The 56,931-nt window shown below is 53.0% G+C and carries 57 protein-coding genes, 1 pseudogene and 1 riboswitch (2 of these 59 cut by a window edge); of the genes and pseudogenes, 30 read left to right on the top strand and 28 right to left on the bottom strand.

Annotated elements, in window-relative coordinates; genetic code table 11:
• Positions 1-53: the 3' portion of a glutamate-5-semialdehyde dehydrogenase gene (locus ACIHKT_RS09775; protein WP_086036740.1), read on the top strand. The gene continues 1,198 nt to the left of window position 1, outside the view; the window shows 53 of its 1,251 coding nt (coding positions 1,199-1,251); the start codon falls outside the window, past its left edge; its stop codon occupies positions 51-53.
• Between the two features lie 7 nt (positions 54-60).
• Here the strand turns inward: ACIHKT_RS09775 and ACIHKT_RS09770 are convergent, their stop codons facing one another.
• The 3 genes from ACIHKT_RS09770 to ACIHKT_RS09760 are packed head-to-tail and all read right to left on the bottom strand — an operon-like array spanning position 61 to position 1,028.
• Complete coding sequence (locus tag ACIHKT_RS09770; protein ID WP_404352452.1) at positions 61-408, bottom strand: hypothetical protein; 348 nt, start codon at positions 406-408, stop codon at positions 61-63.
• A 29-nt stretch (positions 409-437) separates the two neighbouring features.
• Positions 438-812 (bottom strand): hypothetical protein, encoded by a 375-nt coding sequence (locus ACIHKT_RS09765; RefSeq protein ID WP_086036738.1) that lies wholly within the window; start codon positions 810-812, stop codon positions 438-440.
• Positions 813-815: 3 nt separating this feature from the next.
• Positions 816-1,028, bottom strand: coding sequence for a hypothetical protein (locus ACIHKT_RS09760; RefSeq protein ID WP_086036737.1), 213 nt, complete (start codon positions 1,026-1,028; stop codon positions 816-818).
• 78 nt (positions 1,029-1,106) lie between these two features.
• Here ACIHKT_RS09760 and ACIHKT_RS09755 point away from each other — a divergent pair, with 78 nt between their 5' ends.
• From ACIHKT_RS09755 to ACIHKT_RS09740, 4 genes are all read left to right on the top strand, one after another.
• Positions 1,107-1,574, top strand: a complete 468-nt coding sequence (locus tag ACIHKT_RS09755; protein WP_086036736.1) for a metallophosphoesterase — start codon at positions 1,107-1,109, stop codon at positions 1,572-1,574.
• 86 nt (positions 1,575-1,660) lie between these two features.
• Positions 1,661-3,361: a phospho-sugar mutase gene (locus ACIHKT_RS09750; RefSeq protein WP_086036735.1), complete on the top strand. Its 1,701-nt coding sequence runs from the start codon at positions 1,661-1,663 to the stop codon at positions 3,359-3,361.
• A 332-nt stretch (positions 3,362-3,693) separates the two neighbouring features.
• A complete protein-coding gene (locus ACIHKT_RS09745) occupies positions 3,694-4,236 on the top strand; it encodes a GNAT family N-acetyltransferase (RefSeq protein ID WP_174193593.1) in 543 nt (180 codons plus the stop codon).
• A gap of 41 nt (positions 4,237-4,277) precedes the next feature.
• The gene (locus tag ACIHKT_RS09740; RefSeq protein WP_086036733.1) at positions 4,278-5,555 is read left to right on the top strand and encodes a chloride channel protein; all 1,278 of its coding nucleotides are present in this window, start codon (positions 4,278-4,280) and stop codon (positions 5,553-5,555) included.
• A gap of 104 nt (positions 5,556-5,659) precedes the next feature.
• On the opposite strand, the gene mnmA is transcribed toward ACIHKT_RS09740, so the two are convergent.
• Entirely contained in the window at positions 5,660-6,760 is a 1,101-nt protein-coding gene (gene mnmA, locus ACIHKT_RS09735) for a tRNA 2-thiouridine(34) synthase MnmA (RefSeq protein WP_086036732.1), read from the bottom strand.
• The gene (locus ACIHKT_RS09730) at positions 6,757-7,299 is read right to left on the bottom strand and encodes a hypothetical protein (RefSeq protein WP_404352448.1); all 543 of its coding nucleotides are present in this window, start codon (positions 7,297-7,299) and stop codon (positions 6,757-6,759) included. Before ACIHKT_RS09730 ends, mnmA begins: the two co-directional genes overlap by 4 nt.
• A gap of 261 nt (positions 7,300-7,560) precedes the next feature.
• Between ACIHKT_RS09730 and ACIHKT_RS09725 the strand changes: the two genes are divergently transcribed.
• Entirely contained in the window at positions 7,561-8,214 is a 654-nt protein-coding gene (locus ACIHKT_RS09725; protein ID WP_086036730.1) for a CpXC domain-containing protein, read from the top strand.
• Positions 8,215-8,311: 97 nt separating this feature from the next.
• Here the strand turns inward: ACIHKT_RS09725 and ACIHKT_RS09720 are convergent, their stop codons facing one another.
• Both ACIHKT_RS09720 and ACIHKT_RS09715 read right to left on the bottom strand, forming a co-directional pair.
• Positions 8,312-8,611, bottom strand: coding sequence for an RNA polymerase sigma factor (locus tag ACIHKT_RS09720; protein WP_086036729.1), 300 nt, complete (start codon positions 8,609-8,611; stop codon positions 8,312-8,314).
• Entirely contained in the window at positions 8,608-8,811 is a 204-nt protein-coding gene (locus ACIHKT_RS09715) for a hypothetical protein (RefSeq protein WP_157659002.1), read from the bottom strand. The genes ACIHKT_RS09720 and ACIHKT_RS09715 overlap by 4 nt, the downstream gene beginning before the upstream one ends.
• Positions 8,812-9,557: 746 nt before the next feature.
• Here ACIHKT_RS09715 and trpB point away from each other — a divergent pair.
• From trpB to pflB, 6 genes are all read left to right on the top strand, one after another.
• Positions 9,558-10,742, top strand: coding sequence for a tryptophan synthase subunit beta (gene trpB, locus ACIHKT_RS09710; protein ID WP_086036728.1), 1,185 nt, complete (start codon positions 9,558-9,560; stop codon positions 10,740-10,742).
• Positions 10,739-11,515: a tryptophan synthase subunit alpha gene (trpA, locus tag ACIHKT_RS09705; protein ID WP_086036727.1), complete on the top strand. Its 777-nt coding sequence runs from the start codon at positions 10,739-10,741 to the stop codon at positions 11,513-11,515. The genes trpB and trpA overlap by 4 nt, the downstream gene beginning before the upstream one ends.
• A gap of 108 nt (positions 11,516-11,623) precedes the next feature.
• Positions 11,624-11,938 (top strand): hypothetical protein, encoded by a 315-nt coding sequence (locus ACIHKT_RS09700; protein ID WP_157659001.1) that lies wholly within the window; start codon positions 11,624-11,626, stop codon positions 11,936-11,938.
• A 165-nt stretch (positions 11,939-12,103) separates the two neighbouring features.
• Entirely contained in the window at positions 12,104-13,297 is a 1,194-nt protein-coding gene (locus tag ACIHKT_RS09695) for an aminotransferase class I/II-fold pyridoxal phosphate-dependent enzyme (protein ID WP_404352896.1), read from the top strand.
• Between the two features lie 51 nt (positions 13,298-13,348).
• Positions 13,349-13,427: riboswitch (ZMP/ZTP riboswitch) on the top strand.
• A gap of 59 nt (positions 13,428-13,486) precedes the next feature.
• Complete coding sequence (pflA, locus tag ACIHKT_RS09690) at positions 13,487-14,248, top strand: pyruvate formate-lyase-activating protein (RefSeq protein ID WP_086036725.1); 762 nt, start codon at positions 13,487-13,489, stop codon at positions 14,246-14,248.
• Positions 14,245-16,476 (top strand): formate C-acetyltransferase, encoded by a 2,232-nt coding sequence (pflB, locus tag ACIHKT_RS09685; protein ID WP_086036724.1) that lies wholly within the window; start codon positions 14,245-14,247, stop codon positions 16,474-16,476. The genes pflA and pflB overlap by 4 nt, the downstream gene beginning before the upstream one ends.
• A gap of 80 nt (positions 16,477-16,556) precedes the next feature.
• Here pflB and ACIHKT_RS09680 read toward each other — a convergent pair whose 3' ends face one another.
• Both ACIHKT_RS09680 and ACIHKT_RS09675 read right to left on the bottom strand, forming a co-directional pair.
• Positions 16,557-16,775, bottom strand: a complete 219-nt coding sequence (locus ACIHKT_RS09680; RefSeq protein WP_086036723.1) for a hypothetical protein — start codon at positions 16,773-16,775, stop codon at positions 16,557-16,559.
• 57 nt (positions 16,776-16,832) lie between these two features.
• Positions 16,833-17,888 (bottom strand): hypothetical protein, encoded by a 1,056-nt coding sequence (locus ACIHKT_RS09675; RefSeq protein ID WP_174193591.1) that lies wholly within the window; start codon positions 17,886-17,888, stop codon positions 16,833-16,835.
• Positions 17,889-18,006: 118 nt separating this feature from the next.
• Between ACIHKT_RS09675 and ACIHKT_RS09670 the strand changes: the two genes are divergently transcribed.
• The 8 genes from ACIHKT_RS09670 (at position 18,007) to ACIHKT_RS09635 (ending at position 26,169) form a co-directional block, all read left to right on the top strand.
• Positions 18,007-18,297: a YabP/YqfC family sporulation protein gene (locus tag ACIHKT_RS09670; protein WP_086036721.1), complete on the top strand. Its 291-nt coding sequence runs from the start codon at positions 18,007-18,009 to the stop codon at positions 18,295-18,297.
• Positions 18,294-19,481: a sporulation protein YqfD gene (locus ACIHKT_RS09665; RefSeq protein WP_157659000.1), complete on the top strand. Its 1,188-nt coding sequence runs from the start codon at positions 18,294-18,296 to the stop codon at positions 19,479-19,481. Before ACIHKT_RS09670 ends, ACIHKT_RS09665 begins: the two co-directional genes overlap by 4 nt.
• A 223-nt stretch (positions 19,482-19,704) precedes the next feature.
• A complete protein-coding gene (locus ACIHKT_RS09660) occupies positions 19,705-20,694 on the top strand; it encodes a PhoH family protein (RefSeq protein WP_086036719.1) in 990 nt (329 codons plus the stop codon).
• Complete coding sequence (ybeY, locus tag ACIHKT_RS09655; RefSeq protein ID WP_174403057.1) at positions 20,666-21,172, top strand: rRNA maturation RNase YbeY; 507 nt, start codon at positions 20,666-20,668, stop codon at positions 21,170-21,172. Before ACIHKT_RS09660 ends, ybeY begins: the two co-directional genes overlap by 29 nt.
• Positions 21,173-21,229: 57 nt before the next feature.
• Positions 21,230-21,715, top strand: a complete 486-nt coding sequence (locus ACIHKT_RS09650) for a diacylglycerol kinase family protein (protein WP_086036717.1) — start codon at positions 21,230-21,232, stop codon at positions 21,713-21,715.
• A 55-nt stretch (positions 21,716-21,770) separates the two neighbouring features.
• On the top strand, positions 21,771-22,694 hold the full coding sequence (gene era / locus ACIHKT_RS09645; protein WP_086036907.1) for a GTPase Era: 924 nt from the start codon (positions 21,771-21,773) through the stop codon (positions 22,692-22,694).
• Positions 22,695-22,964: 270 nt separating this feature from the next.
• Positions 22,965-23,729 carry a DNA repair protein RecO gene (gene recO, locus ACIHKT_RS09640; RefSeq protein ID WP_086036716.1) on the top strand — a complete coding sequence of 255 codons (765 nt, stop codon included), beginning with the start codon at positions 22,965-22,967 and terminating at the stop codon, positions 23,727-23,729.
• Between the two features lie 64 nt (positions 23,730-23,793).
• On the top strand, positions 23,794-26,169 hold the full coding sequence (locus ACIHKT_RS09635; RefSeq protein WP_086036715.1) for an endonuclease MutS2: 2,376 nt from the start codon (positions 23,794-23,796) through the stop codon (positions 26,167-26,169).
• Positions 26,170-26,229: 60 nt separating this feature from the next.
• On the opposite strand, the gene ACIHKT_RS09630 is transcribed toward ACIHKT_RS09635, so the two are convergent.
• The 3 genes and pseudogenes from ACIHKT_RS09630 to ACIHKT_RS09620 form a co-directional block, all read right to left on the bottom strand.
• The gene (locus ACIHKT_RS09630; protein WP_086036714.1) at positions 26,230-27,180 is read right to left on the bottom strand and encodes an L-lactate dehydrogenase; all 951 of its coding nucleotides are present in this window, start codon (positions 27,178-27,180) and stop codon (positions 26,230-26,232) included.
• A gap of 267 nt (positions 27,181-27,447) precedes the next feature.
• On the bottom strand, positions 27,448-27,657 hold the full coding sequence (locus tag ACIHKT_RS09625; RefSeq protein ID WP_086036713.1) for a hypothetical protein: 210 nt from the start codon (positions 27,655-27,657) through the stop codon (positions 27,448-27,450).
• Between the two features lie 206 nt (positions 27,658-27,863).
• Positions 27,864-29,236, bottom strand: a pseudogene (locus ACIHKT_RS09620) (MATE family efflux transporter).
• 162 nt (positions 29,237-29,398) lie between these two features.
• Between ACIHKT_RS09620 and ACIHKT_RS09615 the strand changes: the two are divergent.
• Genes ACIHKT_RS09615 through ACIHKT_RS09605 form a run of 3 tightly spaced genes read left to right on the top strand, consistent with a single transcriptional unit; the run spans position 29,399 to position 31,370 of the window.
• On the top strand, positions 29,399-30,400 hold the full coding sequence (locus ACIHKT_RS09615) for a lysostaphin resistance A-like protein (protein ID WP_404352440.1): 1,002 nt from the start codon (positions 29,399-29,401) through the stop codon (positions 30,398-30,400).
• Positions 30,397-30,897 carry a tRNA adenosine(34) deaminase TadA gene (gene tadA / locus ACIHKT_RS09610; RefSeq protein WP_086036711.1) on the top strand — a complete coding sequence of 167 codons (501 nt, stop codon included), beginning with the start codon at positions 30,397-30,399 and terminating at the stop codon, positions 30,895-30,897. Before ACIHKT_RS09615 ends, tadA begins: the two co-directional genes overlap by 4 nt.
• Complete coding sequence (locus ACIHKT_RS09605) at positions 30,870-31,370, top strand: VanZ family protein (protein ID WP_157658999.1); 501 nt, start codon at positions 30,870-30,872, stop codon at positions 31,368-31,370. The genes tadA and ACIHKT_RS09605 overlap by 28 nt, the downstream gene beginning before the upstream one ends.
• Positions 31,371-31,443: 73 nt before the next feature.
• Here ACIHKT_RS09605 and rbr read toward each other — a convergent pair whose 3' ends face one another.
• The 4 genes from rbr to ACIHKT_RS09585 all read right to left on the bottom strand — a co-directional run bounded on the left by rbr (position 31,444) and on the right by ACIHKT_RS09585 (position 34,851).
• Complete coding sequence (rbr, locus tag ACIHKT_RS09600; RefSeq protein WP_086036709.1) at positions 31,444-31,986, bottom strand: rubrerythrin; 543 nt, start codon at positions 31,984-31,986, stop codon at positions 31,444-31,446.
• A 111-nt stretch (positions 31,987-32,097) separates the two neighbouring features.
• Positions 32,098-33,192: a redox-regulated ATPase YchF gene (gene ychF / locus ACIHKT_RS09595; RefSeq protein ID WP_086036708.1), complete on the bottom strand. Its 1,095-nt coding sequence runs from the start codon at positions 33,190-33,192 to the stop codon at positions 32,098-32,100.
• Between the two features lie 207 nt (positions 33,193-33,399).
• Positions 33,400-34,095, bottom strand: coding sequence for a TM2 domain-containing protein (locus ACIHKT_RS09590; RefSeq protein ID WP_404352437.1), 696 nt, complete (start codon positions 34,093-34,095; stop codon positions 33,400-33,402).
• Positions 34,096-34,122: 27 nt separating this feature from the next.
• The gene (locus tag ACIHKT_RS09585; RefSeq protein ID WP_086036706.1) at positions 34,123-34,851 is read right to left on the bottom strand and encodes an HAD family hydrolase; all 729 of its coding nucleotides are present in this window, start codon (positions 34,849-34,851) and stop codon (positions 34,123-34,125) included.
• Positions 34,852-34,997: 146 nt separating this feature from the next.
• On the opposite strand from ACIHKT_RS09585, the gene ACIHKT_RS09580 reads away from it, so the two are divergent.
• The gene (locus tag ACIHKT_RS09580; RefSeq protein ID WP_157658997.1) at positions 34,998-35,384 is read left to right on the top strand and encodes a thioesterase family protein; all 387 of its coding nucleotides are present in this window, start codon (positions 34,998-35,000) and stop codon (positions 35,382-35,384) included.
• Between the two features lie 71 nt (positions 35,385-35,455).
• On the opposite strand, the gene ACIHKT_RS09575 is transcribed toward ACIHKT_RS09580, so the two are convergent.
• The 7 genes from ACIHKT_RS09575 to ACIHKT_RS09545 form a co-directional block, all read right to left on the bottom strand.
• Positions 35,456-36,118, bottom strand: a complete 663-nt coding sequence (locus tag ACIHKT_RS09575) for a DUF4230 domain-containing protein (protein WP_086036704.1) — start codon at positions 36,116-36,118, stop codon at positions 35,456-35,458.
• 158 nt (positions 36,119-36,276) lie between these two features.
• Entirely contained in the window at positions 36,277-37,527 is a 1,251-nt protein-coding gene (locus tag ACIHKT_RS09570) for a polysaccharide biosynthesis tyrosine autokinase (protein ID WP_174193584.1), read from the bottom strand.
• Positions 37,524-38,726: a glycosyltransferase gene (locus ACIHKT_RS09565; RefSeq protein ID WP_404352434.1), complete on the bottom strand. Its 1,203-nt coding sequence runs from the start codon at positions 38,724-38,726 to the stop codon at positions 37,524-37,526. Before ACIHKT_RS09565 ends, ACIHKT_RS09570 begins: the two co-directional genes overlap by 4 nt.
• Before the next feature lie 157 nt (positions 38,727-38,883).
• A complete protein-coding gene (locus tag ACIHKT_RS09560; protein WP_086036701.1) occupies positions 38,884-40,140 on the bottom strand; it encodes a polysaccharide biosynthesis tyrosine autokinase in 1,257 nt (418 codons plus the stop codon).
• Between the two features lie 19 nt (positions 40,141-40,159).
• Positions 40,160-41,347, bottom strand: coding sequence for a glycosyltransferase (locus tag ACIHKT_RS09555; protein WP_086036700.1), 1,188 nt, complete (start codon positions 41,345-41,347; stop codon positions 40,160-40,162).
• The gene (locus ACIHKT_RS09550; RefSeq protein ID WP_086036699.1) at positions 41,344-42,573 is read right to left on the bottom strand and encodes a glycosyltransferase; all 1,230 of its coding nucleotides are present in this window, start codon (positions 42,571-42,573) and stop codon (positions 41,344-41,346) included. Before ACIHKT_RS09550 ends, ACIHKT_RS09555 begins: the two co-directional genes overlap by 4 nt.
• Complete coding sequence (locus ACIHKT_RS09545) at positions 42,570-44,126, bottom strand: O-antigen polysaccharide polymerase Wzy family protein (RefSeq protein ID WP_404352431.1); 1,557 nt, start codon at positions 44,124-44,126, stop codon at positions 42,570-42,572. Before ACIHKT_RS09545 ends, ACIHKT_RS09550 begins: the two co-directional genes overlap by 4 nt.
• Before the next feature lie 258 nt (positions 44,127-44,384).
• Here ACIHKT_RS09545 and ACIHKT_RS09540 point away from each other — a divergent pair, with 258 nt between their 5' ends.
• Entirely contained in the window at positions 44,385-44,903 is a 519-nt protein-coding gene (locus ACIHKT_RS09540) for a TIGR04002 family protein (protein ID WP_086036697.1), read from the top strand.
• Positions 44,904-44,986: 83 nt separating this feature from the next.
• The gene (locus ACIHKT_RS09535; RefSeq protein WP_174193580.1) at positions 44,987-46,309 is read left to right on the top strand and encodes a lipopolysaccharide biosynthesis protein; all 1,323 of its coding nucleotides are present in this window, start codon (positions 44,987-44,989) and stop codon (positions 46,307-46,309) included.
• Between the two features lie 110 nt (positions 46,310-46,419).
• Here the strand turns inward: ACIHKT_RS09535 and ACIHKT_RS09530 are convergent, their stop codons facing one another.
• From ACIHKT_RS09530 to ACIHKT_RS09510, 5 genes are all read right to left on the bottom strand, one after another.
• Positions 46,420-47,211: a DUF975 family protein gene (locus ACIHKT_RS09530; RefSeq protein WP_086036695.1), complete on the bottom strand. Its 792-nt coding sequence runs from the start codon at positions 47,209-47,211 to the stop codon at positions 46,420-46,422.
• 171 nt (positions 47,212-47,382) lie between these two features.
• Positions 47,383-48,396: a ketol-acid reductoisomerase gene (gene ilvC, locus ACIHKT_RS09525; protein WP_086036694.1), complete on the bottom strand. Its 1,014-nt coding sequence runs from the start codon at positions 48,394-48,396 to the stop codon at positions 47,383-47,385.
• A 153-nt stretch (positions 48,397-48,549) separates the two neighbouring features.
• Positions 48,550-49,029 carry an acetolactate synthase small subunit gene (gene ilvN / locus ACIHKT_RS09520; RefSeq protein WP_086036693.1) on the bottom strand — a complete coding sequence of 160 codons (480 nt, stop codon included), beginning with the start codon at positions 49,027-49,029 and terminating at the stop codon, positions 48,550-48,552.
• Between the two features lie 14 nt (positions 49,030-49,043).
• Positions 49,044-50,696 carry a biosynthetic-type acetolactate synthase large subunit gene (gene ilvB / locus ACIHKT_RS09515; RefSeq protein WP_236849688.1) on the bottom strand — a complete coding sequence of 551 codons (1,653 nt, stop codon included), beginning with the start codon at positions 50,694-50,696 and terminating at the stop codon, positions 49,044-49,046.
• Between the two features lie 151 nt (positions 50,697-50,847).
• On the bottom strand, positions 50,848-52,125 hold the full coding sequence (locus tag ACIHKT_RS09510; RefSeq protein ID WP_086036691.1) for a DUF1015 domain-containing protein: 1,278 nt from the start codon (positions 52,123-52,125) through the stop codon (positions 50,848-50,850).
• A 344-nt stretch (positions 52,126-52,469) separates the two neighbouring features.
• Here ACIHKT_RS09510 and ACIHKT_RS09505 point away from each other — a divergent pair, with 344 nt between their 5' ends.
• The 4 genes in view from ACIHKT_RS09505 to ACIHKT_RS09490 are tightly spaced (at most 17 nt apart) and all read left to right on the top strand, a layout consistent with a single transcriptional unit that may run on beyond the window.
• On the top strand, positions 52,470-53,558 hold the full coding sequence (locus ACIHKT_RS09505; RefSeq protein ID WP_174193578.1) for an ATP-binding cassette domain-containing protein: 1,089 nt from the start codon (positions 52,470-52,472) through the stop codon (positions 53,556-53,558).
• Position 53,559: 1 nt separating this feature from the next.
• Positions 53,560-54,264, top strand: a complete 705-nt coding sequence (locus tag ACIHKT_RS09500; RefSeq protein WP_086036689.1) for an ABC transporter permease — start codon at positions 53,560-53,562, stop codon at positions 54,262-54,264.
• 17 nt (positions 54,265-54,281) lie between these two features.
• Positions 54,282-55,913, top strand: a complete 1,632-nt coding sequence (locus tag ACIHKT_RS09495; RefSeq protein ID WP_086036688.1) for a Gldg family protein — start codon at positions 54,282-54,284, stop codon at positions 55,911-55,913.
• Positions 55,913-56,931, top strand: the 5' portion of a protein-coding gene (locus tag ACIHKT_RS09490; protein WP_404352426.1) for a DUF4340 domain-containing protein. The gene runs 454 nt beyond the window's last position; the window shows 1,019 of its 1,473 coding nt (coding positions 1-1,019); it begins with the start codon at positions 55,913-55,915; its stop codon lies off the right edge, out of view. The genes ACIHKT_RS09495 and ACIHKT_RS09490 overlap by 1 nt, the downstream gene beginning before the upstream one ends.

The following is a 56,931-nucleotide window of genomic DNA, read 5'->3' as shown; positions in this document are numbered from 1 at the left end:
AGCTGACCAGTACGAAGTTCCTAGTCATGGGCGACGGGCAGGTACGGGCATAATGAGGCCCTACAAAAGCAAATACAAAAGCGCAAACAGCAGGGATGGGTCAGAGTGTTCTTCCTGCATCAGCAGGAGAAGAATACTTAAAATGAGATTTCGTTCGCCGTCCGCAAACAGTGCCTGAAAAAAGCTGGGCGGCTGCGGCGCTTTATCCGATTTTGGCTGCGTGGCCGCGGGCGGTTTTGGCTGCGCGGCCACGGGCGGTTTTGGTGCAGGAGGAGGGGGAGGTCCCTTTTTAGCAAAGGCGCTGCCGCTATAGCCGGGCGGTGCCTTTGCCCGCTGATACATTTCTTGTGTGCGGCGGATTGCGTCTTTGCGCATTTGCTGCATATTTCCCGATTCTTCTGTAGCCACGGTGGAACACCCCTTTCCCTCTGTATTTTTTACAGTGAGCCCAGCAGCCCCGCCTGTTTCAGCATAGGCAGGGCACGCATCAGCTGCATCAGCCGCAGGGCTTCATCCAGTTTTTTCTGCCGTGAGGTTCCCAGCAGCGGCCGCAGGGCATGCAGAAGGCGGGTACTGTTGTCCTCCTGCTGCATGGCGGAAAACATGGGCGCAAGCTTTGTAACCAGCCCAAGCGTTTCTGTGTTCAGTCCGCCAATTCCAGCGGGCGGCGGTGCGGTTGGGGTGGGTTTTGGTTTTGACGGAGGTGCATTGGCGGCACCGCCGCCGCCCAGGGCACCCATAATGGACTGCATCTGCTGCATGGTTGACGGGTCGTTGAGCATGGCAGAAAGTTTTTGGGCAAGGTCTTCCATAGGTTATTTCCCTCCGCCGAATTTTTTCATCAGTTCTTTTGCCTGCGGTGTTGAAAGTAGCTTTTGGGTAGCTTCCTTGCTGTTCAGTACATTGTTCAGCTGTTGTTTTTCAGTTGGGGTCAGCTGCTGTATCAGCTGCTGCACCTGTTCTGGGGTGACTTTCTGCGGAACTTTGCTGGGAAAGCCCGACAGCGGACGATTAGAACGGTTTTGCATAACAGCGACACTCCTTCTGTGTAAATTATGCGTACTGTCCTTACGATATGACACGGAAAAAGAGGAGGTTCTTACAGAATGCGTATACTGGTCGTGTCTGACACACACCGTGACCGATGGGCTTTGCATCGGGCACTGGTGGCACAGCCGAAGGCGCGAACCGTGATTCACCTGGGTGACGGCGAGGAAGAAGCACGGGAAGTGCAGGCTTCCTTTCCGGAAAAGACTTTTTATATGGTGCGCGGCAACTGTGACTGGGGCAGCAAACTGCCTGCCCGCCTGATAGAAAAGATTGGCGGCGTCACTTTTTACATGACGCACGGCTACGCCGAGCACGTAAAGTACGGCATGGATGAGGTGGAGCAGGCCGCCCGTGAAAACGGCGCGCAGGTTTTGCTTTTTGGCCACACGCATGAGGCGCTCACCGCATACGACAGCGGTCTTTATATCCTCAACCCCGGCTCCCTGCACGGCAGCACGGGAACGTATGGTTATGTCGACATTACAGGGGCCGGTATTGTTACAAATATTGTGCATCTGCATTGACTTATAAATCATGAAATGGTAATCTAATGGTAAAAGTATCCGCGCCAAAAAGACGCGGCATGGAAACTGGACAGGAGGATTTTTGTATGACGGAGTATGAAAAATGGCTCGCGCAGGATTTGGCGGACCCGGACCTTATGAAGGAACTGCGGGAGATTAAAAATAAGCCGGATGAGATTAACGACCGTTTCTACCGCAGCCTTTCCTTTGGTACAGCGGGTCTGCGCGGCATCATCGGTGCCGGCACCAACCGCATGAACGTTTACACGGTGGGGCAGGCAACTCAGGGACTGGCCAATTATCTAAACAAACATGTGCAGGGCCGCCGCCCCAGGGTAGCCATTGCGTATGACAGCCGTATTAAATCCGAGGTTTTTGCCAAAGTCAGTGCCGGTGTGCTGGCGGCAAACGGCATTGCCGCCCACATTTACCCATGGCTGTCCCCAACACCGACCCTGTCCTTTGCCGTGCGGGACTTGCGCTGTGATGCGGGCATCAATGTTACAGCAAGCCATAACCCCGCGCAGTACAACGGATACAAGGCATATGGCAGTGACGGCTGTCAGATTACTGCCCAAATGGCAACGGATGTCCAGAACGAGATTGACCATACTGATATTTTTAAGGACGTTCATTTCATCAGCTTTGATGAGGGCGTGAAGCAGGGCCTGATTTCTGTCATTCCAGAGTCGGTGCTGGACGCGTTTCTGGACGCGGTTTATGCGGGGCGTATTCTGCAGAAGCCGTGCGGCAACCTGAAGGTTGTGTATACACCGCTGAACGGAACTGGCCGTGTGTGCTGTACCCGCATTATGGAACGCCTCGGTGTACAAAAAGTGGACGTAGTGCCGGAGCAGGAGTGGCCGGACGGGAACTTCCCGACCTGCCCATTCCCGAACCCGGAGATTCGGGAGGCACTGCAAAAGGGCATTGCGTTGTGTGAAAAAACCGGCGATGACCTTTTGATTGCCACGGACCCGGATTGTGACCGCTGCGGCATTGCCGTTAAGCAGGGAACCGAATACCGCCTGATGACCGGCAACGAGGTGGGTGTGCTGCTGCTCAACTTCATTGCCAGCGCGAAAAAGGAGCAAGGCCGCCTGCCGAAAGCACCGGTTGTCGTCACCAGCATTGTCAGTACAGATATGGTTGCCGCGGTTGCGGCAACCTATGGGGTGGAAGTTCGCCGTGTGTTGACCGGCTTTAAGTATATCGGCGACCAAATTGCCGCGCTGGAGGCCAAGGGCGAGGAGGACCGCTTCCTGCTTGGCTTTGAGGAAAGCTACGGTTACCTTTCTGGCGGTTATGTCCGCGACAAGGACGCTGTTGACGCCACCATGCTCATTTGCGAGATGGCAAGCTGGTATAAGAACAAGGGTATGACGCTGGCAGATGCAATGGAGGACCTGTACAAAACTTATGGATATTACCGCAATGAGGTACTGAACTTCGGCTTTGAGGGCGAGGACGGCATGGTCCAGATGCAGCAGATTATGGAACGCCTGCGTAAGCATACGCCGACCGAAGTTTCGGGGTTCCGTGTGGCCGGCTGGAGCGATTACCAGCGCAGTGTACGCAGTGACGCCGGCAAAGAAAGCAAGATTAACCTGCCGCAGTCCAATGTACTGGAATATCGGCTGGAGAACGGCTGCAAGGTCATTGTGCGGCCCTCCGGCACCGAGCCGAAAATTAAAATTTATCTGTCCGCAAAGGGTAAAAATGAGGCAGAAAGCGCCGCACTGACCGAAAAACTGGCCGCCGGCGGGAAAACACTGCTTGGCATTTAAGAAGCAGAATTTCTACATAACATAACAAATTGACGAATTGTGTCGAAAACTTTTTTGCAGAAATGCTAAAAAAATTACGATTTTCCTTGACGAACCCACAAAGATGCGGTATACTATAAACAGTACAAAGTTCGGACAAACGTGGTCCGCGCGATATATTGGAATCAGCGCCGTGCAAAAAGATGCAGTCCGCTTTGCGGGCAGGAACTTGTATAATGAGGGCAGCCTTTATGGCTGCCCTTTTTGCTGTCTGCTTGTTTTTTTCAGTGGGCTCCCTTATAATAAAAATAAATTCGGCCGAAAAGGCCTGTTTACAGAAAGCGGGGAAGGGAATGGAACACTGCGGAAATATCCGTCCGGCAGCGGCGGACGATGCGGCCCGGCTGGCGGAAATATATGCGCCTTATGCTGAGGAAACCGTCATTACCTTTGAGGAACAGGCGCCGAACGCGGCGGAGATGGCGCGCCGTGTACAGCAGACACAGCGGGAATATCCATGGCTGGTGTATGAAGAGGACGGCCATGTGCAGGGATATGCGTATGCGCACCAGCTGCAGTCCCGTGCGTCGTTCCGCTGGTCGGCGGAAGTCAGTATTTATATCAGCTGGCTGCAGCGCGGACGAGGAATAGGCCGTGCCCTGTATGAGCAGCTGGAAAACCGGCTGCAAAAAATGGGCTGCATTCAGCTGTATGCGCAGATTGCCGTGCCAAATCCGGAAAGCGTGGGATTTCACCATGCGTGCGGGTATGAGGACATCTATCTTTATCCCCATGTAGCGTACAAACTTGGAAAATGGTGTGACCTTGCCGTCCTGACAAAACAGTTGCAGCTGCTGCCGGAACATCCGGCGGACCTGACGGACTGGCGGCCGTAAAAGCGGACCGGGACCGAACAGGAAGGGGAAATCTGGCGACAATGGACGAAGAGAAAAAAGAAAATTTGAAGCAGCGTGCCAAGCATAACGGTCAACGGCTAAAGGCCTTCTTCTGCTGGGTGCTGCTCAGTGTCGGAATTGGCGCTGTCATTGGTGGCGGTGTAGGCACACTGTTTTATTATACTTTGCAGTGGTGTACGCAAATCCGTATGCAGCATAGCTGGCTATTGTATTTATTGCCGCTGGGCGGCTTGTTTATCGTGTGGCTGTACCATATCTGCGGTGTCAAAAAAAGCCGCGGTACAGATTTGGTGCTGCTGGCTATCCGCTCGCCACAGCCGCTGCCCGCGCGCATGGCACCATTGATTTTTGCGGCGACCGGCATTACACACTTGTTCGGCGGTTCCGCCGGACGCGAGGGTGCGGCCCTGCAGATTGGCGGCAGCCTTGCCTACGGCACGGGACGCCTTTTTAAGCTGGACGAAAAATCCCTGCATATAGTGACTATGTGCGGTATGGGCGCCGTCTTTTCGGCACTGTTTGGCATGCCGGTTGTAGCGGGCGTTTTTGCGCTGGAGGTTATCAGTGTAGGGGAAATGTACTATTCGGCGCTGGTGCCGGTGTGCATTTCCAGTGTGCTGGCTTCCGGCATTGCGCAGAAACTCGGTGCCAAGCCGGCGCACTTTGTGATTGCCGCTATGCCTGGCGGTATTCATTTGCAGACGGCGATGCAGACAGCACTGCTGGCGGCGCTGTGCGGGCTGGTAGCGATTCTGTTCTGTCGCGTGCTGCATCTGGCAGGAAAACTTTACACACGGTTCCTTCCCAATCAGTATATCCGGGTGCTGGTAGGCAGCGCGCTGATTATCGGTATTACACTGCTGGCGGGCACAACGGACTACGAGGGCGCCGGCGGCAATGTCATTGCGCGGGCAATCTGCGGACAAGCTCGGCCGGAAGCGTTTCTCATGAAAATACTGCTGACAGCGCTGACACTGGGTGCTGGCTTTAAGGGCGGCGAAATTGTGCCCAGCTTCTTTATCGGCGCAACGTTCGGTTGCTGGATGGGTGGCCTGCTGGGGCTAAATCCCGGGTTAGCTGCCGCCATTGGGCTTATCAGCCTGTTCTGCGGCGTAGTCAACTGCCCCATTACAGCCCTGCTGCTGGGCTGCTCGATGTTTGGCTACAGCGGTGCACCGTACTTTTTCCTAGCCTGCGCCATTTCCTATGCGCTTTCCGGATATACAGGCCTTTATGCGGAACAGACTATTTTGTACAGTAAATTTCATGCGAAATTTATCAATAAAAAAGCGGAATAAACGGCCGCTTCTGCGAACAGAACATGAAAAAAGCACAGGCGTATGGCAAAAAGCGAGGGGTGCTTTTTACCGAATGTCTGTGCTTTTATTTCAGTTTTACAAGGCTATATGTCAGCGGGCGGCAGGTCCGGAAAACCCTGCTGAATCACACCACCGCCCAGCAGCAGCGGACCATCATACAGCACAGCGGCCTGCCCGGGAGCGGCAGCACGCTGCGACGTGTCGAAAGTTAGGAGCAGGGAGCCGTCCGGCCGGGGGGAAGCCAGCGCTGCTGCCGGCTTTGCCAGGTAGCGTATTTTTACCTGTACGCGCAGGGGCCTGTCCGGTGCGGGAATGGATACCCAGTTGATTTCCTTTGCCAGCAGGGAACGGCTATACTGGCTGCCCTCCGGACCGAGGACAATGCGGTTGTTTTTGGCGTCCAGATGGGTGACGTACATGGGCTGTCCAAAGGCAATGCCCAACCCTTTGCGCTGTCCAACCGTGTAATGCGTCAGCCCGCGGTGTCGGCCGAGGATGTGGCCGCTTTGGTCGACAAAGTCGCCAGGGGCGCTGTCATGCCCACAGTGGCGGCAGAGAAAGCCCGCATAGTCGTTGTCCGGCACAAAACAGATTTCCTGGCTGTCAGGCTTGTGGGCCACCGGCAGGCCGGCTTCCTCCGCTAGGCGGCGGACCTCCGGCTTCGGGAGACTGCCAAGCGGCAGCAGCGTGTGCGCAAGCTGATCCTGTGTCAAACTGTACAGCACATAGCTTTGGTCTTTGTTGGTGGGGGAGGCCAGCAGCTGCCAGCGGCCATTTTCACCCTTTTGTATGCTGGCGTAGTGTCCGGTGGCAATCGCATCACAGCCGAGTGTTTGTGCACGCTGCAGCATGGCGCCGAATTTCAGCCAGCGGTTGCAGCGAATACAGGGGTTCGGCGTGTGGCCGGCATTATACTCTGCGACAAAATTGTCAATGACTTTTTCTGAAAACAAGTCTGTAAAATTAAATACAAAATGGTCTATGCCGAGCGCATAGCAAACACGGCGCGCGTCCTGTACATCTTTGTAGGAGCAGCAGCCGCCGTCCCGCGGGGGAAAGGCGGGGTCGTCCAGATGCAGGCGCAGTGTGCAGCCGGTAACCTGCCAGCCCTGCTGCTGCAGCAAAAGAGCAGCAACGCTGCTGTCGACGCCGCCGCTCATACCAACTAATACTTTTCCTTTCACGCCTGTGGTTCCTCCGGAGCTGCCTCTTCATCGGCAGGCGTTACAGCAGGAGCAGCGGGTGTTTCCTGCGGATGGTTAGCACTGTCGCTTTCGGATGGAACTGGTTCGTCAGCCGGTGCGGCGTTCTGTGAATTATCCGCCGGTGTTTCCGGCTCAGTGGGAGCCCAGCCTTCAGCGACATCCGAGTCCATGCCGTACTGGCAGTTACCGCAGTCACTGTCACACTCAGTACATCTGTCTTTCTGCGCAGCTTCTGCGTCATTTTCTTCGCGGATTTCTTCCAAACGCTGGAACGCGTGCTTTAGACGGCGGTCACTTTCATCGATGGAATCGCACAGGGCTTCCGCTTCGGGGTTACCCTGACCGCGCATATGCTCATAGTAATATTTCCCCAGTGCAACGTAGGCACGGGCGCGTTCCTCGCGGTCATTCCGAATGACAATGCGCAGGCGGTTTACAACAGCGGTGCGGTGGTTTTTGTCCCGCAGGCCGCCGAATGTGTCGGAAATTTGTTTTCCAAGGTCGTTAAAAAGTCCCATAATACATCCCTCCATACCGCACAGGCGGAAATGCCGTGCGGAAAATAAGCGTTGCGGTACTCATAAACGAAAAGTTACATATCTATTATACCGCATCTTCATTTTTTTGAACAGTAAAAAAATGTGCGGATACAGTGTTTTCAGTGAAGGAATAAAAATTATGTCAAAAGGGGGTTTCTGGTAGGCATTCGGCGCGAAATGTGGTATAATAAACAGAATTCATTTGGAGAATGGGAATGAACACGGGGGTGTTTTTCTTTTATGTCTACACAGGTAAACAAGGACGTATGTTGTCCGCAGTGCGGCAAGCCGGTGCGCACCAAAATGTGGACTGGAATCAGCGCGGACACAGAGCCGCTTCTGCGGCAGAAAGTACGGGATGAAACACTGTTTGATTGGCAGTGCCCGCACTGCGGCTATCAGGCAGAGCTGGTCTATCCGTGCCTTTACCACGATAAAAATCACAAATTTATGATTTACCTGGTACCGGAGGGAAACGAAAAAAGTCTGCGGAAAGTGGAAGTAGACAAACGCTTCCCGCAGCTTGCCGGTGTCAAGAAGCGTGAAGTCGCTTCCCCCATGGAGTTAAAGGAAAAAGTGCTGATTTTTGAGGCCGGTTTGGACGACATGGGCGTTGAACTGGTGAAGTCCGGTCTGGCGGGCATTGTGGAAGAGCGCCAGCACGTATCCGTGGAGGCAGGCTGTTTTTGCTTTGCCAATACGGAAGCGGACCGTATGGGTTTTGTCTTTTTCATTGACGGAAAAGAAGAGCCAATCAAAAAAGCCACCCGCTTTGCTACTTACGAAAAAGCAATGGAAATCAGCCATGACTGCGGCGGTGAGCAGGGGGATGACTTTGTCCGCGTGGACGGCGGGGCTGCTGCCCGCGTACTGGAAACCTATCAGCGCACATAACAAAAAAATAAGCCCGCCCCAGACAGGGCAGGCTGTCAAAAAGGGCTTTCCGCTGTAAAAACAGCGGAAAGCCCTTTTGCTGTCGAACAAATGGAGTTTATGGTTTTTGCAGGAACTGACAGCTGTACTGCAGGGAACGCTGCAGCCGCCGGGAGGCACGCTTTAAGTGCCCGCATACGGTGGAGGGCGCAAGACCCATATCAGCGGCAATTTCCTGTATTTTCAGACCCGCCAGACGGCGCTCCGTGCAGGCACGCTGGCGGGGGGTTAGTTCCTGCCGGATGGCCAGACGCAGCGCACGACGCATGGCGATGCGTCTGGTGTCTGGTTCTTCCCGGTTTTGTGGTGTGCCGAGTTCCTGCGGCAGCAGGTCATAGCTTAAAATGCGGTGCCTCATGGCCGGCTCTCCTGCAGATGGCGCCCGGTTGCACGGCACTCAAGGTACATCTGATACAGCATACTTTCCCGCTGGGCGAACTTTTGACTTTCTTCCACACCTAGGGTGCGACTTTTCAGTGCTTTGCGAACAGGCAACAGGTGCTTTTTCAGTACCTCCGCTTCTTGCAAATACTCTTGTCCCCATTTCCAGTTATCCATATTCTTAACCACTCACTTTCTCTGTGCAGCGGAATCCCTCTAAATTCCATCTTACAAAACTTTGGAGTGATATGCAATACTTTTATGAACAAATGTTTGAACAAAGGGGAGCTGAGGTCCATTTTTGGACCTCAGCTCCCCTTTTTACGGGTAAATTTATGCAGAACAGGAACACATGGTCCCTTGAAAGGGCAAAAAAGGGCATGCCACAGGAAATCACCCTGCCGAGAAATTTTTCAGTTCCGGTAAAAAAGTGCAAAAAGCAGTTGACAAATTCTGTTCGCTGCGTATAATGGTAGCAAATCAAATATTACTTTAAACCGATGAAGTGGAGATAAAAACTGTCCATTGCCCGTACAGAGAGCCCGGGAAGCTGAGAACCGGACCGAAAGCAGGCAGTTAAATGGACCACTGAGGGCGCGGTCAAAGGCAGCTGAAAGCTGCCAAGTATTCCGCGACGCAGGGCCAGCGTAACGGGCCGGGAGTATGCTGGTACTCCCAATAAGTGTGCGGCACTTTGCCGCGAAACAAGGTGGCACCGCGAGCCGAGAATTTTTAAGGCCCGTCCTTGGCGGATAGATTATATTCTGTCTGCCCGGGACGGGCCTTTTTGCGTTCTTTCCCGGGGACAAAAACTGTGGGAGGGACAAATATGCCGAAACCATATTTGTGGGAGACGGGCCGATATACAGCTGAACGGCCGCAAAGACCCAAAAAAATAGATGGTATGATTAGGAGGCTGCGCAATGGCTAAAGGAAGATTTGGCATTCACGGCGGGCAGTATGTGCCCGAAACACTGATGAGTGAGCTGAAAAGGCTGGAAGAAGCCTATCTGTACTACAAAGAGGACCCGGCGTTTCAGGAGGAACTGCATACTCTGCTGTGCGGTTATGCAAACCGGCCGTCACTGCTTTACTATGCGGAGAAAATGACCAAGGACCTCGGCGGCGCAAAGATTTACCTGAAGCGTGAGGACCTGAACCATACCGGTTCCCATAAAATCAACAATGTGCTGGGGCAGGTACTGCTGGCAAAACGCATGGGAAAGACACGCATTATCGCCGAGACCGGCGCGGGACAGCACGGTGTCGCCGCCGCGACCGGTGCCGCCCTGTTGGGCATGGAATGTGAAGTGTTCATGGGGGAAAAGGATACCGAGCGGCAGGCGCTGAACGTGTATCGCATGGAACTGCTGGGTGCAAAGGTTCACCCGGTGACCAGCGGCACCGGCACCCTAAAAGACGCCATTAACGAGGCCATGCGGGAGTGGGCCAGCCGTGTGGACGACACTGCCTATATCATCGGTTCTGTCATGGGGCCACACCCGTACCCAACCATGGTGCGTGACTTCCAGAGCGTTATCAGCAGGGAAGCACACCGGCAAATTTTAAAAATTCAGGGCAAACTTCCGGATGCTGTGCTGGCCTGTGTGGGCGGTGGCAGCAACGCTATGGGAATGTTTTATCATTTCATTCCCGACAAAGAGGTTCGTCTCATCGGCTGTGAGGCCGCGGGGCGCGGCGTAGACACCGCACAGACTGCCGCCACCATGGGAACCGGAAAACTCGGCGTTTTTCACGGCATGAAGTCCTATTTCTGTCAGAACCGGTACGGCCAGATTTCACAGGTCTACTCCATTTCCGCTGGGCTGGACTACCCCGGCGTTGGTCCAGAGCACGCCTATCTGCGTGACATCGGCCGGGCACAGTATGTGCCGGTTACGGACGACGAGGCCGTGAACGCATTTGAGTACATTGCCCGTATCGAGGGCATTATCTGCGCGATTGAAAGTGCGCACGCGGTGGCCTACGCCATGAAGCTGGCACCCACCATGCGCAAAGACCAGAGCATGATTATCTGCCTTTCCGGCAGAGGAGATAAAGACGTGGTGTCCATTGCCCGCTATCGAGGGAGGGACTTGACAGAATGAACAGAATACACAAGGCTTTTGAAAACGGAAAAGCACTTATTGGGTTTATTACAGCAGGTGACCCGTCCCTTGAAAAAACAGAGGAATATATCCTGCAAATGGTTAGGGCCGGCTGTGACCTGGTGGAAATCGGCATCCCATTTTCGGACCCTATCGCCGAGGGAATTGTCATTCAGGAAGCTGACCTGCGCGCGCTGCAGGCCGACACGACCACGGACGGTGTTTTTGACATGGTAGAGGACCTGCGGCAAAAGACTGATGTGCCGCTGGTCTTTATGACCTACTACAATCCGGTCTTCAGCTACGGCAATGAGCGCTTCTTTGACCGGTGCCGCAAAGTCGGCATAGATGGTATCATTGTACCGGACCTGCCGTATGAGGAAAAGGGAGAGATTCAGGAAACCGCCCGTAAAAATGATGTGAAAGTGATTTCCATGATTGTACCCACTTCCCATGAGCGTATTCGCCGCATTACGGGGGATTCCGAGGGATTCTTGTATATTGTTTCCTCCATGGGTGTAACCGGTATGCGCAGCCAGATTAACACCGGCCTTGCCTCTATTCTGAAAGAGGCACGGGAAAGCACACAGACACCGGCGGCGGTCGGTTTTGACATCAATACACCGGAGCAGGTAAAGAAAATTGGCAGCATTGCGGACGGCGTCATCGTTGGCAGTGCCATTGTTAAGTTGGCAGAGAGGTATGGGGACAATGCCGGCGGGCATATCTATGCGTATGTCAAATCCATGAAGGACATTTTGAGGGAAATATGAGTATGGGAGGCTTTTCACTGTTTGTTTTCAGAATGTTCGCAATTTGTCTGTTTTCTGTCCACAGAAACTGCCTACGATAAAAAGCAAACAGGGAAGGAGGCGGCAGCTTTGAGAAAAATGCTTCTGCGAAAAACGGACGGTTCCGAAAAAGAGGTTACCGGGCGGGAGTGGCGCCGCCGCCACAGAGGTGGCAGCCGGAAGGATATGACGGCGCTGTTGTATGCCCTGCTGGCGGCTTTTTCCGGCGCCGGTGTTGGCTGCCTGACGGGGCTTGCGTTTCCAACGTATGATTTGGTCGGCCTGCCGCATATCTCTGCGGCCGCGCTGGAAATTGGATTATTGCTGGGTGCTGCGGTGGGGCTTGTTACGCTGCAGCTTGTCCGTACCCTGCTGAAAAGATGGAAAAAAGCAAAGAAACCATAAAAAAGCGGAACTGCTTCGGCGAAAATGGCCGGGTAGTCCCGCCTTTTGCATTTTAAAAAAACAAATGCTGCAAAAAGTTGACGAATGCTGTTCCTGCGTGTACAATTTCCGATAGACCTGCCATTCTTTCTTAGGCAGAACAGGAAGAGAGAATTTTTGTGGGCAATGAAAAAAGGGAGCGTGCAGGAATTGCAGTTTGCAAAGAGAATGGAACACTTCGGGGAGGGCGTCTTTTCGGAATTGCTGGCCCTGAAACAGAAAAAAGAAGCACAGGGAATGCAGGTCATTGACCTGAGCGTCGGCACACCGAATATCCCGCCGGTGGAGGCTATCCGCCGGGTGCTGGCGGAGTCCGCGCTAGACCCGACACAGTATATTTATGCCATCAGCGACACGGAAGCACTGCAGCAGGCAGTGGCGCAGTGGTACAGCCGCCGCTACCAGGTAAAGCTGGACCCGAACACACAGGTATGTTCCCTGCTGGGTTCACAGGAGGGCCTGACGCATATTGCCCTGTCCATTGCGGACCCGGGTGATACTGTGCTGGTACCGGACCCGTGCTATCCAGCTTTCAGCTGCGGGCCAATGCTGGCAGGAGCCAAGCTCTGCTGGATGCCCCTAAAAAAAGAGAACAATTACTTAATCGATTTTGACGCGATTCCGGAAGCAGATGCGAAGGCGGCCAAGCTGATGGTGGTGTCTTACCCCAATAACCCGACCACGGCACTTGCCCCCGACTGGTTTTATGAAAAGCTCATTGCTTTTGCCAAAAAGTACGATATTATTGTGCTGCATGATAACGCCTACAGTGAATTGGTGTTTGACGGCGTTCACTGCGGCAGCTTCCTGCGGTTCCCGGGTGCCGCCGATGTCGGTGTGGAATTTAACTCGCTGAGCAAGACCTACGGCATGGCCGGTGCGCGTGTGGGTTTCTGTGTCGGCAACGCGCAGATTGTTAAAATGCTGAAAACACTGAAGTCCAACCTGGATTACGGTATGTTCCTGCCGGTTCAAAAGGCTGCGGCTGCTGCCATTACCGGGGATCAGTCCTGTGTGGAGCGTACCCGTGCCGCTTACGAAAAGCGCAGGGACGTGCTATGCAGTGCGTTTGAAGCTTTGGGCTGGCACTTTGCAAAGCCGGCGGCAACCATGTTCGTTTGGGCGGAAATTCCCGCAAAGTACGGCGAGGACGATACTCGCTTCGCACTGGAGCTTGCGGACAAGGCCGGTGTGCTGGTAACGCCGGGCAGTGCGTTTGGCCCCAGCGGAAAGGGTCATGTACGCATGGCCTTGGTGCAGGACGAAGAAGCTTTGCGGCAAGCCGCTGACCGTATGCGCAAAACGGATATTTTTGCGTAAAACCGAAAAAAGTACTTGACTTTCCGGCGAAAAGCCGGTATGCTGAAGCCATAGCAGCCATACGACTGACGGAAGTGGAGTATACCACATGGAGTATGGCCAAGAAGAGCCGACCGTCTGGGCAAGCACCCGGGCGGTCGGCCCTTTTTGCTCTTTTTGACCCCCGGAAGAGAAAAGGAGGGCAGAGATTTGATACTGGGAAACGTACATTCACTGGAAACCATGGGAATGGTGGACGGCCCGGGCATTCGTGTAGTGGTTTTTTTGCAGGGCTGCCGTCTGCGGTGTCTGTTTTGTCACAACCCGGACACATGGCAGGAACAGGGCGGCACCCAGATGACGCCGGAAGAAGTGACACGGAAAGTTCTGCGCTGCCGGCCCTACTTTTCACGCGGCGGCGGTGTTACCTTTTCCGGAGGTGAGCCGCTTCTGCAGCCGGAGTTCCTGCTGGAAACGCTGCAGCTGTGCAAAAAAGCGGGCATCCACACCTGCTTGGACACTGCCGGATACGGCTGCGGCAGCTATGACGAGATTCTGCAATACACCGATTTGGTCCTGTATGATGTGAAGCAGATTACAGAGGAAAGCTATCACTGCATGACCGGACAAAGCTTAACCGAAACCACGCATTTTTTGGCTGCCGTCAAAAAAGCTGGTACACCGGTGTGGGTGCGCCATGTAGTCGTGCCGGGGCTGACGGATGGTGAGGCGCATATGCAGGCGCTGCGCACATTTATTGACAAAAAAGTACCCAATGTACAGAAAGTGGAGCTGCTGCCGTACCATCTGCTGGGCGTACACAAGTACAAGGTACTGGGCATTCCGTACCGGCTGGCCGGTACGCCAGCAATGGACCCATCCTTAACGGAACAGTGGCAGCGGTGCTATTTCCCAGTAAACAAAGGAGAAAGAAATCCGACACCAGAGCAAACGGGAGGTACTGTAAAATGAACAGTGCATGGAATGGTTTTCAGGAAGGCCGCTGGCAGCGGGAAATTGATGTACGCAGCTTCATTCAGAAAAACTATACACTTTACGAGGGAGACGAATCCTTTTTAACCGGCCCCACAGAGAAAACAGAAAAGGTCTGGGGAAAATGCACGGACCTTCTGCAAAAGGAACGGGAAAACGGCGGTATGCTGGACGTAGAAACCAAGCGTATTTCCGGCATCAACAATTTTGAGCCTGGTTATATCGACCGAGAAAACGAAGTGATTGTCGGCCTGCAGACGGACGCACCTCTAAAACGCATGGTGAACCCATACGGCGGTATGCGTATGGCAAAGGAAAGTTTGGAACAGTATGGCTATCAGCTGGACCCGGAAATTGAACGTCATTTTACCGCTTACCGCAAAACACACAACGACGGTGTGTTTGACGCTTATCCCAAACGTGTGCGGACGGCACGGCACGTCGGCCTGCTGACCGGCCTGCCGGATGCCTATGGCCGCGGCCGCATTATCGGTGATTACCGCCGGGTGGCGCTTTACGGTACCGATTACCTAATTGAGCAAAAGAAAAAAGACCACGCAGAATTGGACGGCCCTATGACAGAGGAGCGTATCCGTCTGTCGGAAGAAGTCAGCGAGCAGGTCCGTGCACTGCGGGAAATGACCAAAATAGCGGCGTCCTACGGGGTGGATATTTCCAAACCGGCGGCGACGGCACAGCAGGCAGTACAGGCAGTTTACATGGGATACCTTGCCGGTATCAAAGAAAACAACGGTGCCGCGACCAGCCTGGGACGCACTTCTACATTTTTGGACGTTTACATTCAGCGGGACCTTACGAACGGCACACTGACCGAGGCGGGCGCACAGGAGCTTGTGGACCAGTTCATTATTAAGCTGCGTTTGGTGCGGCATCTGCGTACGCCGGAATACAACGAACTTTTCGGCGGCGACCCCACTTGGGTGACAGAGTCCATCGGCGGTGTCGGCATGAATGGCCGTTCGCTGGTCACCAAAAATTCATACCGCTATCTGCATACACTTATCAACCTTGGCACTGCGCCGGAGCCGAACCTTACGGTTTTGTGGAGTGAGCACCTGCCGGAAGCGTTTAAACGCTACTGTGCCAAGATTTCCATTGCAACCGATTCTATTCAATATGAAAATGACGATATCATGCGGCCAATTTACGGCGATGATTACGGCATTGCCTGCTGTGTGTCCGCTATGAAGCTGGGAAAACAAATGCAGTTTTTCGGTGCGCGCTGCAACCTTGCAAAAAGCCTGCTGCTGGCCATTAACGGCGGCGTGGACGAGCGTATGGGTGAGCTGGTGGTGCCGGGCATTGCGCCGCTGAACGGCGATGTACTGGATTACAGTAAGGTTTGGGAAAACTACAAAAAAGTAATGCAGTATGTGGCACAGCTTTATACGGACGCGAATAATATTATTCATTTCATGCATGACAAGTATGCCTATGAAGCAAGCCAGATGGCCCTGCACGACACGAATGTGGAGCGGCTAATGGCGTTTGGCATTGCGGGGCTGTCCGTTGCGGCAGACTCCCTTTCTGCAATCAAATATGCGAAGGTGCATCCGGTACGCGACGAGCAGGGAATTGCCGTGGATTTTCGTACGGAGGGAACGTTCCCCCAGTACGGCAACGACGATGACCGTGCCGACGATTTGGCGGTGGATATTGTGGAATACTTTATCGGTGAGCTGAAAAAGCATCCGCTGTACCGCGGAGCAAAGCACACTATGTCGGCGCTAACGATTACCAGCAATGTGATGTATGGCAAAAAGACCGGCACCACACCGGACGGCCGCCGCCGCGGGGAACCGCTGGCACCGGGCGCTAACCCCATGCACGGCCGTGACCACTCCGGTGCGCTGGCATCCCTGAACAGCGTGGCGAAAATCCCGTACCGCAGTGTTTGTCAGGACGGCATCTCCAACACATTTTCGATTGTGCCGGTGGCACTGGGCAAAGATGAAACACAGCGGGAAGATAATTTGACGGCCCTGCTGGAGGGGTACTTTGCGCAGGGAGCCCACCACCTGAACGTCAATGTGATGAACCGTGAAACGCTGATAGACGCCATGAATCATCCTGAAAAGTACCCGACACTTACCATTCGTGTTTCGGGCTATGCGGTTAACTTTATCCGTCTTACCCGGGAACAGCAGGAAGAAGTCATTGCCCGTACCTTCCACGAAAGCGTCTGATATTATTAAAATTAAAAAATGAAATAGAAACAGCCGCAGTATCTTTAGAGAAGACACTGTGGCTGTTTTTCTGCTTTTTGTCAGAGCTTAAAATTTTCCGCGTCCGGCTTGGGAATCGGCGGCTGTACAGTAGGAACCCGCCGCAGCGGGTCATACCGGAAAAGGCAGCATCTGCCGCTTTCCGGGAATTCTCGTCCCAGCAGGCAGGAAAGGCAGGGCTGCGTACCTGCCGCGTGGGCACAGTAATCACACCGCGGTGGAATACTGCTGCTGAAAAAGCAGCTCGTCTGCACTTTCAAGGCGATTGGCCTCCTTCCATCTTCTACCAAATCAGGAATAAGACTATTTAAACATCATTATAGCATAGAATCCTGCCTGCCGCCACCATCCATTAACAGTGCGGCACACAGCACTACCAGCGCAATGCCCGCGGCAAGGCTGCCGGACAGCGCGGGCTGGCTTTGGGCAAAGCTGCCGAAAACATCGATTGAGGGTCCAGAGGGAACGGGTACCGGGGAAAACCGATTTGCAAAGGGCAGCACCATCAGCGCGGAAAGTCCGCCGTGCAAAATCCGGCACAGCCAAAACCGGCCAGTATGTACAGGAAAGGAAAGTCCCTGCAGGACCTGCAGGTGAACGCATAAACCGCCCCAGCCCAGCACCAGCGCAAAGCACCACAGCGGCGCGTGCAGTGCGCCAAGGGAGCGGCAGCCCAGCGTCACTTCACTTACACCAGCCAGCGCCGCCAATACGGGGCCGCTTAGGAACATTTTCAGTATACACAGGAAAGTACTGAATAAAATAACGAAACAGCACATCAATAGCATAGAAGCGGCCGCATCGCGCGCGGCCGCCAGCAGCGCCTTGCCGGGGCCGGGCCATTTTCCCTGTCGAGGGGGTGGGAACGGTTCCCGGTGGTGGCGCAGGCCAACCAGAATTCCAACCAAAAGGCCAGCACAAAGGTGAACAGCCAACAAAAGCCGTCCGCTGCGTGCGCTGCCGAGGAAACCAAGCCCGACCGCTGTGCAGATGAACGCCGGACCGCCATTGACGGAGAACAGCACCAGCCGTTCTGCCTGCTGGGCGGTCAGTTCGCCGCTTTCGTACAGGGCTTCTGCCCCGCGGGAGCCGGTGGGATAGCCGCCGACCATGCCCATAAGAATGGCTGGCGCAGCGGCAGGCGGCAGAGCGAACAGCCGCGCGAACGGTCCGCCGATGCGCTGACCGATGGCAGAAGCTGCCCCGCTTTTGATTAGAAACACGGTAATGACCAAAAATGGATACAGGGATGGAATCAGCACGGTTAGGCAGGTGGAAATACCCGCCGAGGCCCCCTGCGCGGCTGCCTTTGGAAAAACCAGCAAAGCTGCCGCCAAACAGAGAGCCGCCGTGCCCGCAGCTTTTCTGTACATACACAGCCCCCCTCTTTTTAAGAATATGCAGCAGGGGGACAGAATATTTATTGCCTATGTAGAAGGAAAAGTTTTCAACAATATTCTGATAAATGGTTGAAAAAGGAGGCGGAAAGTGATGCGGCTGCCGGAAAAACCGTCACTGCTGGTGCAGTCCGGTGAGAAATTGGAACTTGCCGGGAACAGGGAAGCAACCGTGGACGGCTGCGGCGGAGTACTGGAATATACCCAAAACGTAGTATGCATTCGTTACGGACACGGGGTGCTGCGGTTTGTCGGGCGCGGGCTGACGCTGCACAGTTTGGAACAGCATTCGTTAATTGTTTCCGGATACATTACGGAAATAGCTTACGCCGCACGCGGGGAACTGCTGACGCCGCTGCCGGAGAATGGAGGGGAGCAGCCATGAAACTGATGCGCTGGCTGATGGGCTGGGTACGGTTCCGCATTGTATCTCCCCATGGAGGTGAAATTTTTTTAAACTGCTGTACGCGGGCGGGCATTCATCTTTGGCAGGTGCGTCCGGGAAAGAAGGGAATGACTGCCTGCGTGCGGGCGGGTCAGTACCGCGTGCTTCGCAAGCCGGCCCGACAGGCACATGTGCGTCTGCGGGTCCAGCGGCGGTGCGGTCTGCCGCTGAAAATTGCACATCTGCGCGGCCGGCCGGGGCTGGCGGCGGGTGCGGCGCTGTTTTGTGTGGTGCTGCTGGGGCTGGGACAATTTTTTTGGACTGTGGAAATCTCCGGCTGCAAAAGCATTCCGGAAAAAGATATTCGGTCGGCGCTGCAGCAGCAGGGTATTGCGCCCGGCTGTGCAAAACGCGGATTTTCCGCGCGGGCGGTGCAGACGCGCCTAATGGAGAAGTTCCCAAACATCAGCTGGGTTAGTGTCAACGACCATGGCGGAGATGTGTATGTACAGCTGACGGAAAAAGATGAACAGCCGCCGGTTACGGACCAAAGGGGTTGGTATCAGCTGCAGGCGGTGCAAAGCGGCGTTGTTGTAGAAATGCATATCCATGCGGGGACTGCCAAAGTGCAGGTAGGTGACGGCGTTTCCCCGGGACAGCTGCTGGTTTCGCCGGTGGTGGAAAATAAAGATGAAAAATTTATGGCATTGTATCATGCTGCCGGCACCGTTATCGCGCAGACATCGCATACATTGACGGTGCAGATGCCGTTTGCCATACAGCACTGGGAGCCTGCCGGCCCGTCTGTTGAGCGGCGGGCACTGTCGGTTTTTGGGGTACAGCTGCCGCTTTCCATGCAGCTGCCGCCGAAAGGGAAAGTGCAGCGTTCCGGTGAGCGGACCGCCGTTCATCTGTGCGGAAAGGAACTGCCGCTCACTGTAACACGGGAGGTGCTGACACCGGTCCGACAGACAGTAGAAAAGCGTACGCGCCGGCAGGCGGAGGCGGAAGCGGTAAAAATGCTGGCCGTAAAAGAGAAAACAGACCTGCCCGGTGCCAAGGTGGTACAGCACCGCGATACCGTGAAAGAGGACAAAACAGGCATCACGGTTATACGAAAGCTGACCTGTCGGGAAAATATCGCTAAAGAAGTAAAAATCGCCGCGGATGGTTCGCCCGCGTAGGGGGAAAATGCAGGCGTGGAATTTTCTGCTCCGGTACAGCGGAAAAATTTGTTTTTTTGGCATTTTACACACAAAAAACTTGCAGAAAACCTAGTGACGCGGCTTGTGTTCTGTGGTATGATAATATAAATGTATTTTAACAGCTATTTTGTTTGATTATACTAAAAAATGCGGCTTTTTGAGATACCGCATTTGATTATTCGATAAGCATCAGGTGAAGTATTTGTTTGAAAAAAGGATACCTATAGACCGGATGGAACAGGCGTCCGCGCTGTTTGGCAGCATGGACGAAAACATCCGGCTTCTCGAAAAAGAATATGGTGTGTCGGTTGTTGCGCGGGACAGTGAAATTAAGGTTTCCGGCGAGCCGGAGGGTGTGGAGCGTGCTGTGCGTGCGGTCAACAGCCTTTTGTCACTGATTAACCGTGGAGAAACGCTGACCGAACAGAATGTGCGTTACTGCATGAGTTTAGTCAATGACGGCGCAGAGGAAAAAGTGCAGGCGCTGGCGGGGGACTGCATCTGCGTTACCTGCAAGGGAAAACCCATTAAGCCGAAAACACTGGGGCAGAAACGCTACTGCGCCGCGATTGCAAAGAACACAATTACCATTGGTGTAGGGCCTGCCGGTACCGGAAAGACCTATTTGGCGGTGGCAATGGCGGTCACGGCTTTCCGTGCACAGCAGGTTCAGCGCATCATTCTGACACGCCCCGCGGTGGAGGCCGGCGAAAAGCTAGGCTTCCTGCCGGGTGACCTTCAGCAGAAGGTAGACCCCTACCTGCGGCCGCTGTATGATGCCCTGTTCGATATGCTGGGGACGGAAACGTATCAGCGCTATGTGGAGCGCGGCAATATCGAAGTTGCGCCGCTCGCCTATATGCGCGGGCGTACGCTGGACGACAGCTTTATTATTCTGGACGAAGCACAGAACACAACGTCGGAGCAAATGAAAATGTTCCTCACGCGTCTTGGCTTTAACAGCCGCATGGTCATTACCGGTGATATTACACAGATAGACCTGCCGGACGGCCAAAAAAGCGGCCTGAAACAGGTTACAAAAATTCTGCGCGGTGTACCGGACATTGCGCAGGTCCAGTTTACCGGCCGCGATGTTGTGCGCCATAAATTGGTACAGGAAATTATAAAGGCATACGAAAAATATGAGGAGGCCAATACGAATCATGGAAAAAATTCGAGTCATGATAGATAATCGTCAAAAGGCAGTCAAAATTCCGACCGGGCTGCGTATGCTGGTGCGCCGCTGCTGCAATGCAGTCCTGCGTATGGAACATTTTACAGAGTCCGCTGAAATCAGTGTAATCTTTGTTGATAACGACCAGATACACAAGCTGAACAAACAGTACCGCGACGTGGACGCACCGACCGATGTGCTCAGTTTTCCGATGGGCGAGGACGGCGTATATGATACAGATTACTCCAATGGGGCAAAGATCCTCGGGGATATTGTTATCTCCATGGAAAAAGCAGTGGAGCAGGCGGAGCGCTATGGTCACGGTTTGGAACGGGAGGTCGGCTATCTGACTGCCCACAGCATGCTGCACCTTCTGGGTTATGACCATGAAGAGGGTATTCAGCGTGTGCATATGCGTGAAAAAGAAGAGCAGGTCATGGCGGAGCTGGGGCTGCCAAGCAGCAGCAGCTATGTGCTGGACGAGGACGATATCTAACTCCCCGTACGGGCAGCCGGCCTGCTGGAGGGAAGAAGAAAGCGTGGGAATGACAAAGTGCATTTACTGAAAAGCCTGCGCGCTGCCGGGCGGGGAATCCTTTTCTGCATCAATCAGGAACGTCACATGCGGTTTCACACGGTAGCCGCTTTTTATACACTTCTGTTTTCACCGTTCTTTCAGTTTGGGTGGATGGAATATGCGGTGCTGCTGTTGGCGATTGGCAGTGTCTGTGCGGCCGAGGTTTTTAATACAGCGGTCGAGGCTGCCTGTGACGCGGAAAACACCGCCTATAGCAGCAGCGTGCGCCGTGTTAAGGATATTGCGGCGGGAGCGGTGCTGATCAATGCCTGCTTTGCCGCCGGAGTGGGCATTTTTCTGTTTGGAAAGCCCACCTGCATCGCGGCAGGGTTCTGGTGGCTGTGCGGCCGACCGCTGCTACTGGTACTGCTGGCGCTTTCGGCAGCCGCGGCTGTCCTTTATGTGCACCTTGGCCCGAAACTGCTGGCGGACAAGCTGCGTGCATTTTTCCGCAGAAAATAGCAGGGTGGAAACGAAATTTTCCTGCCGGAATACGGCAGACAACAAGAGGTACTTTATGCCAAAAAACAAGAAAAATGAAAAATCAGCTTTTTTCGCCATTGTCGGCAGACCAAATGTCGGCAAAAGTTCGCTGATGAACCGGATGCTTGGCCAGAAAGTGGCTATTGTCAGCCGAAAGCCGCAGACAACACGCACCCGTATTATGGGCGTGCTGACAGAAGGGCCGGACCAGCTGGTCTTTCTGGACACCCCCGGGCTTTTAAAGCCACGGGACAGGCTGGGCGAATACATGGTGAAAAGCGTGACTTCCTCCGTTGCGGGTGTGGATGCGGCTTTGCTGGTGGTGGAAGCCGGTACCGGCATTTCTCCGGCGGACAAGGACCTGCTGGAACGGTTTCGGGGGCTGAAGCTGCCGGCGGTTTTATGCATCAATAAAATTGACCTGCTGCAGGATAAGACACGGTTAATTCCGCAGATTACCGAGCTGAGCGGAAAGTACCCCTTTGCGGCGGTCGTGCCGGTTTCGGCGCGCACCGGCGATGGTGTACAGGACCTAAAGGCTGAATTGAAAAAACTGAGCCAGCCGGGCGGACACCTGTTCCCGGACGATACCCTGACGGACCAGCCGGAACGTGTGCTGGCCGGCGAATTTGTGCGGGAGAAAATGCTGCGTCTGTTGGACAAAGAAGTGCCGCACGGCGTTGCTGTCGTGGTCACACATCTGAAAGAACGGGAAGACGGTTCCTGCCTGGACGTTGACGCGGACATTTACTGTGAGCGTGAAAACCATAAGGGAATCATCATCGGCAAAGGTGGCCGCATGATTCGGGAAATCGGCACGCAGGCTCGCCAGGAACTGGAACATTTTTACGGCATTAAAGTAAACCTGCAGCTGCAGGTGCAGGTAAAGCCAAATTGGCGCAACAAAGAGGCTGCGCTGCGCAGCTTTGGTTTTAATACCAAGGACCTTCTGCAGTAAACTTTTGCAGCGTATTTTACCATAAACGGCGGGCGAATGTCTGCCGAAAGGTGTCGAAAATTCTTTTATTTGCCACTCATAACCGTTCCCGCTGGTGCGCATACTGGTGATAAGCGTATGTGCTTGAAAATCAGAGCACACGGGAAAAGGAGTGAGCCGCAATGGACGAAAATACAGCCTGGTCCTGCTTTGTACAAACGGGCAGCGTACAGGATTATCTACGCTATGCCCAGTGCAGGGCAGAGAACAGCAAAGGAGAGGAGCAGCCGGATGCGGGTACAGACACAGGGAGTTGTCATCCGGGTCTCCAATGTAGGGGAGCGTGACCGTCTGGTAACGGTCCTGACGCGCGACCGCGGGGTCGTGCGCGCCTTTGCACGCAACAGCCGCGCGGCAAAAAGCAGCCTGGTTTCGGCCACTCAGCTTTTCTGCTATGCGCGGATTTTGCTATTCTGCGGAAAAGATAAATATATCATAGATGACGCCCAGCCGCTGGAAGTTTTTTTTGAGCTGCGGCAGGATATCGGCCGTCTTTCGTTGGCACAGTATTTTTGCGAACTAGCGGGAGAGCTGGCTCCGCAGGAGGACAGCGAAAAAGCGGCGGATTTTCTGCGGCTGCTGCTGTGTGCGTTCCGGCGGCTGTGCCGCGGCGGACGGCCGCTGCCGGTTGTAAAGGCCGCCACCGAGATGCGTATGCTGAGCCTGGCGGGCTATATGCCGGACCTTATCGGCTGTGCCCAGTGCCGGAAGTATGAGGACAGCATCATGTACTTTTACCCGCTGCAGGGCGAACTGCTGTGCCCCAGCTGCCGGCAGAAAAACGGACGGCAGGACGGGATAGCCCTGCACAAAGGGGCACTGACCGCTCTGCGCCACACCGTGTATGCCGACCTTCCGAAACTCTTTTCGTTTACATTGGGGGAGCAGGGGCAGCAGGAGCTGGCGCGCGCCAGTGAGGAATACCTATTGGATCGGATTGAATATCACTTCCGTACATTGGACTTTTACCATACCGTGGTGCAGCCTCCCGCGTAACGACAGAAAATTTTTTGTATTTCACATAGAATAAAAATCAATATCATAGAAACAGAGGGAAGACATGGACCAACAGACGAAACACCACTTTCATGCGTTGGAATTGGACAAGATTCTGCATCTGTTGAAGCAGGAAACCGCCAGCGACGCGGCGGCAGATATGGCGGAGCAGCTGTGCCCGCTGGAGGACCTTTCCAGTGTGCAGCGCCTGCTGCAGGAAACATGGGATGCGTACGGACTGATGGCAAAGTTCGGTTCACCGGCTTTCGGCGGACTGCACGATGTGGCCAATCCGCTGCGCCGCGCCTCCTCCGGCGGTGTGCTGAACATGGGGGAATTGCTGCGCATAGCGGGCGTTCTGCGCTGCCTGCGTGCCGTGAGTGACTGGCGCAGCAAAAGCGCAGGAATCAAAACGACACTGGATGACCGCTTTAACTGCATTGTTACCAATAAATATTTGGAAGAAAAAATTTACGGTGCCATTGCGACCGAAGAAGAAATGAACGACAATGCTTCACCGGCATTGGCCGCCATTCGCCGCAAAATCCGCGCGGCAAGCACCCGTGCCCGTGAAAAACTGGACAAAATGGTCCACTCGCCATATTATCAGAAGTTTTTGCAGGACCCAATCGTTACCCAGCGTTCTGGCCGGTATGTTGTGCCGGTGAAGGCGGAGTTCCGCGGTGAAGTGTCCGGGCTGGTGCATGATTCATCCAGCAGCGGTGCCACCGTATTTGTGGAGCCAATGGCGGTTGTGGAAGCCAACAATGAAGTGCGTGTCCTGCAAAACGACGAAAAGAACGAAATTGACCGCATTTTGCAGGAACTTTCGGCGGAAGCCGGCTCTTTTGCGGACAGCATCATTCACAGCTGCCAGTATGCCGCGGAGCTGGACCTGATTTTTGCGAAAGCCAGCCTCGGCTATAAGATGAAAGCAACACTGCCGGAGATGAACGACTGCGGGGAATTGGATCTGAAGCACGCCCGCCATCCGCTGATTGATCCCAAAAAGGTGGTTGCTACGGACATACGGCTCGGCACAGATTTTGATACATTGGTTATTACTGGCCCCAATACCGGCGGCAAAACCGTTACGCTGAAAACCATCGGTCTGCTGACGCTTATGGCAGAGTGTGGCTTGCTGGTGCCGGTTTCGGACGGCAGCAGACTTTCAGTTTTTGACCGTGTATTGGCGGACATCGGCGATGAACAGTCTATTGAACAGAACCTGTCCACATTTTCCGCGCATATGACCAATATTATCCGCATTATGCAGGAGGCAGACGGGAAAAGTTTGGTGCTGCTGGACGAACTGGGCGCCGGCACGGACCCGGTAGAGGGTGCGGCACTGGCGACCTCTATTTTGGAACAACTGCGACAGCAGGGTGCCCGCATTGCCGCGACAACGCATTATGCGGAGCTGAAAGCGTATGCGCTGGATACCCCCGGGGTACAGAATGGCTCCTGCGAGTTTGACGTGGCGACACTGCAGCCAACCTATCGGTTGCTGATTGGCGTGCCGGGACGCAGCAACGCGTTTGCCATTTCCCGCCGCTTAGGGATGAAAGCGTCCGTTGTGGAGAATGCGCAGCAGCTGGTTTCGCAGGAAAACACCCGTTTTGAGGATGTTGTCAGCAAGCTGGAGGAATCCCGCCGTTCACTGGAAGATGAGCGGGCAGAGGTACAGCGTGACCTGCTGGAGGCAAAGAAGGCACTGGAAAGCGCCGAAAAAGAAAAAGCGGAGCTGGAAGAAAACGCACAGAAGGAAATGGACCGTGCCCGTGAACAGGCCAGCCTTCTGGTTTCCCGCACGCGCGGACAGTCAGACCTTCTCCTCAATGAGCTGGAAGAACTGAAGAAACAGAAGAACAAACAAATTACCGCAGAACAGAAGGCAAAGCTGAACGCGGATTTACGCAAAATGGAAGAAACCGCGGACCCGGTGCAGAAGCGCCGCCGCCGTGGCGGTCAGCTGCCGCGGCCGCTGCGGGTAGGTGACACAGTACGGTTGGTGGATTTAGACCGTCCGGCATCTGTGGTGGAGGTTTCTGCGGATGGCAAGCATGTGGTGGTACAGGCCGGTGTCATCAAGACCAAAACAGATGTGGAAAATTTGCAGCTGGTCAGCGACGCGGAAAAGCGGAAGGCGGAACGCCGCCGCACCCGTACGGTATCCCATCGCTTTTCCAGCGCAGCGGCGCCTTCAGAGCTTGACTTGCGTGGGCAAACGGCGGACGAGGCCATTGCCAATGTGGACCTGTTTCTGGACCACGCCGCCCGCAGCAATTTGACACAGGTCACGATTATCCATGGCAAAGGGACAGGTGTCCTGCGCAAAGCGGTGCAGGAGCATCTGAAACGTCACCCCAATGTAAAACGCTATCGGCTGGGTACTTACGGCGAGGGCGAAAGCGGTGTAACCATTGCCGAATTGAAATAAAACACGAGGGAAGAAAAAAGGGCTGTCCACACTGAGGACAGTCCTTTTTGTTGCTTTTTATCAGCAAAGGTCTTTTAGCTGTTCCATATTTTTACGGATACCGTTGCAGCATTCGTGGAAAGTCGCTTTTTCAGCATCGGTCAGCGGCAACTCTAAAATCTGCTCAATGCCGTCCTTGCCGATGACGGCCGGTACACCGGCAAACAGGCCGCTTTCGCCGTACTCACCGCACAGCTCACAGCTGGCCGGCATAATCGCTTTCTCGTCGTGCAGGACAATGCTTGCCATGCGCGCGGCAGTGGTGGCGATGGCATATTCAGTGCACCATTTTCCGGAGAATGTAACCCAGCCGGAATGAATGGCGGCCTGCTGCATGGCGTCACGGTCAAAGCGGAAACGTTCGTCCTCTTTTGCCCAGTCGTCCAGCGAACGGCCGCGGAACGATACACAGGACCACGGCGAAAACTGTTTGACACCATGCTCGCCCATCATATAGGCGGTAATGGATTTTTGGTCGATGCCTGTCTGCTGTGCAAGAACGGACAGCAGGCGGGAAGTGTCCAGCCCGGTGCCGGTGCCAAAAACATGGCCGCGGGGCAGACCAAGACCAAGCGCAAGCTGACGTGTGACAATGTCGCAGGGGTTCGTAATGTTGATAAGAATGCCGTTAAAGCCGGATGCTTTCATTTTGTCCACATAACCGTTGACAGCGGGAATGGTGAAGCCCATTTCCAGTACACGGTTCATGCTGCCGTGCAGCAGTTCAATTTTACCGATACAGTTAATAATGAGGTCGCAGTCGCCAAGGTCACTGAAATCTCCAACGGAAGCACGTACACGGTGGGGCAGATAGGCAATGCTGTCCGTCAAATCCTGGCATTCGCTGGTGGCTTTCTTCTGGTCTGCATCCACCAGCACCAGATCGTCCGCAATTCCCTGCACGGCTAGGCTGTACATTACGTGTGCGCCCACATGACCAAGGCCGATGACGCCGATTTTTCTTGTTTTCAATGTAATACCCTCCCATAAAAACAAACTCTAATATGCCTTATCATAGCTTGTCTTTTTGTAAAGTGCAAGCTGTAGACACAAAAAATTCATGAAAGCGAAAAATCAGCGAATAGCAGTCAATACCCATATCAGCAATCTGAGGCGAAAATTAAAATCCGTCTGCCCGGATCGGGAATTTATGAAATGGCTAAACCGTGGGCAAGGTATCACCATTCTCGTGTCAAGCCATATCCTAAGTGAACTGTATCAGACGGCTGCCCGCTATATTTACTGCACAAAGGCCATGTGCTGGAGGAATTGACTCAGCAGGAGCTGGACGAAAAATGCAGATGCCATATTTCCATTCAAACGGACGATGCAGCCGAAGCCGCCGAGCGGAGTGCGGCTGCCGTGCATGGAGTTGACGGTGCCGGTGGTGGCGGCTGTATTGATTTTGGCGCTAATACTGACGTTGGCGCCGACCGCCATGGGTTTCACCAACGAAACTTCCTAAGAACTGCTAAAGTTTTAAATGATGCGCCGCCAATCAGACACAAGGAAAGAACAAGGTTCAATGGAATGGCCAGCTGAAGCGTATCCTGCAGAACAGTACTTTTTGCTGCTTAACAGTGTAGCAAAGAAATCCATTCTCTGCAAAAAAAAGCGGCACCGCCCGTTTACAGGCGATGCGTCAAATAAAGAACTTATTTTTTACAGGCCGGCGCTTTTTCAAATGTGTGCCGGAACCAGGTGAAGAAAGTGAAGAATGTAATGCATGCGGCGAGTGTGTCGGACACTGGCTCCGCCAGAAAGACAGCAAAAACTTTGTCAGTAAAGAAATGCGGCAGAATATAGATAAATGGAATTAAGAGAATGATTTTCCGCAGCAGTGCCAGCAGCAGGCTCTGTTTTGCCTGCCCCAGTGCCAGAAAACTTTGCTGGCAGGACATCTGAATGCCCACCATAAAAAGGGCGGCAAGGTAGATATGGGAAGCCCATATGGTTGTTTTGGTCAGTATCTGGTCATTTGTAAATATTCCAACAAAAACCGATGGGAAAAGCTGCATGCCCAGCACGCCGTCGTAAAAATGATAGAAGAAACAAGCAGCATGCGGAGCGCCTTGCGTACGCGGTCGTATTTCTGTGCGCCGTAGTTGTAGCTGATGATTGGCTGTGCACCTATGGTCAGCCCCTGCAGCGGCAGGCATACCATCTGCATCAGTGTGGAGAGAATGGACATGGCACCAACGGCCGTGTCGCCCCCAAAATGCTGCAGCGATGAATTGAAGCAGATGTTCAGAAGGCTTTCAGTAGACTGCATAATAAATGGCGACAAGCCCAGCGCTAGAACCGGCATGAGAACCTTGCGCTGAAGTTTAAAGTTTTCACGCCGCAGGCGCAGGGCCGTTTTTTCGCCGAACAGAAAGCGCAGCACCCATACCGCGCTGACTGCCTGAGAAATGACGGTTGCCACCGCAGCACCCTGTACACCCATACCGAAGGTAAAGATAAACAGCGGGTCCAGGATAATATTCAGTACTGCGCCAATCAGAGTGGTTTTCATGGCAACGGCTGCTGCGCCCTGCGCGGAGATGAAAGCATTCAGGCCTACTGAAATGAGGACAAATACTGTGCCCAGAACGTAAATGTGCAGATAGCTTAGGCCATAAGGCAGGGTGATGTCGCTGGCGCCAAACAGTAGCAGCAGAGGGCGGCTGAAGAAAAAGAATACAACCGTCAGCACGGCAGCGCACATAAGGAGCATAATAAAACAGTTGCCAAGAATCTTTTCCGCGTTTTCGCGGTTACCTCTTCCCATTTCAATGGAGGCACGGGGTGCGCCGCCAAGGCCAATGAGCGCACTGAAGGCGGCAATTAAAATCAGAATAGGGAAACTGACGCCGACACCCGTTAGGGCGGCCGCGCCAATGTTGGGAATGTGACCGATATACACGCGGTCCACCATATTGTAAAGCATATTGACGACCTGCGCGGCGATGGCGGGCAGGGACAGGCGCAGCATCAGTTTGCCGACGCTGTCGTTACCAAGGTCAGCAGTGGATTGTTTCTGGGACATGATAACATTTCTTTCCGGAGGTTTTGCAGAAATTAACGTTTTTCTTTCTTGGATTATCATAAACAAACAAAAGTTGAAAGCTGGATTTTCAAACACAGGTGGATATGGTATACTAAAATAAAGTTACGCCTTTGCGGCGGAGCAGAAAGGAATCAAATATTTATGGACTATCGTTATCAAATGCCTGTACAAAATGATCCCCGCTGGATGCTTGTGTGGCAGGAGCGCCGCGGTGCTGGCAGGGCGGTGAATACAGCCAGCTGGCTGACGCTTGGCTCTATCAGCGTTACGGCAGTGGTGCAGGTCCTTTTAGCTTTTTCTTTGCCCGCTGGAGCCAGTATGTCACTGCAGTATTTGGGTGACTGCGTTGGGTATTTGCTGCTGGCGCTGGTACCGATATTGTACGTATGCTTTTGTGGGCGGCCAACGGAGGAGTTCCTGCCTTTCCGTCGACCCGCTCAGGCCGGTCTGAGCGGCAGAGATATGCTGTTTTTGTATGTTTTTGGCATGGGGTTGATGCTGGCCTGCAATCTTCCTGTTTCTTTGGTGGAAGCGCTGGAACAGGTCTTTGGCTTTTCCGGTGAAATCCCCAATATGCCGCTGGACCACACTGCTTTTACACAGGTGCTGTACTTCCTGTATGGGACACTCATTCCGCCGCTGGTAGAAGAGGTTCTGTTCCGCGGTGCGGTGCTGGGATGCCTGCGCCGCTGGGGTAACTGGTTTGCCATTGTGGTATCTGCCCTGTTGTTTGGGCTGTACCACGGGAATGTGGCGCAGTTTGTGTTTGCTGTGCTGATTGGCATTTTGTTCGGTTATCTGCGGGTGCGTACAGAAAGCATTTTACCGTGCATTGTGCTGCATATGTTCAATAATGGCATGGCTTCGGTCGGTGCCTTATTGCAGGAAAATATGGGGCAGACGGTCCAGCAGCAGTTTACTATTGCTTATTTTGTGATATGTTTTGTGGCGGCAGTGGCTGCAGTTGTGGTCCGCCTGGCGGTGGAAGGAAAAGGTTCCATGAAAAAGCTGCGGATTCCGGCGGACCGGATGCTGACTTCCCAGTGGCAGCGAATGCGCGGAATGGCTACCACAGCCGGAGGCCTATTGATGCTGCTGTACGGTGTAGGGAGCAGCATTTATGTGCTGATGCAGTCCAGATGACAGATGAAGAATGTATGCGCCGTGCTCTGCAGCTGGCACAGGAGGCCGCCGATGAGGGAGAAGTGCCGGTTGGTGCTGTGCTGACGAAGGATGGCGAAATTATCGCCGAGGGAAAAAACCGGCGGGAAACGGGGAAAAATGCGCTGTACCATGCGGAACTGGCGGCGATTGACAAGGGCTGCCGGGTGCTGGGTGGCTGGCGGCTGTGGCAGTGTACGCTTTATGTTACGCTGGAGCCGTGTCCCATGTGTGCCGGTGCCATCATTAACGCCCGTATTCCACGGCTGGTATATGGCGCAAAGGACCCGAAGACCGGTTCCTGCGGCTCTGTTATCGATTTGTTTTCCTGTCCGTACAATCATCACCCAAAGGTGGAACAGGGCCTTTTGGGGGAAGAATGCGCAGAGGTGCTGCGCGGCTTTTTTCGCTGTATGCGTGCTGCCCGAAAAGAAAAGAAAGCAGGGAAACAATGGAAAACCGAAAACAAAGGACACTGACAAAAGTTCTATTGGTCATTTATTTGGCAATGCTGACGTGGCTGGTTCTATTTAAGCTGTCGTTTTCTCTTTCAATGTTTTACCGTTACCAGCACATCAATCTTATTCCGTTTGGAGCGTCTTTTTTGCCTGACGGCAGGTTAAATCTTGCTGAAATTTTGGGGAATGTTTTTATCTTTATTCCACTGGGAATCTTTTTAAAAATGCTGAAGCCGTCATGGTCATTTGCAAAAAAGACGGCGCTGTGTTTTTCGCTCAGTCTGGTATATGAAGTGCTGCAGTATGTTTTTGCTCTGGGGACAACCGATGTAACGGATCTGCTGGACAACACAGTGGGCGGTATGCTGGGGATAGGGCTATATATCCTCTTCAAAAAATGGTGGAAAGGAAAAACAGACCGTGTGATGAATATTTTTATGCTGGTTTTTATGGCGCTTATTCTGGCGGCAGTGTTGTATCTGAATATGGCATAGCTCGTATATATATACGGACACAAAAAGAGAGGCGGGAATTTTCCCGCCTCTCTTTTTTGTATGAACTTTGTTTTTAGTAATTTTCTGCGCGGCGCTCGAAGTAAGCCTGCGGATGTTTGCACGCAGGGCAAACCTTCGGTGCCTGCTTGCCGACATAGATGTAACCGCAGTTGCGGCATACCCACACGGTATTCTCGTCGTCATCCTGAAAGACAATATCCTCTTTCAGGTTGGCAAGCAGTTTGCGGTAGCGCTCTTCGTGGGATTTTTCAACACTGGCAATACGGCGCATGGTGGCGGCAATCGCCTTAAAGCCTTCCGCGTCGGCGGTGTCGGCAAATTCCTTATACATTTCGGTCCATTCATAATGTTCACCATCTGCGGCGTCCGCAAGGTTGGCGACAGTGTCGGGGACGTTGTCATCATGGAGCAGCTTAAACCAGAGCTTTGCGTGTTCCTTTTCATTGTTTGCCGTTTCCTCGAAAATAGCGGCAATTTGTTCGTATCCATCTTTTTTAGCCTTGCTGGCATAGTAGGTATACTTGTTGCGGGCCTGACTTTCGCCGGCGAATGCGGCGGCGAGATTTGCTTCGGTTTTGCTTCCCTTGAATTCCATGACGATTTCCTCCTTTAATAATGAATGAAAGTAGATAGACGTACGGTTTTGTGTATGGGAAAAGGGGAATATCAAAATCATCCCCATTTTACGGCAGAATATGAAAGCCGGTTAGACATTGAAGCGGAACAGCACCACGTCGCCGTCCTGCATGACATAATCTTTGCCCTCACTGCGGACCAGTCCCTTTTCGCGGGCGGCGGCCATACTGCCGCAGTCAATCAACTGCGTATAGGGAACGACTTCGGCGCGGATAAAGCCGCGCTCAAAGTCAGAGTGTATCTTGCCGGCGGCTTGCGGTGCTTTGGTGCCTTTCTGAATGGTCCATGCGCGCACTTCCGGCTCCCCGGCAGTCAGGAAGCTGATGAGGCCCAGCAGAGAATAGGACGCACGGATAAAGCGGTCCAGGCCGGATTCTTCCAGTCCCATATCAGAGAGGAATAGTGCCTTTTCGTCCGGTTCCATACCGGCAATTTCCGCTTCTGTTTCGGCGCAGATGGGCAGTACACCGGCATGCTCTTTAGCGGCGACTTCCTCTACAGCTTTGTAGTAATGGTTGTTTTCAATGCCATTTTTAAAGTCGTCTTCACTCATGTTGGCGGCATACAGGACGGGCTTGCTGGTCAGCAGGTTTACAGTGGACAGCAGGGCGGCTTCATCCTCGGTGCAGTCTATGCTGCGGGCAGGCAGACCGTCATTCAGGGCTTTTTTCACACGCTCAAAGAAGTCCAGATCCTCCTGGAACTTTTTGTCGGCCTTCAGCTGCTTTTTCGTCTTGTCAATGCGGCGATCCAGCACTTCGATATCCGAGAGAATCAGCTCCACATTGACGGTGTCGATGTCGCGGACGGGGTCAATGCTGCCGTCCACATGGACGATGTCATCGTTATCGAAACAGCGTACCACATGGACAATGGCGTCCACTTCACGAATATTTGCAAGAAATTTGTTGCCTAAGCCCTCGCCTTTGCTGGCGCCCTTGACCAGACCGGCGATATCTACGAACTCTACGGTCGCAGGGGTGTATTTCTGCGGGTGGTACATTTCCGCCAGCTTGTCCAGACGCTTGTCCGGCACTGCGACAATGCCAACGTTTGGCTCAATGGTGCAGAAAGGGTAGTTTGCGCTTTGTGCACCTGCATTGGTGATTGCGTTGAAAAGGGTGCTTTTGCCAACATTCGGCAGCCCCACAATACCTAATTTCATACAGTTTTGTCCTTCTTTTTCGTATTCTAATAATATTCAAAGTATACCATTATCCGGAAGGAAACGCAAGGTACACGCAGGTGCCCTCCGCGCGGCTTTTTCCGCTGAAAGAATAAACCGCTTTCCTGCAGGACAGCTTACTTATGGAAACGGAGGCATCAAAAAAACCTGTCCTAAAGAGGGCAGGCTTTTTTGAAAACATACGGACTACTGTGCCCGCATATGATATTTATTCTGGAATTCCTCATTGGACATGGTAAAAAGCAAAATAGATTCAGCAAGCGAAACAGCGTAGAGAATGCCCCATATCCAGCCGGTCCAGCCGAGGGTTATCAGCAGGAACAGCGAAACAAGGCCCCAGCCCCACTGGCCGGTATAGAATTTATGAATGCCGAATGGACCCAAAAGCAGGCAGAGAACGGCAGTTGCGGTACGGCTGCGGATAGGTGTGGCACTACCCGGTATAAAACAGCCGTCAAAATAACCAAACGGCCGGCCAACTTGTCCGAAGGGAAACTGCGGTTTGTTGACCATGGTACCATTGAATTGTCCGCCGTAAGTGTAGGGCGGGTGATATCTGTCCTGTGGGTTTGGCTGACCGCAGGTGCAGTTCCCGGCCTGCTGGTCCGGTGTGCCCTGTGGGTTCGGCTGACCGCAGGTGCAGTTCCCGGCCTGCTGGTCCGGTGTGCCCTGTGGGTTCGGCTGACCGCAGGTGCAGTTCCCGGCCTGCTGGTCCGGTGTGCCCTGTGGGTTCGGCTGACCGCAGGTGCAGTTCCCGGCCTGCTGGCCCGGTGTGCCCTGTGGGTTCGGCTGACCGCAAGTGCAGTTCCCGGCCTGCTGGCCCGACGTATTCGACTGCGCGTGTTCGACAAATTCCGGATTATTTTCTTTATCGGTTTCCATGTCGTTTGGCTCCTTTCGTCGTGGGTGTTAGGGATTGGATGCGTTCAGCAGTGCGGCAAAACGGCGCCAATCTGTCAGGCGGTTGCAGGGGTGTTTCGGCTGAATACAGGTGTCAAAGTCATTGTGAACACGATACCAAAACGCCCGCATTCCAGCGCCTGCGGCACCATCCATATCGCAGACGGGGTTATCGCCGCAGAACCAGGTTTCGTCGGCGGATGTCCCTATTTTATGCAGTGCAAGCTCAAAAAAACGCCGCTGTGGCTTGCGGAAGGCATATTCACTGCTGGCTAAAATGAAGCGGAACGGGTCCTGCGGAAAGCAGGCGTGCAGGCGGCGTTCCAATGTAGCGCCGGTAAAACAAAGGTTGCTTACGACGCCGAAAGGAATGCCATGCTGCTGCAGGGCGGAAAAGGCCTGTTCTATGTAGGGGGAGGGAGTAGCGGGGGAACAGACATCCCAGTATAGCTGCTCCGCCTGCAGGTCATTAATATCCAGCTGAATATCGAAAGATTCCAGCAAATAGCGCTGCAGGGATAAGTACCAAGTTTCCAGCGGCTGTGCGTCTTCCGGCACTTCCCAGTTGAGGTCCGCCTTGGCTTTCTGCGCGAATGCAAACAGCTGCGGCACAGTAACATGGTGTGGGTTGTAAACCGCGTGCTGCAGAACGGCGGTGTAGCCTTCTTTTATACGGGGGGAGGGCTCTGTACAGAGAGTCATACCATAATCGAACAGAACTGCTTTTGGATACTGCATAAAAACCTCCTAAAACGACCGGTTCGAAAAACCAATCAACAAACGCTGTCCGCAAAAGCGTTCCCTATTGCCTTTTTACAGAATTCTGGTAAAATGAAGATATGCAAAAACGAATTCATCATAGCATATTCATGGAGGAAATTCAAATGAATGAAAAAGCCATTATCAAAAAGGAAGTAACAAAAGATATGCTGGCAGTCAATGTCGGCAGCGGTTCCCTGTCTGTACTGGCAACGCCGTCCATCTGCGCGCTGTTTGAGAACGCCTCCGCACAGCTGGCCCAGCGGTATCTTGCTCCCAACAAAACGACTGTGGGATGCTCCCTTTCTATTGACCACACTGCACCGACACCTCTGGGCATGACGATCACCGTTACAGCGGAACTTGTAGAGCATGAGGGACGCTCCTTCCGTTTTCACTTGACAGCGGAAGATGAAAAGGGCGTTTGTGCAACAGGCGACCATACCCGCGTGGAAGTCAGCAGCCGCCGTTTTCAGCAGAAAGCGGACGACAAAAAGAACGCGGATAACTAAAACGATATGGCGTGAAAAAGAATGACAGCCGTCATACAGGAGCCTTGAACCACTTTTTGTGGCTCGGGGCTTTATTTTTTGCTGGACGCGGCCGACGACGCAGAGGACGTGGACTGCTGGCGGAAGGCAATTTTACGGTTTCCAGCTGTTGCCTGCAAAAGCTGTGTCAGGCTGGTTTTTGCCTTTGCATCAGCCTCTTTTAGAAGGCCCTGCTGGGCGGCTTTCTGCTCCATTTTGTGTTTTTCCCCTGCGGCGAAGGTCGTGTAGTCTTTTACATGAATGGGGTTAAAAATATTGTTTGTTTCATCGTAAACCTCAATGCTGTTCTCATCAATTTCATGGGACAGGACTTTTGCCTGCGGCAGGGTGAGGGTGACGGCGTTGTCCGAAACCTGCACCTGTACAGCGCTTAAATCCAGTCCGGCCTTAATCGTACCATCATAGGTAATCAAAAAACTTTTGGTAGTAAAAGGAACGGTGTAGCCGTAAAGAGCATTGGATTGTGAAAATTTCCCGACATTGGTGTACATATATTTAACCGTGGAAAGCTCCTGAATTCCGAGTACCTTTTCTTTTACAACCGTGCTGGTTACCTGCGGCTGGCTGCTGCCGCTGCGGGAAGCACGGCCGATGTTGATAAACAATAGGGATACGATACCAGCAGTGATGGCTGCGGTCAGAAGCAGCAGTTTTGTGGTACGTCCCAGGTGCAGTGTCTTCTTTTTAGAGTCCATAGATACCTCCAGTTCGGCGGCTCTGCTGCCGCCGGAAAAGCAGAAATTTGTCTGATTGCAGTTTATTATACTGGATATTGACGAAGAAAGCCAGAAAAAACATCCGCAGAAAACGTGAAACCTTTCTGCGGATGTCTGTGTATTCTGTGGAAGGTCCTTTATGCATCCATTACAATGAAGCCGCCGGTTTTGCCGCCGACACCGGCGGTGCGCTGCAAAACACGGTTCATGGTTTTGTAAGACGTCACATTGTATTTTGCAGTGAGCAGGACAGCTTGCGGGCAGGCGGCGATACTGTCTGCGTCTGGGTAATCCAGCTGAGATGGCGCACAGATAATGATGTTGTCATATTTGCTTTCAGCCGCTTTTAGTACGGCGGGAAAACTGCGGGCCAGCAGGTCAGCCGGATTTTCATCACCGGCTGCACCGGCCAGCAGAAACAGGCCATCCTGATTCGGCACGGCTGCAACGGCTTCTGCCATTGTGCAGCGGCCAGCTAAAACATCACGCAGGTTCTGTGTCGGGCTGACGCCCAGCAGGCCGGCCATCTGCGGGTTGCGCAGGTCAGCATCTATCGCCAGCACACGGCGGCCGGCTTGTGACAGAGAAACAGCAAGGCCCACCGCGGTTTGCGCGGTGCCGCCGTCCTTGGCGCCTTCTATCAGAAGACTGTTTGCAGGTTCTGCCTGATTCAGCAGAACGGTGCGGATTCGGCGGAAAGCGTCCGCCTGTTTGCCGTCACCGTGCGGGATTTCACCCAGACATTTCACACCCAGCAGGGCGGCGGCCTTTTTACCGTCACACACAGAACGGCGGGAAAGGACACGGATAAATCCATAGCATACAAACAGAATAAAACCAAGCACCAGGCCGAGGACACCGGCCTTGATTGTTGTGGCAAGTTTGGGGGTTTCCGGCATATCCGCGGCCGGGTCGCTGATGAAAGCGGTCAGCTTCGGCGACGGATACTGCTGAACCAGTTCGTCGCACAAAATCTCCGCAGCTGTATCAGAAATCTTCTCGGCCATGTCGGCGTTTGTTGTTTCCAGTGTCAGTTTCACGGCCGGTGCGCCCTGCTGCTGCTCACCGGTAATTTTGAGGATTTCCCCTTCCTGCAGGCCAAGACGTTTGGTTGTCTTTTCAATCAGGTCATGGGAGCTGGCCTGCGCCACGGCGGAAGTTATCCGATAGCTGACAATGCCGTTGTACTGCAGGCGGTAGTCTGAGCTGGCGTTTTCCGGAAGCTCGCAGTTCAGCATAATGGTGGTGTTGACTGTGCTGGACATGGAGTGCAGCTTCAGTGGCAGTAGGGCACACAAAACGCCGCACAGCAAAACAACCAGCAGAAACTTTATCCAGTTTCGTTTGTAAAAATGTAAAACATCCGAAAAGCGAAAATACGGCTTCATTGGTGTGGGTCCTCCTTATGGTTTGAGTCATCGGCAACACCCGCAAAGCGGAGTACCTTTTCCATAATCATTTTCCAATCAAAATGGTCCATGGCAAACTGACGTTCCTGGGCAGTAATTTCCGGATGCTGCCGACAGTTCAGCACAAATTTGACGACCATATTCATATCTACGGGGGAAGGGTCATTTGGTACCTGCAGGGCAAAAGCGGAGTTTCCCTTTTCCAGGGAATCCTCACAGGTGTAGATGAAAGGCAGACCCTGCACGCAGTATTCGCGTGCCTTTAGGGAAGAGCAGGCCTGCAGGCCCCGCCGGTAGCAGCCCAGTTTGGAAACCCCAAGGTCAGCCCTTGCGTATAGGTTTTCCAACTCTTTTCCCGTTTTAAAGCCGGGGCATTCCACATCTTCCTGCAGGCCGTATTTCCTGATTTGCGCACGGAAGTCCGGCATTTCCTTGGGGTCGCCGCCCACCATGATAAACCGAATATGCGGTTTGCGGTGTGGTTCCGCCTTTTTATAGCGATACATCCCTTCCAGAATGCGGTCATATGCCTGCCACCAAAGAGTACCTGCCACTCCAATCAAAACAATTTCGTCCGGGCTGGACTTCAGTGGCACCGGCTTCATGGCATTCACATCAATCCCATTGCTGATATTGATTGCCTTTACACCAAAGAAATGGTCGCTTGGGTTGCCAATCAGGGCAACGGCATCCACAAGCCCTTTCAGTCCCAAGGCGGAAAGACGGTCCTCCGCGGCAAAGGCAAGGACATGGGCTTTGGCGGAAACACGCTTTGTCAGAGGATGCACATGGTCGACGCTGCTGATGTAGTCCGCAATATAGGGGTAATTTGGCAGCTCGATAATAATGCGTCTAGTGCCGTTCCGGCGCGTAATTCTGCAGATTTCCAGAACATCAAAACTGATGCGGTCCAACCTCATGTACAAAACGTCAAAGGAATGCTGCGACAAATACTCTTTTGCAGCATCCGCAAGCTGATGCATCATTCCGCTGCCGCCGGTAAGCTTTTTTATTTGAGTCCCGTTTTCTGTAACAAAGCGGTATTCACAGCCTTTCCAAAGGGAGTAGGTAACATGATACCCCAACTGCTGGAAGGCGTGGACCTGTGAACGTATCTTACGGGTGACGCCGACATAGAGAAGGGCATCTTCCTGAAAAGTTAGATACATGAGTTCCATTTGCTGATCTCCTCGTAAAGCCTTTATCGTTTTCTCTGCAGGGAAAGAACTGCCTGTTGTTTTGGAACCTTAACTGCAGAGTTTCCTGCCCGTTCCTTCGGTGGTGCCGCAGGGGAACAAACTCCTTGTGTAACTAGGGAAGGCAAGTTGGCTGCAGTCAGGCGCCTACTACGACAAAACCAGCCACTTTGCCGCCGACGTCTGCGGAAGCGCTGACAGCGCTGCGTGCTGTGGAAAAGGAGGTCTGTCCATATTTTGCAGTGCAAAGGACGGCCTGCGGGAAGGCGGCAATGCTGTCTGCGTCCGGGTAGTCCGGCTGGGACGGTGCGCAGATAATCACACTGTCATACTGCGTTTCAGCTTCCTTCAGCACGGCGGGAAAACTGCGGGCCAAAAGGTCAGCTGGGTCGTCTTTTCCAGAAGCACCTGCCAGAAGGAACAGACCGTCATGATCCGGAACCGCCTCTGCGGCTTCTGCCAGGGTACTGCGGCCTATCAGAACGTCCCGCAGGTTCTGTGCGGGCTTTACGCCCAAAAGGTCAGCCATCTGTGGGCTGCGCAGGTCAGCGTCCACAGCCAAAACACGGCGTCCGGCTTGGGCCAAAGAAACTGCAAGACCAGCTGCGGTCTGCGGTGCACCGCTGTCCTTTCCGGTGTCCTCTATCAGCAGGCTCCTGGAAGTTTTTGTCTGGTTCAGCAGCACAGTGCGCAGTTCACGGAAAGCATCCGCCTGTTTTCTGCCGTCACCGTGTGGAATCTCACCCAGGCATTTGGCGCCGACCAGTTCGGCAGAACCTTTGCCGCTGCGGATAGAGTGGTTGGAAAGAACACGGATAAGTCCGTAACAGAGGAAGACAATAAAACCAAAGGCAAGGCCCAGAATGCCGGATTTTATCATAGCAGATTTTTTGGAGTGGCTGACGACCAGAACTGCCCTATCGCTGATGAAAGCGGAAAGCTTCGGCGAGGGGAACCGCTGAACTACTTCTTCTCCCAGAATATCGGCGGCAGTGTCGGCAATTTTTGCGGCCATGTCCGCGTTGGTGGTCTGCACGGTCAGCTTTACGGCCGGCGCACTTCTCATCTGTTCACCGGTAATCTTGCTGATTTCGCCCTTTTTCAGGCCAAGACGCTGGGTCGTTTTTTCCACAAGGCTGTTGGAATTGGACTGTACCAGAACGGACTGCACACGGTTGTAGAGAATGCCGGTGTACTGCTCACGAAAATCAGTGGAAGCATTTCCTGGCAGCTGGCAGTTGATAGTCAGGGTGCTGTTGGTGGTATAAGTGTACTTGGCCAGCTTTAGGGGAAGCAATCCACACACAACACCAAACAGAAGGATGACCAGAAGAAATTTGACCCAGTTTCGCTTAAAGAAATGCATGACGTCAGAAAAACTTGCATACAGCTCCATTGTGGGGCCTCCTTATTGTTTAAGATTTATCCGCGGCGCCCGCAAAGCGGAGCACCTTTTCCATAATGATTTTCCAGTCGAAGTGGTCAGCCGCGTACTGCCTTTCCTGCCGGGAGATGTCTGGATTCTGTCGGCAGCGCTCGACAAAGCGGACCACGGCGGCAATGTTTACCGGGGAAGAGTCATTTGGAATTTTCATCGCAAATGCTACATCTTTCGGCAGGGTATCCTCATAAGCATACAGGAAGGGAATGCCGGCGGCACAGTATTCGCGTGATTTCAGGGGTGACAGCCATGTCAGGCCAATCTGATAAACGCCCAGGGAGGAAACCGCCGCGTCACACTGGTTGTAAAGAACGGAAAGTTCCTTCGCGTTTTTATAACCGAGAAAGGCAGAGGAACTGCCGAGGGAAAGTGATTCCGCACGGGCCTTCATGGCTTCAATCGTCTCATTTGCACCGACGATTTCAAAGCAGACTTCCGGGTCCTGCGGTGCTTTTTCCTTTTTATACTGTGCCAATCCTTCCAGCACACGGGAATAGCCGTGCGCAACGGAGGTTCCCGCTACACCCAGCAGGCGAATGGTGCCGTCGGAGCTGCTGACCTGTTTTGGAGCAATTTTGCCGACTGCTACGCCATTGTCAATGGTAATGGCCGGAATTCCCCACAAACGGGAAATCGGTGCGCCGAAAACAGCCAGTGCATCTACATACTGTTTCATATGCGGTACAGTGGTGGCGTGCTGCCAAATTTCCAGCAAATGACCGGCCATTGAGCGCCGGTCTTTTTTCTGCAGGTCCACATGCAGAAAGCGCTTGTACTCACCCCAATAGGGGTAAGTGGCAATCTCAAAAATAACGCGGCAGGCAGGGTTCACATTCTTTGCAGAAGCCGCCGTCTGTAGCGCATAGGGATTTGCCAGAAAGCCTTTAATGTATACGGCATCATAGCGGCCGTCCGCGGCAAATTCACTGATGCACCGGGCAATGGACTGCTGCTGTTCGTGCCAGCGCAGGCCGGAAGGGAAATCCTTCCGCTGTAGCTTGCTGCCGTCCGCACTGCAAAGCAAAACGCTGCTGCCATCTACGCAGGTATAGTGCGCTTCCCAGCCCAGCTGGGCAACGCCCTCTGTCTGTCCGGCGACTTTTTTGAGGATGCCAGCATATTGTTTTGCTTTGCTGACATTGCTTACATATAGAAATTTCATAATGTATTCCCACCATTCAAGGCCGAATAAAATGCATGGTAATTTTTTTCTGCACTGAATTTTTCCGCCCAGATTTTACGGGCATTGCGGCAAAATCCGTCATAGGCTTCCGCGTCCATATTCCGCATTTTCTGCAGAGCGGCCAGCAGTGCCTGCGGTGTAAAGTCCGCCGGCAGGAGGAACCCGTTTTCCCCGTTTTTTACAATTTCATGAGTGCCGCCGACATCGGTGGCGACCACCGGTGTGCCGAAAGAAGCGGCCTCCATAATGGTTACAGGAATTCCCTCACTGGAACTGACATTGACAAACACAGATACCGCATGTTCCCGGTAATAGGCCAGAACTTCCGCGTTCGTTTTCTGCCCGAGGAACTGAACGGTGACATTTGGAGGCAGCTTTTCAGCCTCTGCCTGCAGTTCGTTTTCCAGCGGACCAGAGCCGATGTGCGTCCAGACAACAGGAAAATCGGTCTGCTGCAGCGCGGCAATCAAAAGATGAATCCGCTTAACTGGAACCAGATAGGAACAGGACAGCAGGCGAAAAGGCTCCCGACTGTGCTGCCCAATGCCGTTGTCGTTTGTGCCGAGGTAGGCACAGGCGATTTTTCCGGCGTCCGGGCCTGCCTGTTGCCGCAGGACCACCGCGCCGTCCTCTGAACAGGGACAGATGCGGTCAAGATGATGGAACAGATAGCGGCGCATGGGCAGGTAGCCGCTTTTTCGCCGTTCCGGGTGAATATCAAACCCATGAGCACGGGAAATTTGACGAACCGTGACGCCCTGTTTCCGCAGTGAGTCGGCAAAACGCACGCCGGCCGCCGCCGCGTCGTACAGCCAGTAGCTGTACAGCACCACTTCGTCACCCGGCCGAACGGAAATTGTTTCTGTCAGTGCCGCGGCAATTTCTACCGCGTTTTTCGCGAAAAACAATAACTCATGCGTGCGCTCTCCGTTTAACTGCCCTTCCTTTGCCAGCAGGGAAATTTCAGCCCGCACATCGGAACGCAGCAGCAGACGCATATAAGCGGATCGGCCAAGGCTGCGGCGCGGCAGCTGCACCAGCTCGCAGCCTTCCGGCAGAGACTTTGTCTGTACCGCACCTTTCTGCGGGCTGCACGGGCAGACCAGAATACGGTCAAAACCGAAAGCCCGCGCCAGCTCGGCGGGGATAAAATCCTCTCCGCTGCCCAACGGAAAAGAAGTCGTCAGCAGAATTAATAGCTTCAAGTGGGATCAGCACCTCCTGCAGAGAAGGGAACAATGCCGCCCCGTGACCGGCGCAGGTGCGCGCCAATTCCGGAAACCAGCAGTGCCGCCAGATAAATGAGGATAAAGTAAAGCAGGTAGGTAATGCTGAATACATTGAAAACCCAGGATAAGGCAAAGTTGCGAGGCACATAAACCAGGTCCTTTATGGCAATTAAGCTAAGGGCAAGAACTGGCCAGGAGCGGGTGAGCATGGTGGCAAAGAAACGGAACGCAACACCAAAGAAACCGCTGACGATGGCAACGCCCGCCATACCGAAAGAAACGTAGGCTTCTGCAACAAAAGAGGTCCCAAAGCCGCCGCCGTTTAGGTACCGGGACGGGTCCGCCATAAAGGTCAGCACATGACCAAAGTTGTAATTGGTCATAACATACGGAATATTCTGAGTGCTCGTTAAGGAAGAAAGGCCCAAAATAGAACTGAGCAGGCCGTTGTTGTGTACAAATTCAGTGCAGGGATAGAACAAAAACTGCCAGGAAGTCTGGTGGTTAAAATAATCCCAATAGTTGACCATCTGTTGAACAACCCGATAAGTCGCTCCCTGTGAATACAGGAAATTAGAAAGGGCAGTGAACAAATTGCGGTGTCCGCTTCCACCTGCGCGCCGTTCTGCTACCATCTCCAGGAAGTATATCATCAATGCGATGACAATGAGGACCGGCACAATGTGTTTTTTCTGGAAAATACGCTGTTCTTTCGGAATGATTCTGTCCCGCAGGAAAAAGTAAATCAAAAGCATCAGCGCTTCGCAGACAAAAGTGTTGCGCCGGCCGGTCATCAGGGAGGAGAGCATATAAATCCCGTAAACAAAAAGCGGCAGCCTCAGCTGGCAGCGGTCCGGCAGCGTGGCCAGAAATACGGCAAAAGACGGCACAAAGAACATGGAAAGCCGGCTGATAACCGACGGCACGCTTCTGTCTAAGTCTTTTGTATAGGAACCGAGGTACCCGTACCGCAGCACAACCAGAATGCTCTGCAGCAGGACATAGAAAAATGCCAGCGAGCTGATAATCAGCATAATGATGCTGATTTGACGAATCAGTGGTGTAAGCTGGCTGCGGTGGAATACAGAGGGGTCATGTTTTTCCAGTGCTTTTTCCCGATGGAAAAACAACGGTGCCGACAGCTTGTACCCGGCGTAGACAAAAAGAAGTGCGAAGGTAACAATCTGCAGCGCCGAAAAGAGATTTTCGTAAGAATTCGCTTCCAAATTATAAAGCAGATAATCGGGGTCCTTTGCCAAGAAAGCAATATAAACACGCCCCAGCAGCAGAATATCAAAGGAAATGACAAAGACCAGCATGGGGAAGTCCCGCCGGATATGGCTGCAGAGGTCCCAAAGAATAGCAACATTTAGAGCGACATTTGCGGCGAAAAGCAGATATACTGCACCAGTTGAGTACGAATTGCCGGACAGCCGCAGCAGATTCGCCAGGATAAGAAGAATACTGCCCGAGCCAAACAGCAGCGTATTGCGCCATGTGCTGCGCGCATTCAGCTGTTCTGCTGTCATGGGTCCACCTCCTGTTTTGTTCAAGTTCAAAATATTATAATTATCTTATTATAGCATGGAATCTTTTCAGTGACAAATTTTTTAAAAATCGGAAGCACAAGATATTTTCAGAACGGTATATGTAAACTGTACCTCTTATTTTTTTATAGACTGTCTATTTTAAACATTCCAGTTTTCCGCTATGATAAGGAAAATCCTGTTCCCACGAAAAGTGCGGGAGACTGAAACAGGCCTGTAGAGAAAGGAAAGTGGTTCCCTGTGAAAAACAAATCCCTGCATCTTGGTGTTATGGCTGCGCTGTTTGGCGCACTCATTTTTGTAGTGACGGCTTATATTCTGCATATTCCAACGCCGGCAACCGGCGGCTATATCCATCTGGGTGACGCTTTCGTCTATTTGGCGGCCAGTATGCTGCCCGCACCGTATGCGGTGGCAGCCGCCGGAATAGGGGAGGCAATGTCGGATGCACTGACGGGCAGCCTAGTGTATGCCCTGCCGACACTGCTGATTAAATCGGCGATGGCGCTGTGCTTTTCCACGGCCGGTGCCAAGCTGCTGACACGGCGCAATGCCCTTGCTACCATTGCGGCTGGCGCCATTTGTGTTGGCGGCTACTACCTGACAGAGGCGTTCCTGATGCACAGCATGGTTTCACCGCTGGTGGAAATTCCGGCAAACTTGGTGCAGGCAGCTGCCAGTGCGGTTATTTATCTGCTGGCGGCACGTGCACTGGACCGTCTGCAGATGAAAAAGAAAGTGGCGGCTTTCGTTCAGTAAACATCATTGTTATCTGACCAAAAGAATGGTATAATATTCTCCATGTTCTTTATGAAACAGCGAATATGGAGTATGAAGACAATATGAAGAAAAAAGACAGAAGAATTCACAGCGATGTGGTGCGGGATTCTCTCAACACGTTTGGAACCAATGCATTTGGTGCGGTGCTGGCACTCATTTCCTCTATTGTAGTGCTTCGCCGGGTGGACCCAACCATAAAAGGTTACTACAATGCGGTGCAGAACTGGGGCGGCGGCTTTTATACCATCATTGGGTTAAGCGTAGCGGCCTCTATTATTTATTTCGTCGCGCGATATAAGATTGAAAATACCCGGAAGCCCATTGTAAAACTGGGAGCAGTCATTTTCGTGGTGATTGCGGTTATTGGCACGGCAATTTTGATTGCACTGCGAAAAAGTTCGTTTTTCAACAAGACACCGTCGCCGTTTTTGGTGGCGATTGTAGTCTATGCGCTGAGTTCCCTGGTGCTGAACCTGTGTACCGGTGTGCTGCGCGGTGAAAATAAGTTTAAGTCCTTTAATATGATTAACCTGCTGCAGCGAATTTTGGCAATGATTTTAGCCCTTTACATTGCATTCCGACCATCGGCAAGCATTTGGATTTGGGGAACCGTAGCCATTTCCTGCGGAATGATTGTATTTGGTCTAGTGTGTATCCGCCGCTGGAACGGTCCGCGGCCTAAGCCTGCACCGGACGATGATTATCCGGTACCGGCTAACTCCATGATTAAGTACAGCCTGAAAGCCCATGTCAGCAACGTCCTGACCTACATCAATACATTCCTCGGTACCTATATTGTACAAGGAAAGTTTGGCATTAAAAACCTTGGCGTCTACTCTACGGCATTTACCATTATGCAGCAGGTGTGGATTCTGCCGGATGCGGTCAGCCAGGTCATTATGAGCCGCATTGCGGCTATGAGTGAGCAGAAAGACAAACTGCACCTAACATTGATATCTACGAAGATGGTTACCTATGTAACAACGGTGGCGGCACTGCTGATTCTGTGGATGGCAAATGTTTTTGTGCCGTGGCTGTTTCCAATGTATACGGGAGCGCTGGCACCGCTGTCATACCTCATTGTCGGCTCCATCTTTATTTCCTATTCCAAGGTGCTGGGCAATTCCATAGCTGCCTACGGTCGGCCGGAGCTTAATATCCTGCCCACTGCGCTGGGTGTCGCTTCCAACTGTGTAGCGTGCCTGATTTTTATTCCGTTGCTTGGCATTAACGGCGTGGCACTGTCCACCTCTATTTCTCTGACGGTGCAGGGGCTTTCCAGTATCGTTATTTTTTGCAGATACTCCCATACACCGTTTGTTCGTCTGCTGGTACCAAGCCGTGAAGAGCTGAATGCTGTAAAACAAATATTCAAACATAAATAATCCGTTGAAATGACAGAACGCTGCTCCGTGTTCCGCACGCTTTCAAAGGTGCGGGATACGGAGCAGTTTTTCATAGCTGTATGTCAGTCAGAATAAGGAATACTTTTTGTTTACTGCGGCTGGCTGTTCGCCGGCTGCAGGCAGAGCTCGGCGGGATTCAGCTGGTTCATTTGAATCGCGCGGTCACGTACATAAATGTACAGTTCTGCACGGGCGCTTTCCACATAAGGCATCAGGAAAGATACGCTCAGGCCCAGCGTTATCAGGCTGGTCAACCCCACCAGTATATACCACCAGAAAAAGGAAAGGTCAAACAGGAAAAGGCGCCCTTTTTCACCGTCTGACAGCATCCAACTGATTTCCCGTGCGCGTTTTCCGGTCAAGCTGGGATTGTCTGCCAGCAGAAAATCTACATAATAATACTGATAGCGCTTTACAATGCCCGGAACGATAAACAATAGGCTCCACAAAAAAATAAAAAGATTGGTCGTGAAAAGAACGCCGACGGTGTTCCCCCAGCTCTGCTGAAAGCCGCTGAACAGAGTGGAGAAGTGGGTGTCACCAAAGCGTTTGTGCAGGTAGTAGCGGCTGGCACCTACCATCATAGCTGCGCCGATAAAAATGGCGACCAGCAGTGTCAGCAGGGCCAGAATGGAAGAAATCGTTGGGAAGAAGCCGAAGCTGTGGTGCCATGAAAAGTCAGCCCCACTCCATTCATTCCGCAAGAAAAGGCCGTCTTGGAAGTCGTGCAGCTTTTTAACTAGATGCTGAAAAGAGCTGTATATGGAAAAAATACCGCCGCTCAGCAGCGTTGCCACCAACGAAACAGCAAAGCTTACCCAGTAACAGTTGTGTAGGGAAATTTTTGCGTTGTCCTTCAGAATGGAACGTTGCCAGTTCATAATGATTTCTCCTTTCGTGTGGGAAAACTGTAAAAAGGAACAATGCTCTTTTATATTTTATTATTCTATATATTCTATATGAAACAAATGGAAAATATAGAAAAAATAAGGGAATACAGAGAAAAACCGTACAGGGAAACAGTTCCCCGTACGGCCTTTTTGTAAAACCGATTAGTCGGCGTATTTGTCGTTCTTGTTGTTCCAGGAATACATCTTGCGCAGCTCGGAACCAACTTTCTCCAGCTGATGTTCTGCGCTCATCTTGCGGCATGCGTTGAAGTGGCAGCGGCCGTTCTTGTTTTCGGCAATCCACTTGGAAGCAAATGTACCATCCTGGATTTCATTGAGGACCTGTTTCATGGAAGCTTTCACTTCAGGGGTGATGATGCGTTTGCCAGTCTCATAATCGCCATATTCAGCGGTGTCAGAGATGGAGTAGCGCATGAAGCTGAAGCCGCCTGTATAAATCAGGTCAACAATCAATTTCATTTCATGAATGCACTCGAAGTAAGCATTCTCCGGCGGATAACCAGCCTCTACCAGAGTTTCAAAGCCGGCCTTCATCAGGGCAGTTACACCGCCGCAAAGGACAGCCTGCTCGCCGAACAGGTCTGTTTCGGTTTCAATTTTAAAGGTTGTTTCCATCAGAGCAGCGCGTGCGGCGCCCAGTGCTGCGCCGTAAGCCAGCGCGATGTCTTGGCAGTGACCGGAAGCGTCCTGATAGACGGCAATCAGTGCCGGGGTGCCCTTGCCTTCGACGAACTCACTGCGCACAGTGTGACCCGGAGCCTTCGGGGCAATCATAAAGACATCTACATCCTTCGGCGGAACGATTTGGCCGTAATGAATGTTAAAGCCATGTGCGAAGGCAAGTGCCTTGCCAGAGGTCAGATACGGTGCAATGTCGTCCTTATAAATCTGAGACTGTTTCTCATCCGGGGCCAGAACCATAATAATGTCAGCAGCCTTTGTAGCTTCTGCAGTGGTCATAACCTTGAATCCCATGTCTTTTTCCACATGTCCCCAGCGCTTGCTGCCCTTATACAGACCAACAATGACGTTGACACCGCTGTCGCGCAGGTTAAGCGCGTGTGCATGGCCTTGGCTACCGAAGCCAATGACGGCCACAGTCTTTCCTTTCAGTACGTTGATGTCGCAGTCTGCGTCGTAATAGATCTTTGGCATTATTCTGTTCCTCCTTATCTTACTGTTGTAAGAAAATGTAGTATATAACGGAACTCCTGGAGCACTTAAACCAAGACTTGCCCCCGTCAGAGCTGGGTGCTCCCCCTCAGCTTGAGAAGCTCTGGAAAGAGTTGGGTTGACAAAAGGAATGATTTATTTGCTGCCTTTTTCAACGGCAATGGCACCGGCCCGTACGACTTCTTTAAAGCCGAAGGGCCGCAATAGGGCCAGCAGGGTAGCGGTGCGTTCGTCTGTATCGCAAAACTCCAGTGTCAGCGTTGTGGTGGTTACGTCCACAATGCGTGCCTGCATAAGCTCCGCAATCTTCATGACGTCGCCGCGGTCCGGGGTACGGCAGTTTACCTTTACTAAGGAAAGCTCCCGTGAAATGAAATGGCCGGGTTCCAGCACGCGTACCTTAATGACCTGAATCAGCTTATTTAGCTGCTTTTCTACCTGCTCAACCATGTGCTCGTCACCGTTCACCACAATGGTCATGCGGGAAACGGCAGGGTCCTCTGTCACACCGACTGCAAGAGAGTCGATGTTGAAGCCGCGCCGGGAAAAAAGCCCTGCCACTTTGGAAAGGGTGCCCGGCTGGTTTTCCACCAAAACAGAAAGCGTATGTTTCATTGTTTCCGCCCTCCCTAAATGCTGGGTGTGGAGGGGTCTACCCTGCACACCAGAATGTAAGGCGCGTCACAGGAAAGCATTTGTGCAGCCTGCGCTTTGGCCTCAGCATTGCTGCTGGCCAGAGAAGCGCGGATACCGTAGCTTTCTGCAAGTTTGACAAAATCGGGCACACCGCCTTCCAGCACAGTGCCAATATGATGTCCGCCATACAGCCTGTCCTGAAATTCTTTTACCATGCCGAGCATACCGTTCTGCATGATAATGATTTTAATATTTATACCGGTTTGTATCAGCGTACCCAGTTCACACATGGACATTTGGAAGGAGCCGTCGCCGCACACCGCCACAACCTGCCGGTGGGGCTTGGCCATTTTGGAACCGACAGCGGCCGGAATGGCATACCCCATGGTGCCGAGGCCGCCGCTGGTTAAAAAGCGGCCCTCTTTCACGTTGAAGTTGCGTGCCGCCCAGATTTGGTTTTGGCCAACATCGGCAACCAGAATCGCTTTTTCTTCCATCATCGCGGATAAGTCACGGATAAACACACGGGGCTCAACAAAGTCATCCCGCGGTTCACCGCGCGGCGGAAACTGCTTTTTGTAGTCCACCACTTTTTGCTTCCACGCTTCCGGAACTGTGTCGGTTACCTGTTCGGTCAAACTTTTGAGAACCTGCCGGACATCGCCGACAATGGGAACATCCACCGGCATATTTTTTCCGATTTCCGCCGGGTCAATATCAATATGAATAATTTTTGCCTGTTCTGCAATTTGCTTCGGAGCGGAAACCGCGCGGTCGCCCACACGGGCACCGCACAGAATCACCAGGTCGGCCTGCTGCATGGTCAGGTTGGCGTTTTCCCGTCCGTGCATTCCAATCATGCCGAGGTACAGGTCACTGTCCATCGGCATCACGCCGATTCCCATCATAGTGGCGCATACCGGAATTCCGCTTTTGCGGGCGAAGGCAATCATCTCATCACGGGCATTCGCCGACACCACGCCTCCGCCGCAGCAGATAATGGGACGTTCCGCATCGGCAATGGCTTTCAGTGCTTTTTTTACCTGCAGGGCGTGGCCCTGCGTGCTCGGTTTATAGCCGCGGATAATGGCTTTCTCAGGATAGTGCCACTCGGACACTTCCTGATTTTGTATATCGGTAGGTACATCAATGAGCACCGGACCAGGCCGGCCGGTGGAGGCAATATGGAACGCCTCCTTAAAAATGCGCGGCAGCTCGGCGGCATCTTTCACAAGGTAGCTATGCTTGGCGAAGCTTTCACATGCGCCTGTAATATCTGCTTCCTGAAACACGTCACGGCCCAGCAGCCAGGAGTTGACCTGTCCCGTAATGACCACCAGCGGAACAGAGTCCATGTAAGCAGTGGCAATGCCGGTGATGAGGTTTGTTGCACCGGGGCCGGAGGTTGCTACGCATACGCCTGTTTTTCCGCAGGAGCGTGCATAGCCGCTGGCCATATGAGCGGCGTCCTGTTCTTCCCGTACTAAAACATGGCGGAGGGAAGACGAACCGAGACAGTCATAAAATGGACAGATTGCCGCACCCGGATAACCGAAAACCACGTGGATGTTTTCTTTCTCCAGGCACCGTACCATGATTTCTGCACCGCTGGCCACTGCAAACACCCCCTTGTGCTGCATTGTCATACATGTACATTCCGTGTGCATCAACTGATGATGTTTGAAACTGATTATATTATGAAAAAATCAAAACGTCAATATCCTTTTGCAATTTAGTGACATAAAACCATAAAATTTTTGCAGGCCATACACAAAATGCCTGCAAAAATAGGCGCATTCAGCACAGAATGTCCATTTGATTCATAACAAGGCCGGTAATCAGCTTGGGATAAAAGTAAGTGGATTTCTGTGGCATCTTTTCACCGGCGGCCGCTACGTCGCGGATTTCAGTGACGCGCGTGGGGTTCATCAGGAAGGCACACTGGCTTTCGCCCTTCTGTACGCTGGAAATCGCTTCGTCCATATCGCGGGTGTAGGAAAGGTTGATTTGCTTTGCCATGTTTTCCTTGTCAATGCCCAGTACTTTCTGCAGAATCAGGGTATGCAGAACGCTGACGTCCAACCCGCGGCTGGCAGCGGATTTGTCTGGCAGGGCTGCGTCCATATCGGCAAGGTCCTTGAGGACCAGCAGGTCCCATTCATCGCCGCCGCAGTAGCAGGCGAAGGCTTTCTGACCGGAAGCGTAACAGTCGGCGAGCTTTTCGGAGATTGCCTGTACGCCGGGGATATGTACAATTTGGAACTGGTCGCGACAGCCGTCCAGCAGTGCTTCCCGATTGAAGCCGGGAAGTCCATGGATGAGGCGGTGTGTCGGAAATACGACCAGACCGGGGTCTTCCATATCCGCAAGCATCATCATGCAGTAGTCCGGTTCATTGGAAATGACACCTTGGTCGCGGCACCAGTTGCGGAAATTCAGGGCAGTTTCATAGCGGTGGTGGCCGTCGGCAATATACAGGCGGCGCCTTTCAAAATCCGCACAGATAGCGGAAATGGCGACCGGGTCATTTACCAGCCACAGGCGGTGTGTGACAGTGCCGTCCGAAAATTCATAGCGGGGCGTGTCGCGGCTCAGGGCATCCAGCCGGGCGCGGGTAGTATGCTGCGGGTCCATATACAGGGAATAAATCTGGCTGAAGTTGCAGTAAGTGGTCTGCATGAGGTGGAAACGGTCTTCTTTTGCCTTGCTGAGGGTTTCCTCGTGCGGCAGAATGACACCGCGCTCAAAAGGTTCCAGCTTTACGCGACAGATGACACCCTTAATGCGGTAGGTCTTTTCACTAGCTTTAAATTCTTCCTCATAAATATAAAGGCCGGGCTGCGTATCTTCCTGCAGAATGCCGCCGGCCTCCCAGTTTTTCAGCAGAGCGCCGGCCGCGGCATAAGGATTTTCGCCGCGGGGCAGTTCCAGCCGGATGATGTTGTACGGGCTTTCGGCAAGAAACGAGCTGTGCTGCTCTTCGCTGATGATATCATAGGGCGGGCAGGTGAGCTTTGCGATGTCGCCGGCTTTTTGGGTATAGCGCAGCGCACGGAACGGTTTGACAACGGCCATAAGAATATACCTCCTCTAAATATAAGACACTGAAAAGAAACACAGCCTGCGGCAGCCGCCGGTAGGGGACGTCTTTGGCGGGTTTGTATCATTGTAACCGCAAAGGTGCAGTTTCGTCAAGCAAAGTGATAAAATTTGCAGGACTTTATAAATTTTAATGCACTTTTCATGCCTATACCTGCCGCCTATCCCAAAGAAACCCTGCGTAAAAAGGACTGCCGCATCCGCCGTAAACTTCACACAAAGTTCAGAAACCAAAGATATACTAAACAGATACTGCAAAAATGACAGCAGAATGCCCGCCGGCAGGCGTGCAGAACAACAGCAAAAGGAGTTGGGAACAGATGATCGAAGTCAGCCACCTCACTAAACGGTACGGCCGGAACACAGCTTTGTCGGACATGAGCTTTACGGTGGAGGGCAGCGGCGTTGTGGGGTTCCTGGGGCCGAACGGCGCCGGAAAGTCCACCACAATGAATATTTTAACAGGCTACCTTTCGGCCACCAGCGGTACCGTTTCCATAGAGGGACATGATGTGCTGGACGATGCCGATGCGGCGAAAAGCTGCATTGGGTATCTGCCAGAACTGCCCCCGCTGTATATGGATATGACCGTGGAGGAATATCTGGACTTTATTTACGACCTAAAAAAAGTAAAGCGGTCCAAAAAAGAGCATATCGGAAAAATATGCCGACTAACGGGCATTGACCATGTTTATACGCGCCTGATTGGCAACCTGAGCAAGGGCTACCGCCAGCGTGTTGGGCTGGCACAGGCACTGCTGGGCGACCCGCCGGTGCTGATTTTGGACGAACCCACCGTTGGACTGGACCCCAAACAGATTATTGAAATACGCAATTTAGTTAAAACTTTGGGGAAAAGCCACACCGTGATTCTTTCGTCCCACATTCTGCAGGAAGTGGAGGCTACCTGCGGACGCATTCTCATTATTAACAACGGCCGTCTGGCAGCAGACGGCACACAGGAAGAACTGGCCAAAAGCGTGGAGCCGCAGCGGCTGATGACCGAGATAGAAGCGCCCGAAAAAGAAGCGAAAAAAGCGCTGCAGGCGCTGCCGCATGTGGAAACCGTGCGGGCGGAAGGGGAAAGCGAACCCGGTGTACAGAAATACTCACTGGATGAAAGCGATGATGTCCGCCGCGAGGTGTTTCAGCTGTGCTGTGACAAACACTGGCCAATGCTGGCCATGTCGCCGCGGCGCAATACCCTGGAGGATATCTTCCTGCGGGTAACGTCCGGTGCGGACAAGCAGGCCGAAAAAGAGGACGCAGACCACAGTCGCCGCATGCGTGCGGCTGCAGCCGATGTTGTGGACTGCAGGGTACCCGAAACAAACGACGAACTTTCCCGCAAAGAAGAAAAGGCCGCGGAAAAAGCGGACGATGCAGATACCCGGAAGGGGGAGAATTGAGATGGGCGCAGTAACCAAAAAAGAACTGAAACAATATTTCCATTCTCCGGTTGCATATGTCTGCCTGGGAGTCATTTTGGCGCTGTTCGGCTTTTTCTACACGCAGGTGTTCCTTTCCGGCAGCTCTGCCAATATTTCGTATGTATACGGCAATATGTTCATCTGGTGTATGCTGATTATCCCGATTTTGACTATGCGGACCTTCAGTGAAGAGCGCCGCACGAAAACAGACCAGGCGCTGCTGACTGCACCGGTCAGTACCATGGGCATTGTCATGGGCAAGTTTGTCGGGGCATTTTTCATCTTTTTCCTGGCAATGACATTGTCACTCATTCCAGCAGTAGTGCTGACCTTTTCCGGTTCACCGAACTGGGCCATGATTTTCGGCGAATACATAGGGGCACTGCTGTATGGGGCGGCTATGACGGCAATCGGCATTTTCATTTCGTCTTTGACAGAAAACCCCATTATTGCGGCAATCGGCAGCCTGGGAATTGCGGTTCTGCTGATGGTCATTGATTCCGTGGCCAGCGCGGTGAACAATACGGCTTTTTCCGCCGTCGTTTCGTGGATTTCTTTTTCCAGCCGGTATAAACAGTTTACGTCCGGCATATTTGACATCAGCGCAGTGGTGTTCTTTGTTTCTGTGACAGCGGCGCTGCTGTTTCTGACCGCCCGGCGGCTTGAGAGCCGCCGCTGGAACTGAGGGGAGGCACACAGCAGATGAAAGAAGAAAAACAGAACAAACCTGTTGAGCTGAAAAAATCAGTGTATGTGAAGGATAAAGAAAAGCAGACGGTGGAACAGGCAAAGGAAAACAAGCGCCGCACCGCAAAAGAAGAGAAAAAGGAACAGAAGAAGAACCGTGTCCCGCTGCGGCAGCAAATGCGTTCCCAGCGGTTCCGGCACGGCACAGTGGCCAGCGCCATTACGGCGCTGGGGCTGGTAGTGCTGGTTCTTATAAATGTCTTGATGTCATCGCTGAGCAGCCGTTATCCCAGCATGAATATTGACCTGTCCACCGGTAGTGTCAATTCCCTGAGTACCAGCGTGAAAAAAGTGGTGGACGGCGTGCAGCAGGACACCAAACTCATTATTCTTGGTACGGAGGAACAGGTCAAGAATAACGAGATTCTCTCTTCCTACAATATTAAGTACAGCCAGGTAGGGGTTATCGCGGGCAAGATGGCCGAGCGCAACCATAAAATTTCGGTTACCTACAAGGATTTGGACAAGGACCCCACGTTTGTGAACCAGTTCACCAGCGAGCAGATTACCTCCGGCGATGTGGTAGTGCAGACAGCGAAACGTTCCTATGTTGTCAAGCTAACGGATATGTTTGATATTCAAAGTGACAGCACCAGCGGTGCCCAGCAGGTGTACACACAGGTGGGTGACGCGCTGGCCGCTGGTCTCAGCAATGCAGGCGCCGAAACACTGCCAATCGTTGCGTTTGCAACCGGCCATGAGGAACAGCTGGATACTACAGCGGTTAAGAAGGTCTGCACCAGCAACAACTTCCAGACAAAGGAATTCAACCTTTTGACGGACAAAATTCCGGACAGCGCCCGCCTTATCTTTATCGGTGCGCCGAAAACGGACTATACCGATGCGGAAATCGAAAAGCTGGACGCGTTCCTGTCCTCTTCCAGCAGCACCAGTGACCGAGGTCTGCTGTTGACAACCAACGTTATAGACCCAACACAGATGCCAAAGCTGGCTTCTTTCCTCAAAGAATGGGGCATTACCCTGCAGCACCGCGTGGTAATGGAATCAGACGACAGCAAGTATGTCATGGAACAACCGTCTTATCTGTTGGCGGAGGCCCAGACCGGCGTCACGCTGAATAAGGCGAACACTACTTACAATGACCTTCTAATGCCAATTTCGCAGAGCATGACGCTTTCTGAGGTGAGCGGTGTCACCACCAGTGCGCTGGTTAAGTCCGGCAGCACTTCCTATTCGGTGGGTACGTCGGATACCAGTGCTTCTGCTTCCGGCAAAACACAGGAAGCCTCGGTCCTCGCCGCCGCTGCACAGAAGAATTTAACAGTGAAAGGCAAAAAGGTCAATGCCAATGTCGCCGTATGCGGCAGCTCCGCTTTCTTTGCCGATGGCATTATCAACACGAATACCTATTCAAACGGAAACTGGTGCGCGGACCTTGCCCGGTATCTGACCGGAACAAACGGCACCGGCGCGGTAACGGTTACACCGGTGCAGACCAATGCGATGGACATTAAGCTGTCCAGTGCTTCCAGCCTGCTGCTTGGCTTTGGCGTCTTTACTGTTATCATTCCGGTCTGCCTGTTTGTGGCGGGAATCGTGGTGTATCGTAAAAGGAGGAAACTGTAATGAGGCACCCCAAGCGTGTACTGATTGTTCTGCTGATTTGTGTGGCAGGGCTTGCCGGAGCACTGACATGGCTGCATTTTTCACCTTCCAGCAGCAGCTCCTCCTCCGATTCTTCGGACAACACAGCTACGCTTTACAGTTACAAGGACAGTGACCTTGTCAGCATGTCCGTAAAGAATACGGCGGGCGGCTACACCATTGTTCCGGATAAAGAGGCCACCGCAAAAGCAGCTAGCTCCGCGGCGGCAGCTCCTTCCGGCAGCAGCACTTCTTCCACAGCCTCTTCCAAGGTCGTTTTCCGCATTCAGGAGCTGAGCGGTATGTCTACAACTGCCGATACTATCAGTACAGCGGCACAGGACGGCTACAGCCTGACCGCGGTGAAGAACCTCGGTGCATCCAGCGGTTCCTTGGCGGACTATGGCCTAAAAAATCCGACAGCGACAATTACCAGCACATTTAAGGACGGCAAAAAAATCACCCTGCTGGTCGGCAGCGCAACACCGCTGGACTCCTCGGCACACTATGTCATGCTGCAGGGGAAAGACACCGTCTATACGGCGGGCATTGCGGATGAGCTGTTGCAGGGGCTTCCAGCTTACCTTTCCAAACAGGTGACCAGCGTTTCCCTGCCTTCCGCTTCCTCTGATACTTCTTCAGACACGGCGGACATGAGTGCGGCATTCCAAAAAATTGATGTGACCAACCAGAACGGCGCGTTCCATCTGGTTCGTTCCGGCAGTGGGTGGCAGGTAAACGGCTGCCCGGCGGACAGCGGCAAAGTGGAAATCCTCGCCAATGCCGCAGCTGCGGTCAGCGCTTCCAGCGCGGAGGCGCTGGACCCAACTGCCGCGCAGCTGAAGACTTACGGACTGGATAAGCCAATTTCACAACTTGCCTATACGTCCACTTCCGGAAGCGGGACACTGCTGGTCGGTGCGGAAAAGACCAGCGGAACCTATTATGTTATGATGAAGGGCGGCCGTGTGGTTTATCTGGTGGAAAGCAGCAACCTGAC

Source organism: Caproicibacterium sp. XB2, assembly GCF_044880635.1.
Taxonomy (GTDB): domain Bacteria; phylum Bacillota; class Clostridia; order Oscillospirales; family Acutalibacteraceae; genus Caproicibacterium; species Caproicibacterium lactatifermentans.
The sequence above is the reverse complement of the archived record's forward strand: the minus strand, read 5'-3'. Positions and strand labels throughout refer to the sequence as shown.

Coding starts and splice junctions, on each gene's coding strand:
- ACIHKT_RS09510 (WP_086036691.1), bottom strand. CDS start 52,125: ATGGCCGTTGTCAAACCGTTCCGTGCGCTGCGCTATACCCAAAAAGCC.
- trpB (WP_086036728.1), top strand. CDS start 9,558: ATGGCTAAAGGAAGATTTGGCATTCACGGCGGGCAGTATGTGCCCGAA.
- ACIHKT_RS09725 (WP_086036730.1), top strand. CDS start 7,561: ATGTCTACACAGGTAAACAAGGACGTATGTTGTCCGCAGTGCGGCAAG.
- trpA (WP_086036727.1), top strand. CDS start 10,739: ATGAACAGAATACACAAGGCTTTTGAAAACGGAAAAGCACTTATTGGG.
- ACIHKT_RS09695 (WP_404352896.1), top strand. CDS start 12,104: ATGAAAAAAGGGAGCGTGCAGGAATTGCAGTTTGCAAAGAGAATGGAA.
- ACIHKT_RS09500 (WP_086036689.1), top strand. CDS start 53,560: ATGGGCGCAGTAACCAAAAAAGAACTGAAACAATATTTCCATTCTCCG.
- ACIHKT_RS09730 (WP_404352448.1), bottom strand. CDS start 7,299: ATGGGACTTTTTAACGACCTTGGAAAACAAATTTCCGACACATTCGGC.
- ACIHKT_RS09495 (WP_086036688.1), top strand. CDS start 54,282: ATGAAAGAAGAAAAACAGAACAAACCTGTTGAGCTGAAAAAATCAGTG.
- ACIHKT_RS09720 (WP_086036729.1), bottom strand. CDS start 8,611: ATGAGGCACCGCATTTTAAGCTATGACCTGCTGCCGCAGGAACTCGGC.
- ACIHKT_RS09555 (WP_086036700.1), bottom strand. CDS start 41,347: ATGAAATTTCTATATGTAAGCAATGTCAGCAAAGCAAAACAATATGCT.
- ACIHKT_RS09605 (WP_157658999.1), top strand. CDS start 30,870: ATGGAAAACCGAAAACAAAGGACACTGACAAAAGTTCTATTGGTCATT.
- recO (WP_086036716.1), top strand. CDS start 22,965: ATGCGGGTACAGACACAGGGAGTTGTCATCCGGGTCTCCAATGTAGGG.
- tadA (WP_086036711.1), top strand. CDS start 30,397: ATGACAGATGAAGAATGTATGCGCCGTGCTCTGCAGCTGGCACAGGAG.
- ilvC (WP_086036694.1), bottom strand. CDS start 48,396: ATGCCAAAGATCTATTACGACGCAGACTGCGACATCAACGTACTGAAA.
- ACIHKT_RS09670 (WP_086036721.1), top strand. CDS start 18,007: ATGCGGCTGCCGGAAAAACCGTCACTGCTGGTGCAGTCCGGTGAGAAA.
- ilvB (WP_236849688.1), bottom strand. CDS start 50,696: ATGACAATGCAGCACAAGGGGGTGTTTGCAGTGGCCAGCGGTGCAGAA.
- era (WP_086036907.1), top strand. CDS start 21,771: ATGCCAAAAAACAAGAAAAATGAAAAATCAGCTTTTTTCGCCATTGTC.
- ACIHKT_RS09585 (WP_086036706.1), bottom strand. CDS start 34,851: ATGCAGTATCCAAAAGCAGTTCTGTTCGATTATGGTATGACTCTCTGT.
- ACIHKT_RS09530 (WP_086036695.1), bottom strand. CDS start 47,211: ATGAACTGGCAACGTTCCATTCTGAAGGACAACGCAAAAATTTCCCTA.
- ACIHKT_RS09565 (WP_404352434.1), bottom strand. CDS start 38,726: ATGGAACTCATGTATCTAACTTTTCAGGAAGATGCCCTTCTCTATGTC.
- ACIHKT_RS09665 (WP_157659000.1), top strand. CDS start 18,294: ATGAAACTGATGCGCTGGCTGATGGGCTGGGTACGGTTCCGCATTGTA.
- ilvN (WP_086036693.1), bottom strand. CDS start 49,029: ATGAAACATACGCTTTCTGTTTTGGTGGAAAACCAGCCGGGCACCCTT.
- ACIHKT_RS09755 (WP_086036736.1), top strand. CDS start 1,107: ATGCGTATACTGGTCGTGTCTGACACACACCGTGACCGATGGGCTTTG.
- ACIHKT_RS09750 (WP_086036735.1), top strand. CDS start 1,661: ATGACGGAGTATGAAAAATGGCTCGCGCAGGATTTGGCGGACCCGGAC.
- rbr (WP_086036709.1), bottom strand. CDS start 31,986: ATGGAATTCAAGGGAAGCAAAACCGAAGCAAATCTCGCCGCCGCATTC.
- ACIHKT_RS09615 (WP_404352440.1), top strand. CDS start 29,399: ATGGACTATCGTTATCAAATGCCTGTACAAAATGATCCCCGCTGGATG.
- ACIHKT_RS09535 (WP_174193580.1), top strand. CDS start 44,987: ATGAAGAAAAAAGACAGAAGAATTCACAGCGATGTGGTGCGGGATTCT.
- ACIHKT_RS09745 (WP_174193593.1), top strand. CDS start 3,694: ATGGAACACTGCGGAAATATCCGTCCGGCAGCGGCGGACGATGCGGCC.
- ychF (WP_086036708.1), bottom strand. CDS start 33,192: ATGAAATTAGGTATTGTGGGGCTGCCGAATGTTGGCAAAAGCACCCTT.
- ACIHKT_RS09575 (WP_086036704.1), bottom strand. CDS start 36,118: ATGGACTCTAAAAAGAAGACACTGCACCTGGGACGTACCACAAAACTG.
- ACIHKT_RS09715 (WP_157659002.1), bottom strand. CDS start 8,811: ATGGATAACTGGAAATGGGGACAAGAGTATTTGCAAGAAGCGGAGGTA.
- ACIHKT_RS09545 (WP_404352431.1), bottom strand. CDS start 44,126: ATGACAGCAGAACAGCTGAATGCGCGCAGCACATGGCGCAATACGCTG.
- ACIHKT_RS09505 (WP_174193578.1), top strand. CDS start 52,470: ATGATCGAAGTCAGCCACCTCACTAAACGGTACGGCCGGAACACAGCT.
- ACIHKT_RS09675 (WP_174193591.1), bottom strand. CDS start 17,888: ATGTACAGAAAAGCTGCGGGCACGGCGGCTCTCTGTTTGGCGGCAGCT.
- ybeY (WP_174403057.1), top strand. CDS start 20,666: ATGGAAAAAATTCGAGTCATGATAGATAATCGTCAAAAGGCAGTCAAA.
- ACIHKT_RS09765 (WP_086036738.1), bottom strand. CDS start 812: ATGGAAGACCTTGCCCAAAAACTTTCTGCCATGCTCAACGACCCGTCA.
- ACIHKT_RS09560 (WP_086036701.1), bottom strand. CDS start 40,140: ATGGAGCTGTATGCAAGTTTTTCTGACGTCATGCATTTCTTTAAGCGA.
- ACIHKT_RS09580 (WP_157658997.1), top strand. CDS start 34,998: ATGAATGAAAAAGCCATTATCAAAAAGGAAGTAACAAAAGATATGCTG.
- ACIHKT_RS09635 (WP_086036715.1), top strand. CDS start 23,794: ATGGACCAACAGACGAAACACCACTTTCATGCGTTGGAATTGGACAAG.
- ACIHKT_RS09570 (WP_174193584.1), bottom strand. CDS start 37,527: ATGAAGCCGTATTTTCGCTTTTCGGATGTTTTACATTTTTACAAACGA.
- ACIHKT_RS09590 (WP_404352437.1), bottom strand. CDS start 34,095: ATGGAAACCGATAAAGAAAATAATCCGGAATTTGTCGAACACGCGCAG.
- pflB (WP_086036724.1), top strand. CDS start 14,245: ATGAACAGTGCATGGAATGGTTTTCAGGAAGGCCGCTGGCAGCGGGAA.
- ACIHKT_RS09740 (WP_086036733.1), top strand. CDS start 4,278: ATGGACGAAGAGAAAAAAGAAAATTTGAAGCAGCGTGCCAAGCATAAC.
- ACIHKT_RS09760 (WP_086036737.1), bottom strand. CDS start 1,028: ATGCAAAACCGTTCTAATCGTCCGCTGTCGGGCTTTCCCAGCAAAGTT.